This window comes from Paenibacillus sp. UNC499MF (assembly GCF_900107975.1).
In the GTDB taxonomy this organism is placed as follows: Bacteria; Bacillota; Bacilli; order Paenibacillales; family NBRC-103111; genus Paenibacillus_F.
In genome coordinates, this window is sequence record NZ_FNVF01000019.1 from 1 (window position 1) to 57,671 (window position 57,671).

Sequence of the window (57,671 nt, forward strand, 5' to 3'; positions counted from 1 at the left end):
GTTTGGTGACGATGGCGGAAGGGAACCACGCGTACCCATCCCGAACACGACCGTTAAGCCTTCCAGCGCCGATGGTACTTGGACCGAAGGGTCCTGGGAGAGTAGGACGTTGCCAAGCACGTAAGAGTCCTTTTGAACGTAACCGTTCAAAAGGACTCTTTTTGTTTTCATCACTCTTTACATAATAAGATCCTTCCACTTATCAAATATCTCGACCTAGTGGTCCCACGAGAACGTAATAAAATTGCTGGACTTCTGTACGGAGTGCTGTAGTTGACTGTGTCATGAAACGGCAGCACCAAGCGTTGGGAGCTTCCCGCGGTACGGAAGTACGGAGAGTGTAAGAAATTGTTGAATAAAGGCGAAAAGGAATAAGAAAATGTTTTCGCGAGACCGAAATCTTATAAAAAAGCGTAAATTCGAAGACAATGACAGGTAAGTTTCAGAATAAATAAGCATGCTTTTTCATTAAACTGTTTAAGAAAAGCGTTTTTGAACAGGCTTTCGGAAGGGTTTCAAGAACAGAAAGCGAACTTTACTTCTTTTTCATGAATTGAATGTTCGTATTTCGTTTGACAGGCAAAAAGGTAACTGGTACACTAGAGGAGCGACAATACCTGACAAAACACGTAAATATAATTGTTTACAATCTCGTATAATCATCGGGGATATGGCCCGAAAGTTTCTACCCAAAAGCCGTAAATTTTTGGACTACGAGAGCGAAGCGAGGGGATCCCAGACGGGGGTGCCTTATGTTTGTGTCTCTTGCAGTCCGGCAGATAGAAGTGAAGTAATCTATCTCTGGGCTTTTTTTGCGTCCGGGGATGGAGAGCAGAGGCTTGGGGCTTTCTATTTAAAGAGGTTACCAATATGATAGAAAAGGCGGGTTACGGAGATGTCAGCACGAGTTGGAGTCATTATGGGAAGTAAATCGGATTGGGAAACGATGAAGCATGCTTGCGATGTGCTGGACGAATTCGGCATCCCTTATGAGAAAAAAGTCGTGTCGGCGCACCGTACACCGGACTTGATGTTCCAATATGCCGAGCAGGCCGCTGAGCGAGGACTGCATGTCATTATCGCGGGAGCGGGCGGCGCGGCTCACCTGCCGGGCATGGTGGCAGCAAAGACGGAGTTGCCCGTCATCGGAGTTCCCGTTAAAAGCAGAGCGCTGAACGGGCTGGATTCCCTTCTCTCGATCGTACAGATGCCGGCGGGGATTCCCGTGGCTACGGTCGCGATCGGAGAGGCGGGAGCTGCGAACGCCGGACTGCTGGCGGCGCAAATTCTTGGAGCATTCGAGCCCGAGCTTCAAAATAAAGTGCGTGAGCGCCGCGAACGCATCAAAACACAAGTGTTGGAAGCGAGTGAGCTTGAATGACAGCGAAGAACAGCGGAGAAGAAACAACAAAGCTGAACGGAAGCTTAAGCACTGGACAGGATCTAAGCCGAGCTGGGCAGGCGGAGAGGTCATTTTCCGAGGCTGCTGTCGAGAAGTCCGTTCCCGTACAGCATAACACCTTCAAGGACCACGAAACTGAGCCGGGGCAGGATGCCAACGCTGTAGATAAAATTACGGCGCAGGACACCAACCCCGTAGCTTCTAAAGCGGCGCAGGACGCAAGCCCAGAAGCTCCGACTACGGGGCAGGACGCCATTGCCGCGGAAACGGGTACATCCTCCCTGCAGCACAAAGTCATTCCGCCCGGAAGCACCATCGGTGTGCTGGGCGGCGGCCAGCTCGGCCGCATGCTGGCGCTTGCGGGCCGCAATATGGGCTACCGGTTCGTTACACTCGAACCGGGCGCAGACTCGCCGTGCGGACAGGTGGCCGACCGGCAGATCCAGGCTTCGTACGGAGACGTGGACGCGGCGCGCGAGCTTGCGAGAGTGTCCGATGTCATTACGTACGAATTCGAGAATGTCGACGCCGCGGTGACGAAGCTGCTGACGCAGGAAGCCTATGTGCCGCAGGGCAGCACCCTGCTGTACACGACGCAGCACAGGCTTCGCGAGAAGCGTGCGATCGAGGCGGCCGGCGTGAGGGTGGCCCCGTATGCCGAGATTACAAGCGAAGAGGATCTTCGCGCTGCTGTCGGCAAATTCGGAACTCCCTGCGTGCTGAAGACCGCAACCGGCGGATACGACGGCAAAGGCCAATGGGTCATCCGCTCGGCGGATGAGATTCCCGGTGCTTTTGCCGAACTGAGCCGGGCGGGCACGGATCTGGTGCTCGAACAGTTCATCCGTTTCGAGAAGGAAATATCCGTAATCGCGGCGCGGAGTCCCCGCGGAGAGGTGAAAGCTTTTCCGGCAGCGGAGAATATTCATGTCGAGAATATTTTGCATATGTCGATCGTGCCGGCTCGGATCAGCGCCTCCGTTCAAGAAGAGGCCGAGCGTCTGGCGATCCGCATCGCGGAATCGATGGAAGCGGTCGGGTTGATCGCCGTTGAGATGTTTTTGACCCAGGACGGGGAGCTGTTCGTGAATGAGCTCGCGCCAAGGCCGCATAATTCCGGGCACTATACGATGGAGGCTTGTCTGACTTCTCAGTTCGAGCAGCACGTCAGAGCTATTTGCAATCTGCCGCTCGGTCCGACTGAGCTGCTGACACCGGTAGTGATGGTGAACGTGCTTGGAGAGCATATGGAACCTCTAATGAAATGGTTCTGTTCGGAAGAAAGCGCGGCCTCCGATGGTTTGACGCCCAAGCTTCATTTGTACGGAAAAGATGAAGCCAAGGTCAAACGGAAGATGGGACACGTTAACCTTCTTACGGACGATACGGCAAAAGCGGCGGAGTGGATGGAAAGCACGGGAATCTGGGATTCTATACGATAGGCAGCCGGCCTCTTCTCTTGAACGCCGCGTACGGTTATCCCTGGTCGTAAACGCTCCAGGAGCCGCACGGGGGGTCGAAAGGTCGAACGGCACAAAGCCGGATGCAAGTAGATGCAGATCAGCCCATTAAGGGGCATGAAACACATAAGCTTCGTCAAAACCGGAAGCACAAAACAAGGGTACCAACCCAATCGGAATACAGATGGAGGATTAACCATGATCGAAAGATACAGCCGGCCTGAAATGGTCAAAATTTGGACGGAAGAAAACAAATTCAAGGCGTGGCTTGAAGTTGAAATTCTCTCCTGCGAGGCTTGGTCAGAGCTTGGCGTCATCCCTAAGGAAGACGTGAAAGAACTGCGCGCCAAAGCGGATTTTGATATGGACCGCATTTATGAAATCGAGCAGGAAACCCGTCACGACGTGATTGCCTTCACGCGCGCGGTATCCGAGAAGCTCGGTCCCGAGCGCAAATGGGTGCACTATGGACTGACTTCCACGGACGTCGTGGATACGGCTCTGGGCTACCTTTTGAAGCAGGCGAATGAAATTCTTGAAAAAGATCTTCTCAACTTCATCGAAATCTTGAAAAACAAAGCGATTGAGCACAAACATACGGCTATGATGGGACGCACGCACGGTGTTCATGCCGAGCCGACTACCTTTGGTCTAAAAATGGCCCTGTGGTATGAAGAAATGAAACGGAACCTGGAGCGTTTCCGTTTTGCCGCGGACGGTGTGCAGTACGGTAAAATTTCCGGCGCTGTCGGCACTTACGCGAACATCGATCCTTTCGTGGAACGCTTCGTGTGCGAGCGTCTGGGTACGAATCCGGCTCCGATTTCCACACAGACCCTTCAGCGCGACCGCCATGCGGAATATATGGCTACTCTCGCCCTGATCGCTACGTCTCTGGACAAGTTCGCCACTGAGGTACGCGCCCTTCAGAAGAGCGAGTTCCGCGAGGTGGAAGAAGCTTTTGCAAAAGGACAAAAAGGTTCGTCGGCTATGCCTCACAAACGGAATCCGATCGGATCGGAGAATATTTCCGGTTTGTCCCGCGTTATCCGCGGCCACATGGTTTCCGCTTATGAGAACGTCACGCTGTGGCACGAGCGCGATATTTCGCACTCCTCCGTCGAGCGCATTATTTTGCCGGATGCGACAATCCTGCTTAACTACATGCTCAACCGTTTCGGCAACATCGTGAAGAACCTGACGGTGTTCCCTGAAAATATGAAGCGCAACATGCAGAGCACGTACGGCGTACCTTTCTCCGGCCGCGTGATGACGAAGCTGATCGACAAAGGCTTCAGCCGCGAGCAGGCCTACGACACGGTACAACCCCGCGCCATGCAGGCTTGGGAAGAGCAGCGTTCGTTCCGCGAAATCGTGGAAAACACTCCTGCCATCACCGAGCTGCTGAATGCGGAGGAAATCGAAGACTGCTTCAACCCAAGCTGGCATCTGAAGCATGTGGATACGATTTTTGACCGTCTGGGCTTAAAATAATTCAGAACTTCTGCTTGGGGAGGACGCAAACATGGGCGCATCCGTCGCATTGTCGACCGCCGAACATCTCATTAAAGCGCCTTTGGTATACAAAGGCAAAGTCCGTGAATTGTACGACTTGGGCGAGCATTTCCTGATCGTCGTCACGGACCGCATCTCCGCTTTCGACTATGTGCTGGACCCGGCTGTGCCGGATAAGGGCAACGTGCTCAATACGCTGAGCAAGTTCTGGTTTGAGCTGACGACGCCTTTTATGGAAAATCACGTGGTTCACTGCGACGTTGAGCTCCTGGGAGATCTTGTTACGGAGCCGGCGCTTCTGAAAGACCGAGTAATGGTTACCAAAAAAGCGACCCGCATTCCTGTCGAATGCGTCGTGCGCGGCTATATTACCGGCGGAGGCTGGCGCCAATACCAGGAAACCGGCATGATCAACGGTATCCGGCTTCCCGAAGGACTGCGCAAGAACCAGGTGCTGGAGCACCCGATCTTCACTCCGGCGGCGAAGAACGATGTCGGTCACGACGAGGACATCACTTACGATCAGATGTGCGAGCTGGTCGGCGAGAAGGTAACGGAGCAGCTGATGACCAAAAGCATCATGCTCTACACCCTCGCTCATACGTATTGCGAGCACCGCGGCATCATTTTGGCGGATACGAAGTTCGAATTCGGATTTATCGGCGGCGAGCTGATTCTGATCGACGAAATTTTCACGCCGGACTCTTCCCGTTACTGGGCTAAAGATAAGTACGAGCTGGATACGGAAATCGATTCGATGGACAAAGAACCTGTCCGTACGTATCTGGCGAACTCCGGGTGGAACAAGAACAGCGCTCCGGATCCGCTCCCGGATTCCGTGGTGGAGGAAACTTCCCGCAGGTACCGCGAGATTTTACAGCGTTTAACGGAAGAAACCGAGTAAGAGAAGCTGCGCCGGGTTTTGCCGAGTGAGGCAGAGCCCGGTACAGACTTTCGGGACACGGTCCGTTATCCGGGAAGATGTGCAGGCGTCCGGTCAAGCCGTCAGGCAGGCTGGGGTTTATCGGTCCGTTAACGATTTCCGTCATGAAAGATGAAGGGAACGGACGGTTAACCGCCTTTACAGCACGGCGATTGAAGAATCTATCGGCCTTATTTTTCAGGAGATTAACTTTTTCAAGGGTAAAGAGTCAGAAGATTACAAAAACAGATGCCGAGAACGGTCAAACAGCCGCATGTAAACACGGCGATCGTGATACCAAGGGAGGACAAACCGTAATGAAAGCAACCGTCTATGTGACGATTAAGCAAAGTGTATTGGATCCGCAGGGAAATGCCGTTCAAGGCGCACTGCACTCAATGGGATTTGAAGAAGTCGGCAAAGTACGCGTCGGCAAGTATTTGGAGCTGGAACTGGATACGACGGACCGCGCGGAAGCGGAAGAGCGTCTGAAAGCTATGTGCGAGAAACTGCTGGCGAATACGGTCATTGAAGACTACCGCTTCGAGCTGAACTAACGGATCAGGAGGACATTCCCATGAAATTTGCGGTACTGGTATATCCCGGTTCGAACTGTGACATCGATTGCTACAAAGCGGTCGAGGACACAGTGGGCGAACCCGTCGATTACGTGTGGCATACGGCCACGGACTTGTCCGAATACGACTGCATTCTCGTACCGGGCGGCTTTTCTTACGGCGACTATCTGCGCTGCGGCGCGATTGCCCGTTTTGCTTCGGTAACCCAGGCTCTGGTGAAGGCGGCGGAGCAGGGCAAATATATTCTTGGCATTTGCAACGGTTTTCAAGTTCTGACGGAGGCGGGGCTGCTGCCCGGCGCACTGCTGCGCAACCGCTCGCTTAAATTCCGCTGTCATTCCACTTTGCTTAAAGTGGTGAATAACGCGACTCCGTTCACTTCCGATTATGCGGAAGGCGAAGTGATCGACATCCCGGTCGCGCACGGGGAAGGCAACTACTACTGCGACGAAGAGACGCTGCGCGGGCTTCAGCAGAACAATCAGATTGTTTTCCGTTATGAAACGGACACGAACCCGAACGGTTCGGTTGACGATATCGCGGGAATTTGCAACAAAGAAGGCAACATTGTGGGCATGATGCCCCATCCGGAACGGGCCGTGGACGAGATTCTCGGTTCGGCTGATGGCAAACGGATGTTTACGTCGATTTTAAACGCTTGGAGGGAAAAACATGGCACAGCAGTTAGCCGCTAAGGAACCGAACGCGGAGCAGATCGCCGAGCAGAAAATCTATAAGCAGATGGGCGTAACCGATGCGGAATACGATCAAATCTGCGGATTTCTCGGACGCAAGCCGAACTACGTGGAAATCGGCGTCTTCAGTGTAATGTGGTCGGAGCACTGCTCCTACAAAAATTCCAAGCCGCTTCTCCGCCGTTTTCCTACGACCGGCGAACGCGTATTGATGGGCCCTGGCGAGGGCGCGGGTATCGTGGATATCGGCGACAACCAGGCTGTCGTGTTCAAAATCGAAAGCCATAACCATCCGTCTGCGATAGAGCCGTACCAAGGCGCCGCAACGGGAGTCGGCGGCATTATCCGCGATATTTTCTCGATGGGCGCGCGTCCGGTGGCGCTTCTGAACTCTCTGCGTTTCGGACGTCTCCAGAACGACCGGGTTAAATATTTGTTCGAGCACGTTGTATCGGGGATTGCCGGCTACGGCAACTGTATCGGAATTCCGACGGTTGGCGGCGAAGTTACCTTTGACGAAAGCTACGAAGGCAACCCGCTCGTCAACGCTATGTGTGTCGGTCTGATCGACCACGACAAAATCCAACGCGGCGTAGCCAAAGGCGTAGGCAACCCGGTTTATTATGTCGGCCCGGCAACAGGCCGCGACGGTATTCACGGCGCGACCTTCGCGTCCGAAGAGCTGACGAGCGAATCCGAAGCGAAGCGTCCTGCCGTACAGGTGGGCGATCCGTTCATGGAGAAGCTCGTGATGGAGTCCTGTCTTGAGCTGATCGACACGGGCATCGTGCTCGGCATTCAGGATATGGGCGCGGCAGGTCTTACCTGCTCTAGCGCGGAAATGGCGAGCAAGGCGGGCAACGGTCTTGAACTGTACCTGGACGAAGTGCCGCAGCGCGAGGAAGGCATGACGCCTTACGAGATGATGCTGTCCGAGTCCCAGGAGCGTATGCTGTTCGTTATCGATCCCAAGGATGAGGCGCAGGCTCTTGAAATTTTCGAGCGCTGGGGCGTCATCTGCGCCAAAGTCGGCAAAGTGACCGACGATGGCCGCCTGAAGCTTTTCCACCAAGGCCAAGTCGTGGGCGATATGCCGGTAACGGCACTTGTCGACGAGTGCCCGGTATACAACAAACCGTCCGCTGTTCCCGCTTATTACACGGAGCAGGCGAACACGGATACAAGCCGTTATGAAGAAGTGACCGATTTGAACGGGGCGCTGAAAAGCATCCTGGGCTCTCCGACCGTGGCGAGCAAAGAGTGGGTCTATAACCAATACGATTACATGGTACGCACAAGCACGGCCGTACAGCCGGGCTCGGACGCGGCGGTTGTCACAATCCGCGGCACCCGCAAAGCGCTTGCCATGACAACGGACTGCAACAGCCGTTACGTGTATCTCGATCCGGAAGTGGGCGGACGCATTGCGGTCAGCGAAGCGGCGCGCAACATCGTCTGCTCCGGCGGCGAGCCTCTGGCCGTGACGGATAACCTTAACTTCGGAAGCCCGGAGAAGCCGGAAATTTTCTGGCAGCTTGAAAAAGCGGTCGACGGCATGGCCGAAGCCTGCCGCGAGCTGAGCACGCCGGTTATCGGCGGAAACGTATCGCTGTATAACGAGAACGCGAAGGGCGCCATTTACCCGACGCCGGTTGTCGGCATGGTCGGCCTGATCCAGGACACGGATCATATTACGACCCAAGGCTTCAAGAACGAAGGCGACGTTATCGTCCTGCTGGGCGAAACGAAAGCCGAGCTCGGCGGAAGCGAGTTCCAGAAGGTTGTGCACGGCGTGGTTGAAGGCCGTCCGCCGCAGCTGGAGCTGGAGACCGAGAAGCGCCTGCACGCGGGCGTACTCGCCGCGATCCGCGAAGGTCTCGTCGCATCGGCGCATGACCTCTCCGAAGGCGGCCTGGCGGCTGCCGTAGCGGAAAGCAGCATCTCCGGCGGGCTCGGAGCGGACGTGAACTTCCGCACGGAGCTGCGCGCGGATCACGCGCTCTTCAGCGAGAGCCAGTCCCGCATCCTGCTCAGCTGCCGTCCGGAGAAGCAGGGCGCGCTGATCGCCCTGCTCCAGGAGAAGAACGTACAGGCGGAAGTTATCGGAACGGTAACCGGAACGAACGTGAAGGTCGACATTAACGGAAAACCTGCCGTTCAAGCCTCTATTTCGGAGCTGAGGCAGGTTTGGAAGGACGCGATACCATGTCTGATGCAGTAACATCGGGTAAGGGGCTGTGGACCGGTTCTTACTATAACGAAGGCCATGGCGGACATGACGGTCTGTTCGACAAGTTAAAAGAGGAATGCGGCGTGTTCGGTGTCTTTGGACATCCGGACGCCGCTTCCTTGTCCTACTACGGGCTTCACGCGCTGCAGCACCGGGGACAGGAGAGCGCCGGCATCTGTACGGCGGACGCGGATAATTTTAACTACTTCCGGGGCATGGGCCTTGTGAAGGAAGTGTTCGATCAGTCGAACCTGCCTACGCTTGTCGGCACGTCGGCTATCGCTCACGTGCGTTACTCGACGGCAGGCGAGAGCAAGCTGGCGAACGCCCAGCCCTTGGTGTTCAAATACCGCGAAGGCGATCTCGCCGTAGCGACGAACGGCAACCTGGTGAACGCGGGCGAAATCCGCCAGCAGCTTGAAAAGCAGGGCTCGATTTTTCAGACGACGAGCGACACGGAAGTAGTCGCACACCTGATCGCGCGCTCCAAGCACGATGATATCGTCGACGCGGTTAAAGACGCCCTGCAGCAGGTGATCGGCGCCTACGCGTTCCTGATCCTGACGAAGGACAAGCTGATCGCGGCGCTCGACCCTAACGGGCTGCGGCCTTTCGCGATGGGCAAGCTGGGCGACGCGTATCTGTTCGCGTCGGAGTCCTGCGCCTTTGACATCGTCGGCGGCACGTATATGCGCGATCTTCTGCCGGGCGAGCTGCTGGTTCTGGACAAGAGCGGGCTTACTGAAGACCGTTTTACGGAAAGTCAGACACGCGCTACATGCGCGATGGAATATATTTATTTCGCCCGTCCCGACAGCGACATCGATGCGATTAACGTCCACTCCGCCCGCAAGCGGATGGGCAAACGCCTCGCGGCGGAAGCGTTCGTGGACGCGGATCTGGTAACCGGCGTGCCGGATTCCAGCACGTCGGCCGCCATCGGTTTTGCCGAGCAGACCGGCATTCCTTACGAGCTCGGACTGATCAAAAACCGCTACACGGGCCGGACCTTCATTCAGCCGAGCCAGGAGCTGCGGGAACAGGGCGTGAAGATGAAGCTGAGTGCCGTGCGCAAGGTTGTGGAAGGCAAGCGCGTCGTCATGATCGACGATTCGATTGTCCGCGGAACGACTTCGCTGCGCATCGTAAACCTGCTCCGGGAAGCAGGAGCGACGGAAGTGCATGTGCGCATTTCCTCGCCTCCGTTCCAGAACCCGTGCTTCTACGGAATCGATACGCCGAGCCGCAAAGATCTGATCGCGGCGCAGAAGTCCATCGAGGAGATCCGTCAGGCGATCAATGCGGATTCACTTTACTTCCTCAGCCAGGAAGGGCTGATCGATTCTATCGGCCGCAAGGACGGCGTTGAGAACGGCGGCTTCTGTACAGGCTGTTTCGATAACCGCTACGTTACGTACGTGAACGACAGTGAAGACGCGGTGGGCTGCGGCTGTTAATCCGGCCGTATGGCCTCCGGTCGCAGGTGGTAACCGCCGCAATGATGCTAAGCCGTGGTACGCCTTAGCAGCTCAACGCGAGGGCGACCTGTGGCGAAGTTCATAGGCGCAGCTTCACAGCAGCCGGCAGCGGTTGACTGCAAACCGCAGGCACAAAAGGCCAAGCACCACGAGAATTCCAGTGGTGCAGCCTGCTTTTTTTGCCAGCAGATGTTCAAAGAATGGTTTACCCATAGAGCGACAAATGATGAATCAGAAGATAACCAAGCATGGAAAGCATCACCGCTTGTCGGCGGTCTGCTTTTCAAACCAATAGGGAGTGAGACTAGTGTCGGAGGCATACAAAAAAGCGGGTGTCGACATCGCGGCCGGTAACGAAGCCGTAGAACGGATGAAGAAACATGTGCAGAGAACATTCCGTCCGGAAGTGCTGACGGGACTCGGCGGATTCGGCTCGCTGTTCAGCCTGAACAAGGACAAGTACGAAGAGCCGGTACTCGTATCGGGCACCGACGGCGTCGGAACGAAGCTCAAAATCGCGTTTGCGATGGACAAGCATGATACGATCGGGATCGATGCCGTGGCGATGTGCGTCAACGATATCGTGGTGCAGGGTGCGGAGCCGCTCTTTTTCCTGGACTATCTGGCCTGCGACCGTGTCGTTCCCGGGAAGATCGAAGCGATTGTAAAGGGGATTGCCGACGGCTGCGCGGAATCCGGCTGTTCGCTGATCGGCGGAGAAACGGCGGAAATGCCGGGCATGTATACCGAAGGGGAGTATGACATTGCCGGTTTTACCGTAGGAATCGTCGATAAGAAAAAAATCATCGACGGCTCCACCGTCCGCCCAGGCGACGCTGTAATCGGGCTTGCTTCGAGCGGCGTGCACAGCAACGGCTTCTCGCTCGTGCGCAAGCTGCTGTTGGAAGAAAAGGGACACAGCCTGAATGACAACATCGAAGAGCTTGGCGGAGTTCTCGGCGACGTGCTCTTGGAGCCGACGAAGCTGTATGTGAAGCCGGTTCTCGGCATTCTGGAGCAGGTGGAGATCAAAGGGGCCGCTCACATTACGGGCGGAGGCTTCCTGGAAAATATTCCGCGTACGCTGCCGGAAGGCGTGAACGTCAACATTCAGTACGGTTCCTGGCCGATTCTGCCGATTTTTTCACTCATGCAGCGTGAAGGAAACATTACGAACAACGATATGTTCCGCACGTTCAACATGGGAATCGGCATGGTCATCATCGTGGCTCAGGAAGATGCGGAGAAGGCGCTGGAAATTGCCGCATCGTACGGTCATGAAGCTTACCGGATCGGGGAAGTAACGGAAGGCGGCAAGATCGTGACATTCCAAGGCGCGGAGGTTTAGAATGGGGAAACTGCGGATCGCCGTGTTTGCTTCGGGAAGCGGGTCGAATTTTCAAGCGGTCGCGGACGCCGTGCGCGGTGGCAGACTTGAAGCGGAGCTCGCGCTGCTCGTCAGCGACCGGCCGCAGTCGAAAGTGGTGGAACGGGCAAAACAGGCGGACGTGCCTGTTTTCGCTTTTTCTCCCAAAACGTACGACAGCCGGGAAGCTTACGAAACCGAAATTCTCCAGCTTCTGCGTGAGAAGGAAATTGATCTGATCGTGCTCGCCGGTTATATGCGTATTTTGACACCGGTGCTGGTGGAGCCGTTTTACGGCCGGATGATTAATGTGCATCCGTCTCTGCTTCCGGCTTTTCCGGGAATTAAAGGGATCGACCAGGCGCTAGAATACGGCGTTAAAGTGACCGGGGTTACGGTGCATTACGTCGACGGGGGGCTCGATTCGGGACCGATTATCGCCCAGCGCGCCCTCGAAATCCGGGAGGACGATACGGCAGAAAGCCTGACCGGGCGCGTTCATGCGGTGGAGCACGAGCTGCTCCCTCTTGCGATCGGCTGGATCGCGGAAGGCCGCGTGACGCTGGAAGGCCGGCTTGTGCGTATTTCGGAACCGGAAACGGCCGAGGCTTCGGAACAATAGAAGGAGCTTTTTGTACGGAGAGATTTAATCGATTAAGTATACAAAGGTTCAAACCAGACTTTCCAACCCATAGGAGGAGAAATCGTGGCAATCAAAAGAGCGTTAATCAGCGTATCGGACAAAACGGGCATTGTGGAATTCGCGTCGGAGCTGGCAAAGCTGGGCGTCGAACTTATTTCGACGGGGGGAACGAAGACCCTACTGGAAAAAGAGGGAGTACCGGTCATCGGCATTTCCGACGTAACGGGATTTCCCGAAATTCTCGACGGGCGTGTAAAAACGCTGCATCCCGCCGTACACAGCGGCCTTCTCGCTATCCGTGACGATGCCGAGCACCGCAAAGTGATGGAAGAACTGGGCCTCGGGTATATCGATCTCGTGATCGTCAACCTGTACCCGTTCGCGCAAACGATCGCAAAGCCGGATGTGGAGTATGCGGATGCGGTGGAAAACATCGATATCGGCGGACCGACAATGCTGCGCTCGGCGGCGAAGAACCACGCTTTCGTCTCGGTTGTGGTGGATGCGGCCGATTATGACACGGTACTTGCCGAAGTCCGTGAAAATGCCGATACGACCCTTCAAACGCGCAAACGCCTGGCGGCAAAAGTTTTCCGTCATACGGCGGCTTACGATTCCCTGATCTCCGAATATTTGTCCGGACAAGTGGGCGAGGAGTTCCCGGAACGCTATACGGTTACGTACGAAAAGGTCCAGGACCTGCGCTACGGGGAAAACCCTCATCAGAAAGCGGCGTTTTACCGCAAACCGCTTGCCGTTGAAGGCAGCATCGCGACGGCGGAGCAGATCCACGGCAAAGAACTGTCTTACAACAACATCAATGATGCGAACGCGGCACTGCAAATCGTGAAGGAATTCACGGAGCCTGCTGTCGTCGCCGTGAAGCATATGAACCCGTGCGGCGTCGGAATCGGCACGTCGGTCAAGGAAGCGTACGAGAAAGCATACGCGGCCGACCCTACGTCCATTTTCGGCGGAATTATCGCGGCCAACCGTCCGATCGACGGAGAAACGGCGCAGCTGCTGCACGAAATCTTCCTGGAGATCGTTATCGCGCCTGACTTTACGGCCGAAGCGCTGGAAATCCTCCAGAAGAAGAAAAACATCCGTTTGTTGAAGCTGGGCAACTTTAACGAAGGCGAGCGCAAAGCGCTGCACCTGGTTACTTCCGTAGAAGGCGGCATGCTTGTACAGGAAAGCGATGTTCACGCGATCTCGGAAGGCGACCTTAAGGTGGCGACCGACCGCGAGCCGACGGAAGCCGAACTGAAGCAGCTGCTGATCGCGTGGAAAGTCGTCAAGCACGTGAAATCCAACGCGATCGTGCTGGTTACAGAGGATATGACCATCGGTATCGGCGCGGGCCAGATGAACCGCGTAGGCGCCGCCAAGATTGCCATTGAGCAGGCCGGCGAGAAAGCCAAGGGTGCGGTACTCGCTTCCGACGCGTTCTTCCCGATGGGCGATACGCTGGAAATTGCCGCGGCAGCCGGAATTACGGCCGTCATTCAGCCGGGCGGTTCGATCAAAGACGAAGAATCGATTAAAGTGGCAAACGATAAAGGCGTCGCCATGGTGATGACCGGCGTTCGTCATTTCAAACACTAGAAGCGGGAGGCGGGACACTATGCGCATATTGGTTATCGGCCGCGGAGGCCGGGAGCATGCGATCGTCTGGTCGCTTCGCAAAAGCCCGAAGGTGACGGCTCTGTTCTGCGCACCGGGCAACGGAGGCATCGCGGAATTGGCGGAATGCGTGCCGATTACGGAGTTCCAGTTTGCCGAGATCGCAGAGTTTGTCCGTCAGAATGCGATCGATCTGGTCGTGGTGGGACCGGACGATCCGCTCTACGAGGGCATCGTGGATTATTTGGAAGAGCACGGCATTCGCGCATACGGACCGAACCGGGCGGCGGCGGAGATCGAAGGAAGCAAAGTATTTATGAAGCATCTGCTGAAAAAATACGAGATTCCTACGGCCGCTTATGAAGCGTTCGAGGACTACGAGGCTGCGCTGGCTTACCTGCGCAAGCTCGGAGCGCCGATCGTCATTAAAGCGGACGGGCTGGCCGCCGGCAAAGGCGTGATCGTGGCATCGACGCTGGAAGAAGCGGAGAAAGCGCTGAAGGAAATTATGGTCGAGAAGCAGTTCGGCGCTTCCGGCAACCGCGTCGTCATCGAAGAATTCCTGCAAGGACAGGAAATGTCCCTGCTGGCGTTCGTTGACGGCAATGTCGTGAAGCCGATGGTGCCTTCCCAGGACCATAAGCCGGTTTTCGACGGCGACAAGGGACCCAACACCGGCGGCATGGGCACGTATTCGCCGGTACCGCACATCCCGCAGGAGATCGTGCAGCAGGCGCTGGACACCATCGTGAAGCCGGCGGCCGAGGCGATGGTGAAGGAAGGGCGCCCGTTCCGCGGCGTGCTCTACGCGGGGCTGATGATTACCGCGGACGGACCGAAGACGATCGAGTTCAACGCCCGCTTCGGCGATCCGGAGACGCAGGTCATTCTGCCCCGGCTGAAAACCGACCTGCTGGAGATCATTCTGGCGACACTCGAAGGCCGCCTGGCGGACCTTGATATCGAGTGGAGCGAAGAAGCGGCCGTATGCGTTATTCTCGCATCCGGCGGCTATCCCGGCTCGTACCCGAAAGGACTGCCCATCGAGGGCCTGGACGCCGCGGGCGGCGCCCTCGTGTTCCATGCGGGTACGGCGCTTGAAGACGGCCGGCTGGTTACCAGCGGCGGCCGTGTGCTTGGCGTCACGGCGCTGGGCCGTGACATTGCCGATGCGCGCGAGAAGGCGTATGCCGCCGCGGACCGCATCTCCTTCGAAGGGAAGCAGAACCGGACGGATATCGCGCTGAAGGCATTGAACGCGATGAAGTAAAGGGCGGGCGGAATTCCGTTAAAGCATGGACGGCTGTGAAGCGGCGACGGATCGCGCTGAAGGCACTGAACGAGATGAAATAGAGGCCGACGGAAATCGCGTTAAAGCTTGGGCAGCGATGAAGCGGCGACAGAGGATGCTCGTTCCCCGTTCCACTCCGGCTCAGGTTCCGGTTCTTGCTTCGGCTCGGACAGCTTTTTGTGGGTTCCAGCAGTTTAACCGAATAAAACGCACGGGTCTTCTTCGGAAGATCCGTGCGTTTTTATTATTTTTCCACAGGTGAGGAGAAGGACTAGTGATTGTGGCTGCTGTCTTTTTCAGCATTCAGGTTAAGGTCTCCCGCAGTGCAGAGGGCAGCAGATTATCGGGAGAGGTGTGATTGTATGTATTCAGCACGTCAGCACGCATTCGCATTCGGGGAAATTGCTTTCCTTCATTTAAAGGGAATGTAAAGGGATTGGGAAAGGACCGGCTTATGACCGGCGCTTCTTCGCTTCCTTTTTGTTCAGCCAATACAGCTGAAGTTCGTTTCTTTTGCTGTAAACGAAATAGACGGCGAATGCGCAGCCGAATACCAGCACAATCGAAATCCAATGCTTCTGAATAAATGTCCCCATAATACTCATTTACGAAACCCTCCAATGTACCGAAATTCTCTGAAAAATTGTTTCTTTATAAACTTAAGAAAACATAAAAAGCCGGTAATTTAATAACGAAAGTGCTAGGATGGCGGTTTTCAAAGACGGAAAAGAGAGCAATCCGGCTTAGTATGACCTTAAACGGAAGGGCTATTCACAGGGCGGAAGGGAACGGGAAAAGAATTCTACTCTACTTTAGAAACGTTTTGTATCAAAAATTCAAATAACCTATTTACAAGTTACATTATGTATCGTAAAGTAGAACAGAAAAGATTTGTATCTGGGAGGGCGAGAAATGAAAAAGTTAGTTTACGGATTGACTCTGATGCTGGCTTTGTTCCTGCTTCCACTTGCGGCTTCCGCAGCCTCTGGAACGCAGTTAGAAGTCAACGACAAGGCAATCGGACTGTCGGCGGAGCCTCAAATTTCAGGAGAAACAGCTTATGTGGACTTGGCGCCGGTTCTTGGCAGTCTCGGCTACACTGTGCAGGAAAACGTGTACGGTAAAGGCTGGACCGCATCCAAAGGCGGTTCCAAAATCGAGCTGGTACCCGGCTCCAGTTCTTTTGTAGTGAATGGTGAAACGGTCAACGCGGGCGCGGCTGTACTCCAAAGCGGGAACAAGCTTAACCTGCAGGCATTCGCGGATCTGACGGGACGCAAGCTGAAAGTAGACGGGGAGAACGCACTCATTTCCTTAAATGACACCCTGCTTACGGACGTGCTGGAGACCCTCTACACAGGCACGCTGACACAATCCCCGCAAGCTCAGAAATCCCTGACGGCGGAGAATCAAGGCTACACCGGCTACATCAAGCTCTTCTACCCGAACGGCAAGGTATTCTACGACGGGTATATGGTAAACAGCAAGTTTGAAGGCAAAGGCAAGTACTACGACTCGAATGGCGTACTACGCTATGACGGTAACTGGAAAGCGAACAAATTCGACGGACAAGGCAAATCGTATTACGCCGATAAGCATCTGGAATATGACGGTTTGTGGAAAGCGGGTAAAAAGCAGGGCTACGGCACCTACTACTGGGCGTGGGAACCTTGCGGCGAACCGCCGGGCAGCATTACCGGTTATAACAAGTATGTCGGTTTCTTCGATAAAGACGAATTCCACGGCGTCGGCAAAATCAACTGGGCGGACGGAAGCAAGTTCGAAGGCTTCTTCTCCAAAGGAGGCATTGAGTGCGCAGGTGTCTTCCATTGGTCGGACGGCTGGAAATATGTCGGTATGTATAAAAACGGCAAGCGTGAAGGCTTCGGAACGGAATACAACGAGAAGGGAAAAGTCATCTATGAAGGCGGATTCCGTAAAAACCTGGCAGAAGGCTACGGTCGTTTGTACGATGCCAATGGAAAGCTTCTGTACGAAGGCGAATTCACCAACGGACATCCTAAGCAGCAGGCTGAAGCTGAAGCACGCACTCTGACAGGCTTCCAATCCCAATCCAATCAAAAGTCTGCGGCAGCTCAACTGCTGACTCATACGCATAACCAAATGGAAGTAACTTTCCAATAAGAGGGTAAAAACAAATAACCGGCGTCTCGCGATGAGATGCCGGTTATTTGTTTTTGCAGCGTGGCGTTCCTAGTCCAGGAAACGCCGGCGCAGCTCCGGCGTGGGGACCATGCACGCGTCCCGCTGCCCGAACCAGCGGTAGCGGTTGCGCGCGATCCAGCGGTACACCGCATCGCGGACCGGCTTCGGCACCGCCACGAAGCCGTACAGGAGCGGCCACGGGTACCGCAGCCGGCGCAGCACACGCAGTCCTGCGGACGACTGCGTGTAGGCGCGGCCTCCTTCGATGAGTACGAAGGAATCGAAGGAGGCCGCAGGCAAGTCGTGCCGGGCAAGCAGACGCTGCCCGGCTTCCGACTGCAGCGCCGCGAACCGGATGTGTCCGGCCGGGTCGCGGCGCACGGTGAACCGGACGAAGGCATTGCACAGGTTGCAGACGCCGTCGAACAAGACCACCGGCCCGGAGACAGCTTCCGGGCCGGGAACTGGAGCCTTCATAGGGATCACCCGCCCGTCCTTGTGAGTATACGTCAAGTATATCACAGGGGGAGCGGGGGAGGCGGAGATGAAGGCGGTCGGGGCTTTGCGCGTGCTTGAGCGGACAGTGTCCCTCATGCAAAGCGCTCTGCACAGCCCATTCTCCAGCTTTAGCTTGCGGGCTAGCCGGCTTGTTGTGTAAACGGTAAAACTGGTAATTGTTGTTCCGGATCGGGAGCGGCTTCTACGGTTGTGCTGTTAGAAGCTTCATGCACAGCCGGAATTTTGACGGAGCAGAAGTAACCGACAAGTAGGGCGCTCGCACGGAGGCTGCCTTTACGTCGGATGTGAGGGGCTGTCTCCACTTCGCCGCCCGCTCCCTTCGTAGTCGGCATCATCTCCGCAATAACTCTAATAAGAGTTGCTGCTATTGGAACATTGATGAGAACTATACAGCTTGTAGAGTCCTGCACGGTGCTGGGGCATTTTAAAACCGGGAGGAATGGAGAGATCAGAACATGCTCGCATAAAATCAAATATTTTCCTGTTTATTTTATGTAAATGGAGGAGAATTCTATATATTTTTTGTGCCGGAACCGATATAGTTCTTGATTGTGGAAGCAGTTCGGGGCTTAGGTTTTAGAGATAGCTGTTGTTTTCGGCGAGGGTAGTTCTGTGAAGCGGGAAATGTTTTTGCGGCCAGGGTAATGGTGAACCTTCAACTGAGCTGCCTGAGAGCGATCTTTTGGATGAGGCACATAGTTGGCTGTGGGAGAATGGAAAAATCCGGGCCCCTGCAGGGGACCCGGAATGCTGCATTACCTGCGCGTGGAGCGTTTGCGGCGCTTGTTTGTTTTAGTTGTTTGGCCTTTGCGTCTGGCCGGTGCGGATTTTCTTTTCTTTTTGCGCTTGGGAGTGTATGAGGAATCCGCACGTTTGGTGGCCGCCTTGGCACCGAAGCCGCTGAACAGCAGCTTGATCATGGGGGCGAACTGCTGGACGGAGCCCACGAATTTCTGAACTTTGCCCATGGTGCCGATCACGCCTTCAATTCCGCCCATGCGGTCAATGAAGCCTTTGATCTGGTTGATGTTCATCCCGCCTAAAAGGCCGCCGGCTCCTCCTGCCGAACTTCCGGCTGCAGCGGCCGGGGCCGCGGAGTTAACGGGAACGGGCAGATTCTGGCCGAATTCGGAAAATCCCGGACCACCCTGAGGAAAACCTCCGCCCCCGGGGCCACCCTGGAACCCGCCGCCTGAAAAGCCGCCCCCCGGGAATCCGCCGTCAGCAAAGCCTCCTCCGGGTATTCCGCCCTGGAAAGGAGCTCCGCCCTGCCCTCCTGCCGGACCCGGCGAGAACAAGCTTCTGGTTTGCACCTCCGGCTGTCGGCCGTGTGTCGGATAACGATAGCTCACTTGAATTCACGATCCTTTGCAAAGGATTTACTGCTGTATCCTATGTGATAGGCAAACGTTTGGACTGGACGGATATCACGGGTACGGGGAAAATATCACGGGAACCGGAACGGCCAAATGTACACTACCAGGAGAAGGTCGCGATTTAGAGCGGTAACGCTTAAAAATTTTACTGTTTTGCAATTGTAAAGGAAGGAGATTATAATAAACCTGTCGAAATAGAAGTTATTGCTCTACCGATTGTCCAGAAATACCAGATGAAATGGAATGCTAGGGGTTGAAGATATGCAGTTGAAAAAACTAAATGATAAAGCGATTGACCAGCTTTTCGAGGCGATTCTTACATTGAACAGCCTGGAGGAATGCTATACATTTTTTGACGATCTTTGTACGGTGAACGAGATCCAGTCGCTGTCGCAGCGTCTGGAAGTGGCGCGCATGCTGCGCAAAGGCTGCACGTACAATCAGATCGAAGCCGAGACGGGCGCAAGCACGGCAACGATTTCGCGCGTAAAACGGTGCCTGAACTACGGAAACGACGGTTACGTGCTGACGCTGGATCGTCTGAACCGCTAGAGCGGCCCGGAGGGGCGTCACCGGATTTTGCTCCCTAGTCAGGAGACGGAATCTGCAAAAGCGAAGCAGTGATGATTGGCAAGAGCCAGATGCTTCAGGGAAGTTGGCCGGGGATCGTGACCGGTTCATAAAGACTCTTTTTTTGCTGCTTTGTTGTCTGTGCGGTACAGATTACGAAGTGCGGAACAGGATGCCAAGAGAAGGCCGATGATGGGCTGCTTGCTGGTAAGGTCGGGACGGTAGATGACCGCGCAATTTTACGATGTCCACTGGTAGTGGACGAGTGATCTTTCAAACGGAACATGATCATGATGCTGAATGTACGGATTCATGTCGGTCATGGGGTGCCAGCCTTAAAGAAGTGGATTCGTTCGTCACCTGCCACGTCAAGACGCCTGTCGTTTAGACGATACCCGAAGGCATAAGAGTTACCGCCGGGTCATGTACACACCGCCCGTCACACCACGAGAGTTTGCAACACCTGCCGGGATGGGCGTAGCCTTATTTTTTCCGGGGGGCGACTAGCTAGGAAAGAAGCGTCTGCGCGATGCTTTTATCGGTCTGAACGGTCCGGCTTTGAGTTTCTTTATGCTGCATCTTCGGGTAAGATAAGCCGGGGCTGATCAATGCTGCGGAACCTCTTTTATAATGGTAGTAATAGTCGGATGCTTACAAACGAATGGATTCTCACAACAGCAGACCGCAAAAGGCTTATAATCCCCCTCTTTACACCCGTAAATGGGGATTTTTCCTGTTTATTGACATAAGGGGCCAGTTTAGATAGCATGAAAGCAGGATGAACGGAAGCGGAGTGAAAGCCATGCGGAAGTATGGAGTTTTGGTAATCAGCCACGGCTCGCGGAGCCGGGAATGGGTGCAGCTGGTGGATGAAGCCGTAGGGGGAATGCGGGTTCCGGAGGGCGTTCCGTTGTTCGGTTCGTTCCTGGAGCTTGTGGACGGACGGCTGATTCAAGACGGAATTACCTGGTTAGAAAACCGTGGTGTGACTGATCTGATCGTCATCCCGCTTTTTGTATCCAAAGGAAGCACGCATCTCGACGAGATCGCGTACGCGCTGGGCCTGAAGCCCGAGCCGCTTCTGCCGACGGATCTGGAACCGTTCGAAATCAGGGCGCGCGTGCATATGACGCCACCTATGGATGAGGACGCGGAGCTGCTGGCGGAGATGGTGTACGAGAAAATCCGCAGCTTGTCGGAGGACCCGGAGCGGGAGATTGTGCTGCTTGTGGGGCACGGCAGCGTCGAACAGCTTTTTCATCTGGCGTGGCGCGGAAGTCTGGAGCGGATTGCCCAGGAATTGAAAAAGACCGGCGGCTTCGGAACGACGGACGTGGCGATGCTGCTGCCGGATCAGACGAAGCGGAAGCTGGAATGGTGGCGGGAGCGGAAGCCCGGACATGCGGTCATCATTGCGCCGCTTTTTTTAAGTGAGGGCTATTTTACGAGAGAAGTGATTCCTTCCAGGCTGGAAGGGTTTGACTACCGATATAACGGGCAATCTATACTGCCGAGTCCTAAGGTCAGCGAGTGGCTGGAGCGGCAGGTTGCCTCATTTTTTAACCGGGACCATTATGAGCAAAAAAGGTGATAAAGAGAAATGGCCAAACGTGCTAGATTGATCTATAACCCCACATCGGGGCGGGAAGAAATGCGCAAGCGTTTGCCGGAAATTTTGCAGCGTCTGGAGAGGGGCGGTTATGAAACGTCCACCCATGCGACGATCGGCGAGGGAGACGCGATGCTGGCGGCCTCACAGGCCGTGGACCGCGGGTTCGACCTGATCATTGCGGCAGGCGGAGACGGAACGCTGTATGAAGTGGTTAACGGGATGGGCGAGAAGTCGAACCGGCCTCCGGTGGGTATTTTGCCGCTCGGAACGACGAACGACTTTGCCCGGGCTTTGAACATTCCGCGCGACTGGGAAGACGCCGTGGATCTTATCGTCCGCGGGTATTCGAGACCGATCGATGTCGGTAAAGTGAACCAGAAATATTTTATCAACATTGCGGGCGGGGGTTCCATGACGGAGCTGACGTACGAAGTGCCTAGCAAGCTCAAAACCATGATCGGGCAACTAGCCTATTATGTAAAAGGACTCGAAATGCTGCCGCGCCTGCGGCCGATTCACATGCATTTGAAGTCCGCTGAGATGGAAATCAACGAGGACGTTATGCTGTTCCTCATTACGAATAGCAATTCCGTCGGGGGCTTTGAAAAGCTGGCTGTCGACGCGAGCTTGAACGACGGGCTTTTTGACGTTATCGTGCTCAAGAAGTGCAACCTGCCGGAGTTTATCAAAATCGCCACCATGGCGCTCAAAGGCGAGCACACGAACGATCCGAATGTCGTCTATTTTCAGACGAAAAAGCTCGAAATTTCGTCCCCGGACTACGTACAGATCAACCTGGACGGCGAGCTCGGCGGTACATTGCCGGCGGTTTTCACCAACCTGCAGTCGCACATCGAGATCATTGTGGATGAGTCCGGCCAGTCCACGTATAAACATCAACGCAGATTAGGGAGTTAAACGATATGAGTAAAAATAAACGGCGGGGCGGCGCGTCTGCGGGGAAACCGCAGGGCGTGGGGACGCCGGGTAGGCGGCAGGGTGAGGCTTCGCGGGGGCAAAATGGCGGCGGCAGAGCCCGGGCTGAGCGGACATCCGCGCCTCAAGCCGGGAGCAAACGCTCCGCCGCGCTGGCCGGTCTGCCGGTGGAGAAGAACGGCGAGTATACCGCCGAGATCATCGGCATCGGGCATGACGGAGAAGGCGTGGGCCGCGTCGAAGGCTTCACCCTTTTTGTACCCGGTGCCTTGCCGGGTGAGCGGGTGCGCCTTAAGGTGCTCAAGCTCAAAAAGCAGTACGGCTACGCCAAACTGCTTGAAGTGCTGGAATCGAGCCCGGACCGTGTCGGCGCGCCGTGCCCGATCTATGACAAGTGCGGCGGCTGCCAGCTTCAGCATTTGGACTACGCGGCCCAATTGAAGGTGAAACGCCAGTTTGTCGTAGACAACCTGGAACGGATCGGTAAGCTTAAAGTGGCTAAAGAAGCGGGTGCCGAGACTGGAAATGTAGTTGGAGATGCTGCTGCTTTAAGAGCCGGTATGATTGGTAGTAGTACTACTCCAATTAGTAAGAGTTTTAAACCAACAGATGAAGAAATCATTGTTCCCGAAAATAAAGTGATCAACGACGAAGCGTTGGGTTCAAAAGAAGGCCCAGACGATACTATAAGCGGAAGCGGGCTCCAGCCGTTGATGGATACGGAGTTTGTGGACGTCTCCGATTTGCTGGAAGATGCAGGTGACAGAAGTTTAGCGGGTGGTTTGCATGAGCAGGGTCAAACAGTGGGTAGGGATGATATTACTATAACCACTAGAGATGACACTATTGGGGATAACACCCCAGGGGGTAATACTGCTCCAAGAACAGGAGCCGCAACAGGAACAAGCTTCATTAATGATGTTAGTGAAGATATCGGTGAAAGCATTCTTGCAGCAGGTGTAAAAAGCACAAGCCTACGCGGCGGGGAACCGGCAGACCCACTGAAGCATGGCACAGCGCATGCCTCCGAGACGGACGGCATCGTCGTGTATCCGACCATCGGCATGAGTGATCCGTGGAGATACCGGAACAAAGCTCAGGTTCCTTTTGGCGAGGAGCAGGGCGGGCTTGTCGGCGGATTTTACGCGCAGGGCAGTCACCGGATTATCGACATGGAAGCCTGTCTAATCCAACATGCAAACAACGACGAAGTCATCGCCAAGGTCAAAGAAATCGGCCGCGGGTTAGGCATTCGTGCTTACCGGGAAGAAACACACGAAGGGTTGCTTCGGCATGTCGTCGTAAAAGTCGGCTTCCGCACGGGCGAGATCATGGTCGTGCTCGTTACAAACGGTAAAGAGATTCCGCATGCGCAGGAATGGATCGAGCAGATTCGCACCGCGATACCGGGCGTGGCAAGCATTTGCCAGAACGTCAACACCGGACGGACCAACGTCATCTTCGGAGCGACGACACGCGTTCTCTGGGGCCAGGAAGTCATCTACGACTATATCGGCGACGTCAAGTTTGCTATCTCGGCCCGTTCGTTCTTCCAGGTCAATCCGATACAAACCGAGGCGCTTTACAGTAAAGCGCTCGAATACGCCGGGCTGACCGGCGGCGAAACCGTGGTCGATGCGTACTGCGGTATCGGCACCATTTCGCTCTTCTTGGCGAAGCACGCCAAGAAGGTGTACGGCGTCGAGATCGTGCCGGAGGCGATCGAAGACGCGAAGCGCAACGCGGAGCTGAACGGCATCCGCAACGCGGAATTTGCCGTGGGAGGAGCGGAGGACGTCCTCCCCGAGTGGCAGCGCGCGGGCGTCCGTCCCGACGTCATCGTCGTCGATCCACCCCGCAAGGGCTGCGACGAGCGGCTGCTCGAAACGATCCTCCAGCTCCGTCCGGAGCGGGTCGTCTACGTGTCGTGCAACGCCTCGACCCTCGCGCGCGATTTGCGCGTGCTCGAGGACGGCGGGTACCGCACCGTCTGCGTTCAGCCGGTGGATATGTTTCCTCATACGGTGCATGTGGAGTGTACAGTGTTACTTAAATGGAAGTGGGCTTCCGATTAAGCCCCTTGAAGTAATTCGCCAATTCCCTGCTCCCCCAAAATGCTTCTTTGGTTGAGATAGGTATCCGTAAATTCTTTGAAGAGGCTTATGTTAGTTCTTTACACATTCTTGTTCCTCAGTTCGAATCCTGTCTCAGGAAGATGTTTTCACAGGCGGGATTCGCCACAACCTCTATTAAACGTGGCATGGCTCAGCATGAAGAAACTTTCAATAAATTTCTTAGCCGTGACGATATAAAGGAGGTCTTAGGAGAATCACTTCATAAATTCATTCAGATGATTATGGTTGAGCAAACTGGATTAAACTTGTGCAACTAAATTGCCCACGGATTAGTTAAAGTTGAAGACTGCAACAAACAAACCAATGTTTTGGTGTTGTACTTATACTTGCAGATAACCAAGTTTGGTCTGAATGAGAATGATACCAAAAAAACTGAGTTATTTTAATTGAGCAAACACCTAATCCTTCGGACACTTAAATATTTTGTTGTCACTGTCTACTCGTCACAGGTGGAGAGCTATGTGTCGCTGGTCAGAAAGTAATTATAAGAGCCTCATTTACCTGAATATATGATGAATCAAGCATCTATTTGCTCCATAGTTTGGGGAGCAAATGATGCTTTTTAATTACTTTAATTTTGTATGACCTTACCTATGCAGGAAATATGTCACATTAAATCGAATTCTTCCGACAATAGTATATTCTGATTGGAAATGATATAGGGGGTCCTTAAAATGGTAACTACGGTTTATGAGCAACTGATAGATTGGCGAGAATTTGAATTATTTGTTCAGAAGCTGTACCAAGAAGATCAGAACTTAAAAGTAGAACATGATGTTACCTTAGTTGGGAAGTCAGGTGCCAAGAGACAAATTGATGTTCTAATTACTCAAGAAACTAAGTTACATAAATATATAACACTTGTTGAATGTAAGAGGTGGAAAGAAAAAATCGATAGGACAATTATTGACATACTTTACGCATCAATTGAGGATTTAAATGCATCAAAAGGAGTAGTATTTACTACAAGTGGTTATGAAGCAGGAGCAGAAAAATATGCTGCCTCCAAAAATATTGATATTTTTATTGTACGAGAATTGAATGATGAAGAATGGGGACTTCCTGGTAAAATAATTCATTTTTATATGCATTTTTATTCATCGAAGTTTAATGACATTTCCTTTCCCAATGCAACTTTAATTCCTTTAGTGGAAGAATTCAGTACAAATCTTGATTTGAATATAGTTATCCAAAACGATCAAAAATTAGATGATAATCTTTTTTTATTTTCTATAAAGGATGGTGCAAGGGGGAACCATTTAATTAAGTTACTCTCGGAAAAACAAAATGAATTTGTCCAGAAGATTAGTGAAGGGCTGAATTCTTCGATGGAAGAAGGAAAAAAAGATTCGTGCATAGTTGTTCTTAGTGACGTTGAAATTGATTTTAGTAATTATGAATTTCGACAGCTTCGTATAAGTCAAGGAGCTGTTAATATCGATAAGATTACATGTAAGTTATTAACACATGTTAGCCAAACAGTCTTCCATTTTGATAGAGGCGAAAGGTTAAACATGGCTTTAGTAATTGAAAACTATATTACAAACCAAAGACATATAGTTTCGGAATCGAAGGATCAAACAAACCTTCAGATAAGTGAAAATCTCGCTAACAAACTAGTTAAGGAGAAAGTCGCTAAAGGAGAGGTTTTAGAAAATGAGTCTATTATTAAGGTATTCGCTGAACCGTGGGTTAACATTGAGTTAAAGGGTAATGAAGTTATGGCTAAAACAGAAAAGTTAATTATTGCATTATAAATTTATCCGAATAAATTTGATTCGGATAAAACCTATTTCATGCTTTAGGAATCTTTTTCCACACGTATGATTACAAAATTATTGAGAGGCCTTTCAAAAAATCTTGATATTTATTTTCCCATTCGCATTTATTACGAAGACTCCTATTTGAAAAAAATCCAAATGATGAGGTTGAGATTTTTGAACATCAATTATAGTAAAGATAATGATATAGTAAGGGCGGCTTTATACTTGGAGTATGGAGGGAAATGTTTTTATGAAGGCTTACCTCTAAGATTCAAAGAAATGCACATAGACCATATTATTCCGGAATCTATAAACAATGAGGAACTTCAAGGTATCATTTCAGAGCTGAGTTTACCTATCGATTTTAAAATTAACAGCTTATATAACTTAGTTCCCTGTTTTCCTAATGTTAATCAAGTAAAGAATAAAAATCAGTATCCACATAAATTTCTAGGGCATTGTATTTATGATGGTACTGCTAAAAAAGTAGAGGGTGTAAAAAAAAGAATTGAACAGTTATCAAAAGAGTATAAGAATGATAAAGAATTAGCAAAACTAATTGCTCGTTTAAATATATCTGAAAATAAGAAGGACTTGGAAGAATTATATAATGCTTTATCAAAAGAAAAGCCTTTTGAGCTGAAAAGAAAAATCAATAAAGATGAGAATTCTTACACATACGAAAGAAGTTTTCCGAATATCAGATTAGCAGCAATTTTACCTACCTATCCTGAAATGAAGGGGAGTTGTTTAATAACTTTTAGTAATCTAAGGCTAAGGGACTGCATGATATCACTAAATCACAAACAGATAATGGATCAATTGTTCGAAGGCGCTAAAAGTAAGCTAGAAAACAAACTTAGAAGCTTTGTAAATTTTTCTGAGGAAATTGAACCAAATACCTACTATGTAAATTTAGCTAATGTTCGACTCCCTCTTGTAAAGAATGAAGTTGTACAACTATTAGAAATTATTGACGATGTATATGATTTATACATGGAAGAGTCAGCCCTTTTATATAAATCATTTAATCGAGACATTTTTGAAAGTACTGGTTCAGGAAATCGTTTGCGCTTGTTTAAAATAAAAAGACAATTATGGTTTGCACTCCAGAAATTTTGCAAGCATTTCGATTATGCTAATGGCGATTCAGATTGGCATATATTTGATGCGAGCGGTTCAATGCTAAAAGTATATGATAAAATAAAAGAGGAGTTCAGGTTATTTGTCTTCCCGCAAGTAGAACAAAAAGATTTTTTGATAGCAAAAGATGATGATGTATGGTTAGTATGGACTGATGAATTTTATTGGAATATCAAACTATCCAATTTTGAGAGCAATGATTGTTGGAGTCCCTTATTTTCGTATCAGTGGTTAGTTACGGAGTTAATTCCACAAGTGATGTTTTGGAATGAGAGCGGCAATGAAAAAATGTTTCGTAAGCGACAATCTATTGAAGAGTTTAAGAAAAGATTTGATTTAACAACATATGTAAGCTCCATGCCTAATTTAACTAATGAAGAAGCTTTATTGGATTTCGTTTCCAATCTACAAAAGTTCTTTCACATTAGACCACATAATACATTTCAGCTCAATGAACTCTCTGTAGTATATGGTTCTTTAATTAAAATAATTGAGAAAACAAATATCAGTTCAAGTGAGATTCACTATGTTTCCGGGAAATTAAACTTACGAAATATTAGCGATAAAGAAACATTGCTCCAAGGTATTTCTACCTTGCTGTTAGATGACAAGAATGAAGAAAGCGTTATTTCTTCTTTTTCTCTCGATCTTATTTTTCGATGTATGGTAGTTGTTTTGAGGGATTGCAAGAACTCTTTATCATTATTGGATACTAGGGAAATCAAATGCAAACTCAATAAGTATTATAATTTGATGATACAAGAAACAGTAAGAAGCAAACTGTAAAAATAAGTGCCACATTTAATCTCTTAGGCGTAACAGTAAATTCAGAGCAAACACCATTCAGAAAACTCTTGTTCTCACTGTCTACTCGACACATGTGGAGTGCGTGGCGTTATTGGTGAGGGATGAATGTAAATAGTACACAAAGTCATCACAAAGCTTAAATAGTTGTGTCACGAGCCAAGCGAAATTCAGGTATCCAATCCTGCGTTTCCCGAGGCTCTTTTCATTTGAGGAGATTAGGGGGAGGCTTCGAAAAGGGAATGTCCAGTTCCGGCATATAGGGAAAATGCAGGAATGACAGGGCTGGCGGTGTTTTTCTCCTTAACTCGCGCTACACCAGCTGTTGTAGATGTTCTTCTTCACAGGCAACATGCTTTATCACAAAGCAAGACGTCTTTAAAACTTATGTTTGGTTTTCGAACTGGTGAAGCTGGCTTGCGCTTGACTGCTTTTCGTTCCACAGCGCGCATGAAAATTTTTCTTAGAATTCAGTGATTATATTTATTAATACCTGTTTCCAGACCAACATCTTCGCCGTCTTGTCGCCGGCTTTCCTTACCATGTGAATAACGACAATTAATACTGTAAGATGATGTATTCCGACACATTTATTAATCAGAGCGTTTACATTTTGTAGATATTAATCGAGTGTAATTATGATAAAATAGGATAAGATTGGGAGGGTCGTCTATGCATGAAAGTGAATGGTTACCAAAAGCATTAACTAAACAAGATTTGTTGCAAATTTGTATGCTCTTTAATTTATCTATTGATGGATTTAGGAAAGAGAGCTTGTCAACACGGCCGGTGGAACAAATAAGACAGCTTGTAGCAGACTCTTTAAAACGAGGAATAGGAGCAAAAAAGCTAGAAAGAAGAAAGGTACCCATACATAGCTTTTATAACCGCATTGCCGAGGATATTTTAGAGGAAAAAACTGAACTAAGAATGAACGATTTTAATCAGTTTGCATTACAACTGGAAACAGAAGAAAACATTCGTCCTTATCAGAAACTGGCTCTCATCTATGAATTGTTCAATCACGTGTATATGGAATATTACCATACAATAACAACCAATATTACGAGAAAACAGGATATTTTTCAAGGAATTTTAGAGTTTCAAGAAGAAGCAATGCTGGATCTTTTAATAAATGATGATGAATACCCATCGCATGCAGAGTATCTGACGTTTATTAATAAACTTGGACTTATAGAAGAATATAGAAAAGCAGAAAAAGAGCTCGATAAAATGGCAAATCAAAAGATAAAGCTTTCTTATGTAATAAAACTCAACAGCATGGAAAGGTTGCTGCATTCTTTGGTGCTGTTGCCGCGGTATACTGAACTTGCGCCTTCGGTATTTAGACAGTATGTAAAGGAAAAAGAAAAATACAATGAGGGGTTTATTAATGAAATAAAAAAACAAACAGCTGCCGCAAGTGATCGGCTAGTGAAGGTAACGGATGAACTGCAAGATATAAAAACACAGAGAAACAAATATAAGGAACAGATGAATGATTTAATCATTGAGATGGATAAATTTAAAGAAGAAATCAGGGCAAAGCACGATGAAATTAATGATCTGAAGAAAGAGGTAGCTTACGCAAAAGAAAGGCTAGCGGAGGCAGAGGTGAAAAAAGAACTTTTTGATGAACTTATTCCTGTCAATAACCACGCAATTATTATAACGAATCACTCAGAGGAACGAATCAAGACTCTATTCACAAAACAACTTGTAACAAAAGCTGCATTTAACAAGCTTAAAAGTTCAGGTGAAATTAATACATTAAAGAAGAAAACAATGTTTATTGACCGTTATTCATTTACAAACACGAAGGAATGGAACGAGCTACGAAATTATCTAACACAAAATCAATTTAAATTTGTTGAATATGCCGATTACATTGAGCTATTAAAACAGTACATTTTGTTTATAGAAGAAGCATATGCGGAGGAGTACTTATGAATACACAAGTAGAGCTCTTAAACGAGAAGGAAAAGCGAGAAATTAACAATTGCTACATTTTAGGGAGACTTGCGGATGATTTTGATTATGATTACATTCCCCCTTTAGGTGTAGAAAGAAAAAGCGTAACGAAAAGCCACAAGAATGAGAACACCAATGTTTTTTATTTGCAATCACTAAGTGAAGAGCCAAAAGCGTTCAGCCAAAGACTTGGAAAAGATGAGAAGGAATGCTATGTGTCTTTTGATGACCGTAACGGCAGATATCTTCAAAGCATCAAATACTTTGAGCAGACAGATAAAATAAAATTTTTAAGAGAACATTTAGAAGGTAAACTAATCCTATTTAAACCAAAGTTAAATGTTCGAAACGGTGGAGACATCCCATATCACTATAATTTTGAAATTGTATTTGTTTTTGACGACAAATTTGAAGCCAATCATTATATTGCAGTACCCCAGGTTAAGAAAGGAATGCCAGCTGTACGATTTGAAAAGGCCCTTATGGAGCGTACTCCTATCCAGCTTTCGGACTACCCAACCAGCATGGAAATTCCTGAGTTTATTTTATGTGATGGATATTTATACTATATTCCTATGCAGGATATCCTGGAAACGAGTCATCAGAACAGCATAACCTATTATGCAAAAAGACCAAAAGATATCCTGAAATTACCAATAAACGAGTTGTCTAATTTTTGGGACCAATTGAAGGCAACGTATCGTGAGATTGGATTTATTTCAGATCTTTATGCAAGTTCTCTAAGGGACACTTTTAACTTAGTTGGAAAGCCCATTACGGATCAAGAGCAACCGATTAAAAAAGAGGAGAAAATACAAACTAATTCGCAGGCTTTGGAGCAAAAAGTAGAACAGGAACTAACGGAAGTTGATTTTATTGCACGGTTAAAATACTTTGCTCAAAAGGAAGATCTAGTGTACCGAGAGGAAGAAGCTCTTGTTAACTTTCATACAGCATTGAAAACATGTGATATAGCTGTTCTTGGCGGTATGAGCGGGACTGGGAAAACACAGCTGGCGTTGCAGTATGCTAGAGCACTTGGCCTCAAAGAGGGAGAGAATTTACTCGTTGTACCAATTTCACCGTCTTATACTGAGCCTGCAGATATCTTAGGCTACTTGAATCACCAAATGGGCCTTTTTATGGAAAGCGAAACAGGACTAGTTTCCTTTTTGGAGAGGGCGAGTGGAGAACCAGACGAATTATTTATGGTGCTGTTTGATGAAATGAATTTGGGCCAAGTAGAGCATTATTTTTCACCGTTTATCTCACTTTTGGAGATGCCTAGAGAGCAAAGAATGCTAAGACTTTTCAGCAAAGATGCGGTGTGCCATAACCGTAAATTTAAGAAGGGCATTCCAATCAGAGACAATGTTCTTTTTGTGGGAACAGCCAACTTTGATGAAACAACAAAGGATTTCTCCAATCGTATGCTCGATCGAATGAATGTCATTTTCCTTGAAAAACTATCCTTTGGTGAAGCCTTTTTTGAGAAGGAAAGTAGTTATAATGAAGTGCAGAGGGGCAATAAAGATATTACCAGAAAGTTATACCGTGAAACATGGAAATCGAAAGGTTTTCATTTAGAAGAAACCGAAGTTGCTCTCTTAGACCGTCTTCATGAAGACTTACGAGGCGTAGATGCGCAGATTGGTGTTAGTTTTCGGGTGGCAAAAGGAATTGGAAACTATATAGAAAATATTCCTGAAGATCAGGATGGTAATCCATTTATTACACGCAAAACAGCATTTGATTATCAAATCAAGCAGCGAATTTTAACGAAAATTCGCGGACACCGGGAACAAATTCAAGAACTTGTCGGTACTTTCGAGGGCGGAGTCTACCAGCAGGGACTCATTGCACGCCGCTTGCTTGAAGAGCGGAGTGGAGAGGATGAATTTAAAAGCTCTCTAGACTTTTTGGAGCAAAAGGCGAAGGAGCTGACGAGGAACGGGTATGCACTTTAATGCAGAAGAATTACCATTTGTGCTTGAATTTTTTACCGACAAGTCAAGATTCAACACAAAAAGCGTAAAGGAGTTTTGGATACGGAATCAAGTTTCTCCTGGATCGATCCGGGATTTGGTGTTGGTCAAGGAAAACATTCCAATTGGTGTAAGGCTTTATACAAAAGAGGGCGCTGAGAAAGATTTAAACGCCAAAGTAGTAATTCAAACGAGCACATATGATGAAAATGGAAAACAAATTGATATCCAGGTTCCCTTGTCTAATAAAGACGATGAAGAGTTCATTTTTGAGTATGAAGATAAGAAAGATAAGACTAACAAAGGTAAAGAGTTTCCATGGCGTTTAGGAGTATATTTTTTTGATGTTTATTATGGTGGGTATGTGTATTCTTCAGGTATTAATGTGGCTCCAATTCATGTTACAGCAGAGCAGGTGCAGCGTATGCACTTGCTCTTAGAGCAGGAGATTGAGGGAATTTGTTATGATCTCATTTATACGTCTAAATCTACAAGTAACGAATTTGAATTTTTAAAAATGAAATCCTATTACGATTATGTACTAAGGCTGATAAATGAGAAAGATAAAATAATCGGATCCTTAATACAAATCGAACGAAATCTAAAAAATCAAGTCATAACCCAGTACAAGACAGGGACATATCAAATGAAGATTGACCATATTAGTTTGCGGTGGAAAGAGGTTCGCGGCTCATCATTCGAACTAAACAAGCGAAAAGTGTTAAGTTATGATACGCCGCAAAACCGTTGGTTAAAGCACGTGCTTCTTTCCTGGCGTAATGAACTGCACAATATAGTAGAAACTATAGAAGCAGACTGGAAACAAAAAATGCTAACTATCGGCTCTAAGGAAGAGCAACGCAAGCAGAGTGAAAAGAGAATAGATACCTTTTATAATGCGCGTGAAATCTCAAAGGCATCTAAAGATTCTATGAAGTCTCAGTTTTATAGGCTAGAAGAAGATATTATAAAGATGCGCCGTGAACTCAGTGTGCTTCAAAGATGGAGTCAACTGGTGAAAAATATGATTGGGCGCTTTTCATTTATGCTCTACTCCACCGAACTGAGCGGGGTGAAACGAGGTTGGAGAAAACCATCCATGAAAGACCCAAATTACCGAAAAATCAGTGATTTATATGAAGAAGGTAGCAAGGTACTGCGGGGAGAAACCTCGGCAAAACATGTTGTTCCTATTCTAAAACCTACATGGAAAATTTATGAGCAGTTTGTTTATTTTCAGGTAGTTAATATGCTGAGGAAACAAGGCTACAGCGTAATAAACCACCATGATATGGAGAGAGTTAGAAATTTGGAATCTGGGTTTTGCGTCGAACTTGAAAACGAATCTACAATCATTCATGTCTGGTATGACAAAGTTGTCCAGCTCAGAGTGGATGCGGAAAATTCCGGTGATCTTTTCTATTCGTCACAGCAACTTATTCAGCCGGATATCCGGATTGATTTATATAAAAAAAGTAAGAAAAACATGTTTATTGCGAGTCTCGCACTCGATGCTAAACACCGTAAGTATAAATCGCTTCACAATGCTAATTTCACAAGCATTGTTTATACCCAGCTTTCAAAGTATCAAAGTATTTTTTATTCTGGTGAGTATAGTGCGCAGGGCAGGAGAAGAAGTGTTGTTCACTATGTGATCTGCGTTTATTCGCGAGATAACGATGCTCATGTAAAACAGGAAGTGCTCCCGCATGTATTTATCCAACTTTTCCCTGACATTGACCAAGATCAAATGATTGGTTACGAAGAACTGAGTTATGAGCTTTCTCAATGGCTAGAGGAGACGAAAAATATAATTCCTTAAAAAAGCAATTATCCGTATTAAAGCATGAGCTTGACTATGTCAGTAACATAGATGCAAATGATGGATGGGTAATCCAAATGGTCATCGTGGATGTGATAATGGTATGCATCAATAATAAGCCTAAGATTGAGGATACTAAATAATTGAGATTAAACAAATGTCCCGCTTTAAGCAAAGCCTCCCCGACGGAACTTCCCGTACCGGTAACGCTGTGTAATAATCTTCTCAATCATCCGGTAGATCTCAAGCAAATCCTCCATATGGCAGATCGTCGGCGTTCGCGGGTGAAATCCGTCAATCAGGTCAATACTTCTACTACCGAAAGGGCTGACCGTAGAGCTTAAACTAAGTATGAGATTTCTGGGACGGACAGTACAGGGAAGGGCTGGAAGCCAAGTACTCTGCATTAATGCTGGAATTATAGTTCTAGTGGTTGCCCTACAGCGTGTTTCCTTGGTCTATTTATATTGAAGATGATGTAAAAAACTGTTAATCAGAAGTAGCAGGCGCTAAGGTTTAAAAGTGAGGAACCTGATCACTGAAAAGGCGTGGAGTCTTGCTCCAAGCCTTTTTGTTGTCGTGCTATGCTCTTCGAAAATGCTTACCTATTATCCTCTAGTTTGTCCGTGAATGACATAACATAAGAAGCGGGAAGATTAACTATTCTTGTAAGGACGGCTTGCTGACCGGGCAGCCTCCTGTTGTTCAAGGACTTCGATGTAGTTTTCAAGAATCTTGCCGCTTCCGGCATTATCAATGGCTCTAAATCCACAAAGAGGAACTCTCCACTCCCCTTTTTCCTACAACAAAAGAACCTACCTATAAGGTAGGTTCTTTTCACTATTTAAGTAACTGCAACACCGCTTGTGGATGCTGATTGGCCTGGGCCAACATCGTTTGGGCCGCTTGCATAAGCATATTGGATTTTGTCATAGTCGACATTTCCTTGGCCATGTCTGCGTCACGAATACGGGATTCGGCCGCTATTTGATTTCCGGCAGAATTATTCACGTTGTTTAAGGTATGTTCCATACGGTTTTGCAGTGCGCCATACATCGCCCGATAGTGCAGAACTTTTTCAATGGCTCCATCCGCTTTGGCTAATGCTTGTTCAGGTATGGATGGTGGGAGCAGCCCTAAATCCTTGATGCCCAATCCCTGTGTGCCCACATTGAAAAGGGGGATAACAAGGGTCTCGTCTTTGTTAGCTCCAGCTTGAATGGTAAGTTTTGGCGGGAGATAGTCGATATCCGTGATGTCTGTATTCACGGTGGTTTCAATATGTTTAGTTTCGACAGTTTCTTGCGTTTGTTCAAACGGTTCATAATTTAATGAAAACGGGCCATATGTAAAGGCAAAAGTCACACTAGACCCGCTAGGTACATTTAGCTGCCAATTAAAATTTACTTGGGGCTGTCCTGCCGCGGGGTTATCTATGGAAAGCTCTGTCGGCGATAAAGATCCAAGCGGAAACTGAATGCCTGCGTTAGCTTCTGTCCCCGTCGTGGTAAAGGAACTGCCTCCGGGTGGACTTATTACGGTATGGCCATTAGGCAACGGGCTTCCACCGGCACCCGTGATAACTGAATTTGCTGGGGGGTTAACTATATTACTTAGATTAATATTCATGTTGAATGAATCTTTATTAGTGATTTCATATCTGATTTCCATCGAGTTATCGGCTAAAAGAGTCCTGTATCTTAGAATGGACAGGTTTGTACCGGGAAACCACATATGATCCCAAGCGGGATCACTGCCTTCGTTGCTGCGGCTTGTATATACAACTTCCCATGAACTTCCGTTAACTTCAATATCCTCCAGCATCGTACCGTATGCTTCGCCAAAATGTCTCGGTCCAAAATAGGTTTTATTCATGCCGTGAGAGTACCAGTAGGCCGGTTTGGAAAACTCAGGATCGTTCACAGCGGTCAGCGATTCATAAACAGTCTTATTGGTGTCTGTTTTGGTTGTGGTTAGCGTGTCAACATTATATTCATTGAATGCTTCTGTTCCATCCGGTAAAACAAGAGGTGTAATATTGTTCGTATTTAAGAAGGTATGGGTCGTTTCGGATGTATCGGAACTACTGATCACATGCTTTGCTTCATCCGGTGTTCCTCTTGGTTTGTATACGATATTTTTGTTTGTGGAAGATACCGGTGGTGGGTCACTTGCCGAAAAAGTACTGCTGCTGCTTGAACGATCAGCCAAAATCTTATAATCATTTCTTGCTAACAAGTTCATCGTATTGAATGAGGTTTTCTTTGAAAGACTTTCGATTTCATCCGTAAGCTGATGGATTTCCGTGTCAATTTTTCGCCGGTCTTCATCGGTAAGGGGATCATTTAATCCACGAATGGTCAGTTCCCTTTGTCTTTGTAAAATGTCCGTTATCTCTTGTAAACCGCCCTCTGCGGTTTGAATAAGCGAAATGCCATCCTGAACGTTTCTGGATGCCTGATATAACCCTCTGATTTGTGCCCTCATTTTTTCGGATATAGCCAACCCGGCAGCATCGTCAGAAGCTTTATTGATTCGTAACCCCGAAGAAAGTTTTTCCAGACTACTCGAACTTGCTTTAGAATTTTTTTGCAGCGTATTATTTATCCTATAAGCAGGTATATTGTGGGATATTTTCATTTTTCATACCTCTATACCAATGATGTGATAGGATTATTTTACCATGACTATAGATCTAGCGTACATAAAGTTAACATAAAAGTTTACATAACAGGGCCTGCAAAATTCAGTTCAGAGTGTTAAAGGAATTACGAGAGTAACTCGGCTATAATGGGGAAGGCTGATTATGCGTCTATTGTCCTGCATCCGTCCAGGGTGGAAGTCATAGGACTGAGAAAGTCTATTAAGCTCTATATGATTTTGAATTGTTTTGCAAACAGTCACAGGATTAAATGTTCATTTCTTTTATAACTAAACATTCTCTAACGTTTGATTCATTATACTAGCTATAATTGTTACAGCCGGAGCCCGCAGGTGATTCCAGGATAAAAGCCAGTGTGGCGGGAGGAGATAAATGCACATTCAAAAGTTTCGCTACGAATTAACCCGCGGGTTAGGAAGCATTATTCTCTATCTGAAAGAGAACCCCGCGCTCACTTATCGGCATCTGGATGCTATAACGGATGCTTGTATTCGGAACACCGCGTACGACCCCCAATGTGATGGAAGCAGAGAAGCCTATCTATGGGAGGTCATTCAGCTCTCCAAGGCCTCCCCTATTTTACAGGAACGAATTCTCGATGCTTTGGGAGGTAAAGTAAACGGGTGGAACCTCCTGCAAGTGTATCGATTAGCGAAAATCTTTGCTTCCCACGGCAATGCGGCAGCGGTAGATACCATGAAAAGAGGATTCCGTTACGATGAAGAATGGAATTGTTTCATAGGTGGGGAAGAGATTATTGAGGCCGGGGGAGCACAAGGTTTTTTGTTTGTGGCAAAGGAGATCGGCAAGAAGATATTGTCTTCCGAATACGAAGGGAATACTTTCATTTGGGAATCCGCCAAGGAGTTATTAGGCGAGGAAAAGGCAGCGGCTCTCCTGGTAGAGTCCGCGAAGGACGAAAGAATTAAGGCTTTTTATCAATCAGTGCTCCCGGACGAGGGTGACTACTCTTTGTCAAACGGCCGAAAGGCTCTTCCCTATGAGGAATTGAAGTCCGAAAAAGCCCGGTACCCTTACATTAGATGGGGTATGTGTGCGTCTAAGGAAGACTTGTTCAAAGCTGCCGATGACTTATTGAAAGAAGAGCATCCGAAGAAGCTGGAAGCTTATTTGTCTATATTCGTTAATGTGGCTTTTCCGCTTGATCCGCAAAAAATTATAGATCTGGCACAATCCCAAAATAAACGTCTGCGTTCAGCAGCCATTCGTGCACTTCGCAATCTGAAGAACGAGCGTATCCATCGGCTTGCCGTCCAACTGATCTGTCAACGGGAGACAGAGATAGAGGCACTGGAACTATTCACTTTAAATTATGAGGAGAATGATCTGCCTCTATTGGAGAGTATTGCTTTTAAGAAGCACAACAAGCACTCGTTTCATAACATGGAGTTGGATATGGTCAACATTTTTGAGAACCATCCTACTGCATCGTGCCAAAAGATCATGATTGAACTGTACAAAAAAGGATTTTGCTCCCTTTGCAGACGGTGGGCTGTAGAAATTATGCTGGCCAATCACATGCTGCCTGCCGCTTTGCGGGATGAAATCCAGTACGATTGCAATCCGGATATTCGGGAGCTTTGGATGAAAAGCGCGAGCGCCGGGCTTCCCTAGCCGACGCCTGCGCTTATTTTCTTCTGTAGAACTTTTCCCAATCGTTTATAACTTCCGCGTGTGTCAATAATTGTTCTCTTAGCCACTGGAATGTTTTCCATTCATGTAACGCCTGCCGCTTAGTTTTATAAAAGCGATAGTCGCAAATATTCCAGGGACAGTACAATTTCCGGTACCACTTTCCGTTTTGAACGTCGCCTTTAAAGCGGCGTACCGCTTTGCCGGCCTGCCTTTTGGTCCAACCGGTGCTTAGGTGCTGTTGGTCTTTAAATACCGGCGACTTTTTTACACTTCTGCTCATTGGGCTCTCTAACTCCTCCTTTTGGGAAGCTAGAGACCGTCTAATATTTTCATAGTTCACCCCGGCGTTTGAGTTATTCAATCCGTAGATATAAACGGATTCGATACAGGAAAAGTTACTTTTTAAGGAAAAGAAATAGTAAATATATACATAATCAGGAGGATTAATTTTATGGATTTAAAACGATTAACGGATCGTGTTTTTTATACGATGTTCAGCAAAGAATCCGATAGGCCGGTTCTCGGTTATATCAATGGGCAAACGCGATCTTTAATGGTGGATGCGGGCAATTCTAAATACCATGTCGCATTGTTTAATAAAGCTGTACGTAAGGAAGGATTGAGAATACCGGAAATCGTTGCGATAACGCATTGGCATTGGGATCATACTTTTGGGATGCATGCGGCGGAGGGGGTGACCATTGCCCACGAAAAAACGAATGCTAAACTAGCGGAACTAGCGGAGTGGGAATGGACAGATATTGAGATGAAAAAGAGATTAGCGGCAGGGATCGAGATTGAATTTGCGGATACCTGCATTCGGAATGAGTACCCTTCGCTATCGGAGATAAGAGTGGTGGCTTCTGACATCTCTTTTGACGGAACGATGGAAATCGATCTGGGAGGTATTACGGCACAATTACATCATGTAACATCTCCGCACAGTGACGATTCTGTCTGCATATTGGTGCCCCAGGAACGAGTATTATTTGTCGGCGATGCGGTTGGAGTGGATTATTATAAGGATTGCTACTTGGATAAAGATAAATTGCGTTCTTTACTTACAGCGATTGAAGGATTTGATTTTGATACGTGTGTAGTCGGACATGCCGAACCGGTAAGTAAACAAAAAATTGTTGCTGTCATGAATTCTCTTCTGGAACGTTAAAACCAACTGGTTGGTAAACGAAGCCGCAAGGAGTACGCGCCGGAGATCGAGCTTGTGAAACGCAATAAGATGACGGACGCCGAGTTTTATCGTACCAGCAGGGACGACGCGCGCAGCTCGAAGGAATTACTTTCTTCTGCCAAATCCTTCAAAACTCCTGCCGCAAAACCGATATATAAGGAGCACTTGTAAAAAAAGGAGAGTACTGGGATGTCTAAACGCAGCAAAATGAGTTTTTTGATCGGAATGGCCATTGTCCTACTGGTTGTTATGTCGGGGTGTGGAAGCAAGGAAAAGAATGAAGAGGTAAAACCGGCGGAGACGGCTAAGAGTACGCCTGCAAATACCGCGAATCCGGCGAGTGCTTCGGCTAAGCCGAAAGAGCCGACTCCTGAGTCTAAACTAAGTGAGATCAGCAACTTTATGACGTCGTCTTTTTGGAACGAAGGATTTGTGGACATCACTTGGTACGTCAGCAATGGAACAGGCAACACTGGGAAAAAGCTGGACATTGATTTCACAATAGAGCGCCTGGGCAAAGCGATGGAAAAAAAGGCGGAATACGATACGTACATTCAGGGACTGGACGCCAAGTATGACAACGTGAAGCAGGTTGGTGATGTCTCCTTTTATAAGCGTCAGGGTAGTTTGATTCACCTTCACATTGACTTCCATATGGTTCCCTCCTGTAACGGTATGCTTAATCGGCGTACGCAGTTCAACATGTTCTTCGCCCAAATGTTCATGATAAGAAGAAGACAGTGCTGCACAAGATATTTATTCCGTTCTCTCACGAATGGCTGTCGTGCCTGATAATCCCTCTGCTCATCTAACCCTCAACAACGCCCGGTGAGTCGCACAAGGAACGTACTTCTCGCACTTCTCCGCACACGCTCACCCTGTACATTCTGTTTATTCCGTACACTCTCTATGTTTCCAACCGCACGTCCTTGTACCTCTTTACCCCTCATGATACGTGAACGAACGTATTCCCACTATAATTCCCGTACGCTTCCGCGTAAGCGGTAACCCGAATCTTTTTCACACAAAAAAGGTAAACTTTTCTCCGGTCGTAATACTTTCGCCATGTTCGCGGAACCGAAAATGAGCGAAGATAGGTACAGAAGGCGGGCACGTTAAAACGGCCCACCGGATAATATCACCGAGGCGCCTGGACGGGTTACTTCGACTTTTAATCGGCTGGTCGTTGGTTCGAGTCCAACTTCCTCCATGGGGAGGAATAGCTCAGATGGTAGAGCAGCATGTACCTGTCCGACCTATTTCCTCGGTGATTTCTACAAAAGATATGCGGAGCGAGGCGCCAGAAAGGGTTTCTTCGACTTACTAGGGTTAAGTATGACGGTGTCCGAAGGACGCTGCGAACCTTTTCAACTATTTTCCTCGCTTCGCTTCTACTCAAAAAATGAATATCCGGCGAGGCGCAGGGACGGGGTCCTTCGAGCTTATCGACAATAGCAATACCCCGGGCAGTACGGCAGGTTCGACTCCTGCAGCAGACCTGTTCCGCTTTTTCTTCGCCGGAGATCTTTCTAAAAAAGGAGTGTGTGAATCATGAGTATGGCAAAAAAGCTGTTCGGCGCTCTAAGACCGGACACCTACAATAAAGATGGCTACCCCGCTTATACGCGTTCTGCGGAGGAGCGGTACGTGCAGACGCTGATGACGAATACGATGGGGAACACGTATTATGCGGACCAGCAGGAGCTGGTCGGCGATGCGGCTCAGCTTCATCATGAGATGGCCGAAACCGATCCGAATTTCATGGCGCGGGCGATTGTGTTTGCCCGGAACGCGGGATTTATGCGGCTTCAGCCTTTGTTTGGGCTGGCGATCCTATCCATGTACCGCCCGGATTTGTTTGCGAAGATTTTCCGGCACGTGGTGCGGATTCCGTCGGACTTGGCTGATTTTCTGACCATTCTGAACGGGCTCGGTCGTGGAGAAGGCGGTCGCGCCGTCAAACGGCAGGTGAACCGGTTTTTGTCCGAGGTGTCCGAATACTGGGCGATGAAGTACAACGGACGCGGTCGCGGATACAGTCTGGGCGACGCCATTGCGACTGCGCATCCGAAGCCGAAGGATCTGCAGCAGCAGGCGTTGTTCCGCTATTTGCGCGGGATGGAGGCCAATCTGGCGCTGCTGCCGCAGGTCGAGGCGCTGGAGAAGCTTAAGCTGGCCGCAACTGAGGAAGAGCAGATCCGCTGGATCGAGCGCGGCAAGCTGCCTTACGAGACGGTGACGGGAGCGATCAAGCCGTCGAAGGCGGTCTGGGAGGCGCTGCTGTACCAGATGCCGACATTTGCGCTGCTCCGCCATTTGAATGCGATGCAGCGGGCGGGTGTGCTCCAAGATGCGCGGCATGTGGAGTATATCGTGCGGCGGTTGACCGATCCGCAGGCGCTTCGCAAAGCGAAGATCCTGCCGTTCCGGCTGGCGACGGCTTTCCGGCAGGTGGAGCATCCGGAGCTGAAGGATGCTTTGCGGGAAGCGGCGGAGCTTACGTTTGACAATCTGCCGGAGCTGGGCGATCAGACTGCTATTTTCCTCGATATCTCGGGCTCGATGAACGGGCAGTACCTGGAGACCGGTGCGGTTTTTGCCCTCGCGCTGTATAAAAAGACTCGCGGGAACTCCCTGTTCTGGCTGTTCGACACGGAAGTCATGGATGCGAAGCCTTCCCGCAAAGACAGCATTTTGACCCAGGCTGCGCAGATTCATGCACGGGGCGGCACGGATACGGGAGCGCCCGTCCGCAAGCTTACCCGGGAACGGAAGAAGGTAGACCAGATCGTGATGATCACGGATGAGCAGCAGAACAGCGGCAGCCCGTTTTACGAGGAGCTGAAGCGTTACCGTTCCAAGGTGAACCGCGACGTGAAGGCATTCATCATCGACATTGCGCCTTACCGCCATGCGATGGTGCCCGCTCTGGACCCGCATACCTACTACATTTACGGCTGGAGCGACACGGTGCTGTCCTACATCGCCCAGACCGTGCAGGGCTATTCGGGCTTGACCGAACAGGTGGCGGCGCTCGATTTGGAAAGCTTCAACTGAGCCGTTATTGGAAAAAGGGGCGGGGCAGCCTGGGGTTGTTTATCAAACTTGCACCTAATAGAACAGGGAGGCGCAGGTAGACGCAGGTAGACGCAGGTAGACGAAATATTGCCGGAGGACGATGAAAAATTTCGGGCCGGAAGCAGACTGAGGTGGGGCAACCGGCGGATTGGCGCTGCTTTCGTACATTAAATGTTCGATAATAAATTGAAAAAACAAGAAATAAATGTATGATTATAAATTAGAGGGCACTCGTCTGCCTTCTTTTTTCTATGACAAATGAAAGACTGGGAGAAAGATATGAAGGGCAAAAACGAACAAATCACACGGTATTTCAGAAGCGTGATCGCGGCACATACACATTCGGGAATTAATTTTAAGGATGATTCCTTTTTTATTCTAAATCCCAATGAGTTGATGAAGGGACAAATCGATACAAATATTAGCTCAAAAATCTTTTTAGAAATCGAAAAAAAATCAGTTGCCCGAGAGAAAAACAGGACTCCACTTCTTAAACAAAATGTTTTGATTTGCGCCAAAGCTGCGAAGACCGATTATGAAGCATTCGTAAAGACTCAGGATGAAGTTGAAGAACTTACGGGCCTCTTTTTTATTCCAGCTGTTCTTGATCGGAAAGGCACGCTTACATATGATAGCAGCGACAAAAAACTTCCTTGGTTCCCAAGGGAGTATTTACAGCCCATGGTAGAACCTAAATTGTCCGTAGGTCTGGCGGAAGACGTGGACCAATTTATAAGCGGCCACGTGGATCAAATTGAACAAATGAAGACTTGGGACGAATATGCCGATTTTTTTCGGACATTTTTTGAATCGGTAACCAAAGCCGACTTTGAACGAAATGAGATTCCGAGTGCTGAAGCCGGAGACAGTCCGATTGAATTGGAACGGAACGTTTATCTGTTTATTGATAACACGGTGCATTCTACATTCCACATCATGAATTTGTACAATCATTTGCTTAAAGCAGAACAACCTCTAAGACTATATGAACGGTTTATTTCCACTAAGGCTGCCGACCTTGAACCGCTAATCGATAACAGCTTGACGACTATGCAACAGCATGCAGGACAAATGGGGGGAGGGTATCCTCTATCCCCTTCGCAAAGAGAAGCCATCAACCATTATAATCAGATGAAAGACGGAGAAGTTATGGCAGTAAATGGGCCGCCGGGTACGGGGAAAACAACGTTGCTGCAGTCCGTTGTCGCCGATTTGTATGTCAAAAGAGCATTAATGAAGGATAAAGCGCCGTTTGTTGTCGCAACCTCTACAAATAACCAGGCTGTTACCAATATCATCGCTTCGTTCGGGAATATTACTAAAATTGGCATCGCGAACCTTGAGGAAAGATGGATTGAAGGAGTCAATAGTTTTGCCGCTTATTTTCCCTCCACGCAGAAGGTAAATGAGGCTAGAAATAATGGCTACCAATATACGAATGTTAGAGGAGAGGATTTTGTAGCAAATGTAGAAACAAATGAAAATTTGGAAAAATCCAGGCTTAAGCTGCTGCAGAATTGTAACACCTATTTCGGAACGGAATATGAGGAGTTAAGTGATTGTCAGTCTAGGCTGCATGAAGAGTTATGGTTTTTAGAAGACAGAAAAAAGGCCCTGCTGAAACTGTGCGGCGACGCTGACCGCTTCAAGCATAACGAAAGAGGAATAGATGTCTGTTTTAGTTTACTTGAGGAAGAAATCGAACAGCTTCAAAAGGCTGCGGAAAATATTGCAGGGAGATTAAGAGAATGGGAGGCTTGTTATAAAAAAATTCCCTTTTTCTTAAGATGGTGGCCAAAACGAGTTCAAAAACAGTTCAAAGCATTTATGAATGATGATGAAATTACCTTTTTAAAGGATACTAGGAGTCTTCATGTAATAAATGAAGCGTACAATGTTCGTTTGGCTGATTATAATCGAAGACTTACCGCGCTTACTGAAGAACGTGCTAGTCTGATGAAATGGATGCAGCAATATGACGGTGAGTTGCAGTTGTTAGAAGAGCATGGTGTGATAATGCATAGTGACAGGAAAGAACGTTATCATATTGCGAACGGTAAAATAAACGAACTAGTGGATACCAAAATCCGTTATATGGAGTTTTGGTTAGCTGTCCATTATTTTGAGTGCAGGTGGGCCGGCGGAGAAGATGCGTTAACCGAGAAACAGAAGGGCAAGACATATAAGAACGTGTTGGAGAAATTCTACAAGAGACTGGCGATGATTACTCCGTGTCTGGTTATGACGTTTTTTATGCTTCCCAAACAGTTCTTGGCATACGGTGACCAGAAACAATTTCTTTACAATTACATTGATTTGCTTATTGTGGACGAAGCAGGCCAAGTTTCTCCGGAAATTGCGGCGGGAGCGTTCTCTCTGGCTAAAAAAGCACTCATAGTGGGTGATGTTTATCAAATTGAGCCTGTATGGGGTATAGAACGTGCGTTGGATAAAGCCCTTGCGCTTTCTAGCGGGGCTATCCAGGAACTTGATAAATATGATCAATTGGAACTTTACGGATTAAACGGATACGGCTCGAGTGTAATGAAAGTTGCCGCAAACAGTTGCAAATATCAAAAATACGAACAGCGGGGGTTGTTCTTGTCCGAACATCGTCGTTGTTATGATGAAATCATAGAATTTTGTAACAAGCTGGTCTACAAAGGCAATCTTGAGCCTAAGAGGGGCGAGGGAAAGGGACATGCGAAGCGTGCTCTAAGCATGTGGCCTCAGATGGGATACCGACAGATTGACTCAGAGAATTCGAGTAAGCAGGGAACGAGCAGATACAACCGCAGGGAAGCCTCCGAGATAGCGGATTGGTTAAACAATCATTATGAACGGATTCAGTCTGCCTATCCAAAAGAAGCGGAGAGAAATTTGATTGGAGTGATCACTCCTTTTAAGGCTCAGGTCGGCTGCATCCAGGCGGAGATCAAAAAGCGTGCTCCACATTTGCAGGCTAAGATCAGTGTCGGTACGGTTCATACATTTCAAGGGGCTGAACGGAATGTAATTCTTTTGTCCACCGTGTACGGCAAACAAGAAGGTTGTTTCTTTCTGGATGCAAACAAGAGTTTGATGAACGTGGCGGTGTCCCGTGCCAAAGATCACTTTTTTGTTTTTGGAGAAACTCAATGCTTGAAAGAAACGCTTGGCAGCGCCAGTGGATTGCTCAAGTCAAGCATAATAAAGAATCGTATATAACATCATTAGATTCCAGGAAATGCCTGCTTACCCCCAGTTGTATTTGCCAAAATTCTGTCATACAATTTTTTGTAACGTGAAAGGGGCTTCACGCAGAAAAAGCAGCGCTGCCGCTTCATCCGGATTGATCACACCAAGTTGGGGGGAAGGGTGTTACGAACTGGAGCACGGAAAGCATGAAAAGCAGATAACCAACACAAACGAAGGGGAGCGTTCTTTTGGAAGCCAAACAATTAACCAGGGGACTGAAGCCGCGGCATATTGAGCTGATTGCGCTCGGGGGCACGATCGGCGTCGGGCTGTTTATGGGATCGGCCAGCACGATCAAATGGGCCGGCCCTTCCGTGCTGCTGGCTTATCTTTTGGCCGGGATTATTATGTTTTTTGTTATGCGGATCATGGGGGAGATGCTGCTGCTCGAACCGGTGACGGGCTCGTTCGCCACGTTTGCCCACCGGTATATCGGCCCGCTCGCCGGTTATGTGACCGCCTGGAGCTACTGGTTCTTGTGGGTGACGGTCGGTATGGCGGAGGTTACGGCGATCGGGATTTACGTGGGCTACTGGTTCCCGGACATTCCCCAGTGGATCCCGGCCTTGATAGGCGTGGGAATCATTGCGGCAGCCAACCTGGCGGCAGTGAAGCTTTACGGGGAATTTGAGTTCTGGTTCGCGATGATCAAGGTCGTCGCCATCGTGTTCATGCTCGTGATCGGAACGGCCATGATTTTCTTCGGGTTCGGGAACGGAGGGCAGCCTATCGGTCTGTCGCATCTGTACAGTCATGGCGGATTTTTTGCCGGGGGGCTGAAGGGGTTCTTGTTTGCGCTCTGTATTGTAACCGCTGCCTACCAAGGGATCGAAATGGTTGGAATTACGGCGGGCGAAGCTGAAAATCCGAAGCATACGCTGCGCAAAGCGATTAAAAATATCATTTGGCGCATTCTGATCTTTTATGTAGGCGCTATTTTCGTGATCGTGACGATATATCCATGGAACCAGGTCGGTGAAATCGGCAGTCCGTTCGTCATGACTTTTGCCAAAGTAGGCATTGTCGCCGCAGCGGGCATTATCAATTTCGTCGTTCTAACAGCAGCGATGTCGGGCTGTAACAGCGGAATTTACAGTGCGGGCAGAATGCTGTATACACTGGCGCAAAACGGGCAGGCCCCCAAATTCTTCGGGAAAATATCCAAAAGCGGCGTCCCGAGAAACAGCATTATCACGACCATCTCCTTGCTGCTGATCGGCGTGCTTTTCAATTACTTGGCGCCGGATTCGAAACTGTTCCTGTACATTTACAGCGCCAGCGTTCTTCCGGGGATGATCCCCTGGTTTGCGCTTGCCTTCAGTCAGTTTAAATTCCGGAAAAAGTGGAAGCACGAGATGGCGGATCATCCGTTCAAATCCCGCTTTTTCCCGGTCAGCAACTATATTACCATCGTGTTCTTATTCCTTGTCATCATCGGCATGTGGTTTAATCCGGATACCCGGGTGTCCCTGATCGTCGGAGCCGTGTTCATTGCGGTCGTCATCGTGGGGTATTATGTTTTTGGTATCGGGAAGCGGCAGATCGCGGGAGAAAATGAGGAAGCGTAATCGGCTAGAAAGCCGGGCGAATTCGGGCGAAAGCTCGGGTTTGGCCCGGTTTTTTTGATAAGGCTTGACGGGACTATAACAAACAAAGCACGCTTCCATTCTGGTTGCGTGCTGTTTAATTTTGGAATAATTATTGAAAAACGACATGAATGTCGTTTATAATCGAGCTAGCATCCTACACCTTGCATTTGAACGGAGTTAAAAAAGATGTCTCCCAAAGTGAACGAGGAATACAAAAAGCAAAAGAAAATCGCTTTGCTGCAATCGGCCAAACAGGTATTCATTCGCAAAGGATATAACGGAGCGACCATGCAGGACATCATGGAAGAGGCTGGCGTGTCGAGGGGAGCCTTATATGCCTATTTCGATAACATTGAGCATGTTTATCTGGAACTGCTGCGGTATGAGGACCGGAAGCACGAAGATTATTTTCGGAGTGACGACACAGAGAACTGTTGGCAGCAGATAAAAAATTGGCTTTACAAGCAGCAGACCGAAATCGGGAGCATGGAGGAGAATTTAGTGCTGGCAAACTCGCAGTTTTTCTCATCGGCTCAATACCGGGACAACAAAGACGCCTATCCTTACATCGCGGCACGCTATGAAGGGACCCTGGAAGTGCTGACCGGATTTTTTGAAAAAGGGGCAGCGCTGGGCGAATTTGCACCGCGTCTTCCGGCCGAAACCATTGCCCGGTATCTGATTTCATTCATGGATGGGTTAATCATGGATACGGCCCATATGGGCCCTGAGAAAACAAAGGTGAAAGAGCAGCTGGATGCTCTGCTTTTTACAATGGAAGCTATGCTCGGTCCGGTTGAAAACAAGACGGGGACAACGGAAAAGGAGAACAAAGAGGATGTTATTTGAATCTTCGAGAGTAGCTTTCCGAAAAATGACGGAAGAAGACGCGGCCGTTTACCACACCTGGCGAAACGACATGGAAGTGATGAGAACGACCAATCCTTCCCTGGATTTGGTTACGTTTGCGGATACCCGGCAGTTTGTGGAGCAGGTGATTTTGGGATCGGATACGTCCAAAAGCTATATGATCCTGGATAAGCCGTCTGGGCGGCCCATCGGAATTACCTCTTTGATTCAGCTTGATTTTAAAAACCGCAGCGCAGAGTGCATCCTCGACATCGGTGAGAAAGAATTTTGGGGCAAAGGCTACGGAACCGAATCGTTACGACTGCTGCTTGATTACGCTTTTCTTGAATTGAATCTGCACCGGGTATCCTTGCGGGTGTTTGCTTTTAACGATAAAGCCGTTGCTTTGTACGAGAAAATCGGGTTCAAACGGGAGGGATTCTCCCGGCAGGCGGTATTCAGGGAAGGAAACTGGCACGACATTTTACATATGGGGATACTTCAAGAAGAGTATAGGCCAGGCTGACGGAATAAGGGGTCGGAGGGTTGCTAGCTCTGCTGAAGTAACGGGTCCGATATGAATAAAGGTGATCGATCATAAAAAGAGAAAAAATCATTGAACACTTGATGCTTTTGTATACGACGGATTTATCCAGACCTATTCCCTATAAAGATCTTGAGCTGATCAAGCAAGACTTTGCGCTTGAACTTTCCTTACTTTCTGAGGAAGCTTGTTTAAATGCCGACTTCAACGATTATTGCATGGCTGTCGCAGGAACTATTAGCTGTGTCATAAACGGCAGCGAAGAAAACATTCCACTACGACAAATGCAGTTAATGAAAATGCATTTTTTTGAAAGATTCCCCTCTTATAATTTTATAGAAAATAAGGTCTCTGACTATCCAGCCTTTCAGAAAGAACTTAATAGTTTTGAAGAAGCAAGAGTGCTGGTGCTGCAGTATTTTATTAGGTGAGCGGTGAAGGAACTTGAAAGCATGGGAAAAGTCCTCTACGGATTCATATTTCGATGACATAGATTTTCATGATGCGTTAGTGGAGCGGATTGAGGTAAAAGAATGGGAGATTATCGTTGAACTTGAATCGGTAAACATTTTGCCGGGGCATCCGCTCAATCCCTATGATGTTGCTAAAAACACGGACAGATGCAGGTTAATTTTCCGGCAGGTCATTTCAAATGAAGCTGTCATCTACTCCCCGGAGGAGAACATTCCGCAGCCAATTCAGTGCTCAGACTTTAAAAGCTTAGAGATTCTTAAATTCGAACGTTTCCAGTCGGGTGAATCTCAGCTCTTCAAGATTTTTGGAGCTGACGATCAATTTTGCGAGTGGGAAGTGAGGGCGGAAGGTTTTGTCCTTCAGTGGAACGAGTTTAGGGAAGATGCCTGGTTTGTAGGATGGACAAAAGATAAATAGAAATAGCGTCAAGCGGTGGGCATGAACCATCCAAACAAACAGGGAGGAATATTTGAAATGAACATTACCGTCGACCAGCGGGAGAATTCGAAAATCGCCATCGTTACAAGCGAGGACGTGGTCATTAGCAGCGTAAACGACGCGCTGGACTTAATGGCCGACATTCGTTACAACCACGAATGCGATAAAGTGCTTCTCAGAAAGGAACAGCTTACGGAGGATTTTTTTGAGCTGAAAACGAAACTGGCCGGAGACATTTTGCAGAAATATATCAACTACCAGTTAAAGATCGCCATCGTCGGGGATTTCAGCGGGTACAACAGCAAGAGCCTGAACGATTTTATTTACGAGTGCAATCAGGGGAACAACGTGTTTTTCAAAGGGACCGAGGCGGATGCGTTGGATGCGCTGCATGGGGCATGATCGATTTTCTGAAAACAAAAAATAGTAAGGCTTACAGCGAGATTGTGGAGATAGCGGAGCGTCCGGATATGCTTTTCTCCAATGATCCGCTTCAGATGGAAGCGGAAGCCCTTTACAACATGCGCACCATTCAGCGGCTGAACAAAATCATTAAGAATAACAAATTGTCCCTGGGTGAGCTGGAAGATATATTCGCTTTTGTAGAGTCGGCGTGGGCCGCTTACTTGGTGAAATTTTATCGAGAAAAAACATTTATCTTTTACCTGTGGGGAGATTACCAAATCCCTGCGCTCCGATTTTCCGTCATCTCCTATGAGGAGGGGCGGGGGCTGCCTTTCGCATGCAAGGTGAATCAGGTCAGTGATCGGAAAGAAGTTTTGCAGGCCTACCGGGAGAAAGCTTGCTTCGACGGCATACAAATTTTGCAGCATGAAGAAGACTCAGTCACGGTTAATGAAACGATTAATAAAAGGGAAGAAGACGCTGCGTATACGGTCAAGGTGTACTCCACAATTATCAAGTGTTAAGGTGACTTTATGAAAAAAGAATACGAAAAAAACTGCATAAGCGATTTTTAGGGGAGTTTGTTTATCAAATTAGCACATCCGCGCACTGGAGGCAGCAGCTTATGGGAGAAACAAGGACGAGAATGCTCGTAAATAATAACGCGTTGAAACTTCCCTGTGAGTTGAGCAGCCTAATTAGACGGTATGATTTAAACTATTATGTTTCAGCCGTTCCGTACTCCAAAACAATCGGTTGGGAAGATTGGGGAGAAGATTTCATTTATTTTAAATTCGAAGCATCCGAATTTCCTGCTGTTCAGTCCTACTCGGTTAATAACCGGGGAACATAAACGTACTTTGAAAAGAGTCCGCTCATGCGGGTTCTTTTTTTGCGGGCTAAAGAGAAAATTTAAAACCTACTTGACAGGTATGATTAATTGGTTTAATCTTACTTCAAGATCACTAGATGAACCCCGATCAAATGAATAATCATTAAACAAGCATTCATTATTTTAAAACTAAACTAATGAGGACAGCCGATTGGACCGCCAAAGGCTCCTGTAATCTTTTACGTGGCATACGTAGGGGATAACGGGGGCTTTTGTGTTTTTCCGGGCCTCCTGACGAAAGGAATGGCATGCACGAAAAAGACTGGGCGTTATACGAAGAGGCCGACTGGCTCTTCCGCAGGCTGGTACGCAAATTTGTGAAGGAACGCGACAAAATTTCCGTCGAAGGCATCACGCTGCCGGGCATGCTCATCCTTAACTCTATTAACAGAGAGGGAGAGCAGCGGATGGGCGAGCTGGCGGAGCAGCTGGATTTCACCTCCGGTGCGGTAACGGCGCTGTGCGACAAGCTGGAGGCGGGGGGCTATGCGGTCCGCATAAGAAGCGAGTCCGACCGCAGGTCCGTCGCGCTGGACATTACTGACAAGGGCCGGGAACTGCTCCGGCGGAACAGCGGGCTCAGCGGGCATATGATCGACATCTTGTTCGGCGGGTTTACGCCGGAGGAGCTGGAGCATCAGATTGCTTTTTCCCGGAGGCTGCTGGAGCGGCTGGAAGGTTTTTCCGAAGCGGTGGCAGCGTATCCCAGAGAAGATGCGGGAGGTGCGGATGAAGCGGAAGCGGACGATCCGGCCACTGGAGTTCCGTCATCCTTGGCGGCCGCAGAGGCGGATACTTCGCAGGTTTTATTGCTGCAAACATCTGCACAGCAGACAGCGTTAGCTGTCTCGGCAGGCTCGCCGGTCAAGTCAGCGAGGGGAGCGGCGACCGGTCCTGAATTGGAATCGCCCCGATTGAACGCCAAGCCGGAACGGGCAAACGACTCCGCTAGTCCAACACCGGATGTGTTCTCGGAATTGCTGCCGGAATCGTCATCTCGATCCTCAGCAGATCAGCCGCCTGCTCCTAAACCTAAAACGGCAGCCCGCAAGAAAAATTTCATTTCTTATTAATCCGGCTTGCCGAAGTTTTTGAGACAAGAGGAGTATGCTTTTCATCATCAACATGCATGTACAAGTCAGATTCAATTAATAAGCTGTAGCTTGCGAGGCAAATTCTTTTTTTACAAACCATCCAAAAGAGAGAGGACGTTACACATATGGGACATCCCACGATTTATCCGACAGGAACGACGGTTTACAAACCGGGCAAAAGCTGGAGCGGCTACACGCTGTATCAGGCGGCGGACACGGGAGTGCTGCTGATCGACATGAACGGGCGGGAGGTTCATTTGTGGAAAGGCCTGCGGGGGTTCCCGAACAAGCTGCTCCCGGGCGGGTACGTGTTCGGCAGTACGGCGGAGCGCGATCCGAAGTATGGGTTTCAAGATGAAGTGAATCTGGTGCAGGTCGACTGGGACGGCAATATCGTGTGGAAGTTTGACCGCTACCAGCACATCGAGGATCCCGGGCATGAACCACAGTGGATGGCGCGCCAGCATCACGACTACCAGCGCGAAGGCAATCCGGTCGGGTATTACGTGCCGGGGCAGGAGCCGAAAGTCCACTCCGGGAACACAATCGTGCTCGCACATAAGAACGTGAATCGTCCCGAAATTTCGGATAAAGAACTGCTGGACGATACGATCCTCGAAGTCGACTGGGAAGGGAATGTCATCTGGGAGTGGACAACGAGCGATCATTTCGAGGAGCTGGGCTTCGATGAGGATGCCCGGAAGGCGCTGTACAACGACCCTAATACCCGTTTCTTCGGGGCTAACGCCGGCGACTGGATGCACATCAACTCCGCTTCGGTCCTCGGGCCGAACAAGCACTACGATGCGGGGGACGAAAGATTCCACCCGGACAACATCATCTGGGACGCGCGGGAGACGAACATTATTGCCATTACGGACAAAAAGACCGGTAAAATCGTCTGGAAGCTCGGCCCTAACTATAATACCGAAGAGACGAAACACATCGGCTGGATTATCGGCCAGCACCATGCCCATCTCATTCCGCAGGGATTGCCGGGCGCGGGCAACATCCTGATCTTCGACAACGGCGGCTGGGGCGGCTACGGCGCACCGAATCCGGAATCTCCCGACGGCATCAAAAACGCCCGTCGCGATCACTCCCGCATCCTGGAGATCAACCCGGTCACGCTCGAAATAGAGTGGCAGTACACGCCTACGGAAGCGGGCTTCCAGGCTCCGCTCGATTCGTACCGGTTTTACAGCCCGTACATCAGCTCCGCCCAGCGTCTGCCGAACGGCAACACGCTGATTACCGAAGGCGCGGACGGCCGGATTTTTGAAGTAACGAGCGAGCATGAGCTGGTGTGGGAATACATATCTCCTTACAAAAACAAGCGCAACTCCAACATGGTCTACCGCGCCTACCGCGTGCCTTACGAGTGGGTGCCGCAGCTGGAACTGCCGGAGGAAGTCGAAATCGCACCGATCGACGTAGCGGACTTCCGTCTGCCGGGGGCGGCTGCCCGCGGAGCGGTCACGACGGTGGAAGTGAAAGGAACCGTCTCCTATGGCGAGGGCGCGCTGTGCGTGGCACGGACGGACGAAGGACAGCCGGAACCGGAGAAGGGATAGGTGAGGACGATGAGAGAAGCTGAGGAAAAAGGTAAAGAGGCTGCGGGCCATGATGCTCCCCAATCGGCACAATCCTTAGGAATCGCCGCTGCGCCAAGTCAGGCAACCGCAGGAGACAATGATGCCGACCACGATGCCCGGGGGAAGAGTACGCGGGAAGCCTCCCGCGGACAAGGCGAGGAGAGCAGTGTCAATGATGCGGCTGCAGATGATGGCGACCTAAAAGTCCGCCGCGGACTTGCCAACGAGCCTAGCCATACAGCAGGCTACCCGGCCCCGGCAGTTAGCCAACGCCAAGCCCGTCCCCACCGCTACGCCCGCACTCTGCTCGCGCTAGTGCTCACCGCCGCGATGCTGGCCGTACTGGCCGGCTGCGGCAAAGCGGCCGCCGACCCGAAACAAGGCGGCGCGGCCAAGCTGAAGCTGAAAATCGCGGACATTTCCACCAACTCGATTTTCCGCGTCGCCAAAAGCAAAGGCATCTTCGACAAGCACGGCATCGACGCCGAGCTCGTCTCGTTCGCCACACCGGCCGAGGGCGTCAACTCCCTGTTTATTAAACAGGTGGATGTCGCGTTCGGCGCGGATTTTCCTCTGCTGAACGCCGTGAGCAAAGGCGATTACGCCATTTTCGCCTCGTCGGGTACGGCAACGGATCTGAGCGCCAGCGAGTGGAAGCTGTTCGTCCGCAAGGACATCAAGAGCGCGGCCGATCTCAAGGGCAAGAAGCTGAGCTTTTCCCGCGGCACTTTTGTCCCTTACCTGTGGGATGTGTATCTGGGTCAGAACGGCGTCAAATTGTCCGAGGTGAAGCTGATCGGCCAAGGCGGTTTTGATGAAGCATACGTCGCGCTGAAAAAAGGCGAGATCGACGGCGCGTGGGTATACGGCGCGGTGCTCAACGAAAAATTCGGCGCTCTGGCTGAAGCTCACGAGCTGACGGACATGTCCAAAACGCCCGTGCGCCTCGGCAACGGCCTCATCGCCCCCACCGAGCTGCTCAAAGCGAACAAAGCCGGCTTCGTCAACTTCCTGAAAGCGATCGACGAGGCTTCCGCTTACGCACAGGCGCACCAGGAGGAAACCGCGGACATCATGTACAAGGAAGTCAAGCAGCCGAAAGAGGCGACCCTCAAGGACCTGCCCAAAAACCCATGGAAAATCGGGTTCACGGATAAAGCGTACAACGGCTACAAGGAGCAGAAAAAATACATGGTCGATAACGCCATCATCGAAAAGGATTTCGACCTCAAAAGCAAGCTGTACCTGGACATTTTGCGGGAAGCCTTCCCGGACAGGGTCATTGAAGTGAAGTAGTACGAATATCGGAAAAACGGCAGCATACCGCGCCAAAACTGAACAGGGGGATGAAGTATGAGCACTGAGGCAGCGCCGAAACGCAACGAAATCCACATCGAACGCCTGGACAAAAGCTACATGCAGCCTTCCGCGGGCGAGCTGCACTACATCATTCAGGACGTGAATCTGGCGGTCCGGGGCGGCGAGTTTTTCGTCCTGCTGGGGCCGAGCGGCTGCGGCAAATCGACGCTGCTCAGTCTCATCGCGGGTTTCGTCTCCAAGACGTCCGGCCAGGTGCGCGTCGGTGACCGCGAGGTCGACCGGCCCGGCCAGGACCGCGCCGTCGTCTTCCAGCAGGCTGATTCGTCCCTGTTCCCCTGGCTCACGGTCAGGGAGAATGTGGAGTTCGGCCTGCGCATGAAGCGTGTCCCTGCGGCCGAGCGCCGCAATATTTCCGACCAATACATCGAACTGGTCGGTCTCAAGGGACACGAGAGCAAGTTCCCGCGCGAGCTGTCCGGCGGCATGAAACAGCGCGTGCAGCTCGCGCGCGTGCTGTCGAACGATCCGGCCATCCTGCTCATGGATGAGCCGTTCGGAGCGCTCGACGCGATGACGCGCCGTACCATGCAGAAGGAGCTTCAGCGGATTTGGCAGGAAACCGACAAAACCGTCATTTTTGTCACCCACGATATCCAGGAAGCACTGCTGCTCGGCGGCCGCATCGGCATCATGTCCGCCGGCCCGTCGTCCAACATCTCGCACATCTACGACGTGCCCCTCGCATATCCGCGGGATCTGGGGTCGCCGGAGTTTTACGAGCTGTACAACCGCATCCAGGCGCATTTCGACGAATAGGGAGGAGAAGCCGATATGAACACGAACGCCATTACGGCAAAAAAACCGATCACGACCAAGCCGCCCATAGCGGCTGCTTCCGCCCGGAAACCGCTTATCCGCAAGCCTTGGTTCAAAAAAACGCTGCTCACCCTAGTCTTCTGGATCGCGGGACTGCTTCTGTGGCACGGGCTGTCGCTCGTCTACGGACCGGAAATCCTGCCCGGCCCGATCCTGACCGTCCAGGGCGGCTATGAGCTGCTCGCCGACGGCACCTTGCTGCAGTACATCGGCATCAGCTCGTACCGCGTCCTGCTCGGCTGGACCCTCGGCAGCCTGATCGCCATCCCGGTCGGCCTCGTCATCGGTAAAGTCGATGCCATCCGCGCTTTCGCGGAGCCGTTTCTGAACTTCATCCGCTTCATTCCGCCGATCGCGTTTATCACGCTGTTCCTCGTCTGGTTCGGTATCGGAGAGACGTCGAAAGTCGTGCTCATCCTGTACGCCACTTTCTTCATCGTCGTGCTGAACACCTTGACCGGCGTGCTCGCCGTGGAGGAGGACAAAATCCGCTCCGCCCGCAGCATGGGCGCCTCCGAGTGGCAAATCGTCCTACATGTCATCATCCCGTCTACCGTGCCATACATGTTCACGGGCATCCGCCTCGCCATGGGCACCTCCTTCATGGCCATCATCGGCGCCGAAATGATCGCCTCCAACGAAGGCGTCGGCTATCTCATCTGGAACTCGCGGTTGTTTTTCCGTACGGACTGGATTTTCGTGGGGCTGATCTGCCTGGGACTGATGGGTTTCATCACGGATCGCGCCGTGGCGCTGCTGGGGCGTAAGCTTTTGTCGCGGTATGGGGTTGTGGGGACAGTGGGGGGACGGCGGTAGGTTTGTTAAATGCCGCTTCAATGTCCAAGTTTCTATGATCTATATGAACGCAATTAACAATGGTATAGGGTAATGTTGAAGCGTAAGAAAGTCAATTAAAGAAACGAGTCGATTTTAATACAGAAATCCCTCTAAAGGAGGGATTTTTTATTGCCCTACACACAGTTATAGCATGGAAAGTCATCATATACTGATGATATATATGTTCCCTTCCTTACGATAAGCAACTACGGGTTGCTTTCATTAACGTTGAAAAACCTCCCTCCTCCCTCATATATAGTGCATTATTTATTAAAGACTAAACTGATACCCTTATAAGGCCGAGTTGTTAATTAGAAAAAACTTACAAAATGTAAATTATTAGGAAGGTAATCATGCAATGAATATAGAATTAAACAATGGGTGCCTAGAATAAAAATATTGGAAGGATGTGAGACTGTTGAAGAAACCATTCTCTTTGCTTGCAGCCATGTTAGTAACGGCTACTTCTATCTCGGGTGTTGCATCTGCAGAGACATCTACTAATCAGACTTCTGCCGATCAAACACAGCCTGCATTTATTAAGAATGTAACAGAATCAAACGAGTTGAAGCAGTTTATTGGTCAAAATAATGTGGTAGGTTGGGAAGTCACGAAACTGAGCCCAGAAGAATTTTATAAAAGATATGCTGAGATAACCGGGACCAGTGTTGAACAAGCAAAAAATATCCACACGTCGAAACAAGGAGTGTCTCCTTTAAATTTAAATCAAACTTACGACGCACAGTATGTAGCGGTTATAGATTTAGGAGGCGGAGTAAGGGTAAAAGCTGGCGTTCTCGTTCAAATTCAGGAAGTCCAATTTGGCGGATCGCTAGGAAGAATATTCCTTAAAGTATACGATAATACAGGGTATGTAGCACCGTATTCCGGCTCGTTCACGGTTGTTAAAAACTTTGTTCAAGGGACT

47 protein-coding genes, 1 rRNA gene and 1 riboswitch (1 of these 49 running past the window's edge) are annotated in these 57,671 nt (G+C 49.4%); of the genes, 43 read left to right on the top strand and 5 right to left on the bottom strand.

Annotated elements, in window-relative coordinates; translation table 11 throughout:
- The first annotated feature begins 1 nt into the window (after position 1).
- The 13 genes from rrf (at position 2) to purD (ending at position 15,185) form a co-directional block, all read left to right on the top strand.
- Positions 2-118, top strand: a 5S ribosomal RNA gene (rrf, locus tag C4S74_RS23865).
- A 513-nt stretch (positions 119-631) separates the two neighbouring features.
- Positions 632-734, top strand: a riboswitch (purine riboswitch).
- 161 nt (positions 735-895) lie between these two features.
- Positions 896-1,381 (top strand): 5-(carboxyamino)imidazole ribonucleotide mutase, encoded by a 486-nt coding sequence (purE, locus tag C4S74_RS23870; protein ID WP_103997832.1) that lies wholly within the window; start codon positions 896-898, stop codon positions 1,379-1,381.
- A complete protein-coding gene (gene purK / locus C4S74_RS23875) occupies positions 1,378-2,844 on the top strand; it encodes a 5-(carboxyamino)imidazole ribonucleotide synthase (protein ID WP_103997833.1) in 1,467 nt (488 codons plus the stop codon). Before purE ends, purK begins: the two co-directional genes overlap by 4 nt.
- Positions 2,845-3,060: 216 nt before the next feature.
- Positions 3,061-4,356, top strand: coding sequence for an adenylosuccinate lyase (gene purB / locus C4S74_RS23880; RefSeq protein WP_103997834.1), 1,296 nt, complete (start codon positions 3,061-3,063; stop codon positions 4,354-4,356).
- A 31-nt stretch (positions 4,357-4,387) separates the two neighbouring features.
- Complete coding sequence (locus C4S74_RS23885; RefSeq protein WP_103997835.1) at positions 4,388-5,281, top strand: phosphoribosylaminoimidazolesuccinocarboxamide synthase; 894 nt, start codon at positions 4,388-4,390, stop codon at positions 5,279-5,281.
- 335 nt (positions 5,282-5,616) lie between these two features.
- A complete protein-coding gene (gene purS, locus C4S74_RS23890) occupies positions 5,617-5,856 on the top strand; it encodes a phosphoribosylformylglycinamidine synthase subunit PurS (protein WP_009675257.1) in 240 nt (79 codons plus the stop codon).
- A 20-nt stretch (positions 5,857-5,876) separates the two neighbouring features.
- A complete protein-coding gene (gene purQ / locus C4S74_RS23895) occupies positions 5,877-6,572 on the top strand; it encodes a phosphoribosylformylglycinamidine synthase subunit PurQ (RefSeq protein ID WP_103997836.1) in 696 nt (231 codons plus the stop codon).
- Positions 6,550-8,793 (top strand): phosphoribosylformylglycinamidine synthase subunit PurL, encoded by a 2,244-nt coding sequence (gene purL, locus C4S74_RS23900; protein WP_103997837.1) that lies wholly within the window; start codon positions 6,550-6,552, stop codon positions 8,791-8,793. Before purQ ends, purL begins: the two co-directional genes overlap by 23 nt.
- Positions 8,778-10,259, top strand: coding sequence for an amidophosphoribosyltransferase (gene purF / locus C4S74_RS23905; protein WP_103997838.1), 1,482 nt, complete (start codon positions 8,778-8,780; stop codon positions 10,257-10,259). Before purL ends, purF begins: the two co-directional genes overlap by 16 nt.
- Before the next feature lie 328 nt (positions 10,260-10,587).
- On the top strand, positions 10,588-11,628 hold the full coding sequence (purM, locus tag C4S74_RS23910; protein ID WP_103997839.1) for a phosphoribosylformylglycinamidine cyclo-ligase: 1,041 nt from the start codon (positions 10,588-10,590) through the stop codon (positions 11,626-11,628).
- A 1-nt stretch (position 11,629) separates the two neighbouring features.
- On the top strand, positions 11,630-12,268 hold the full coding sequence (gene purN / locus C4S74_RS23915) for a phosphoribosylglycinamide formyltransferase (protein WP_103997840.1): 639 nt from the start codon (positions 11,630-11,632) through the stop codon (positions 12,266-12,268).
- An 84-nt stretch (positions 12,269-12,352) separates the two neighbouring features.
- Complete coding sequence (gene purH, locus C4S74_RS23920; RefSeq protein WP_103997841.1) at positions 12,353-13,897, top strand: bifunctional phosphoribosylaminoimidazolecarboxamide formyltransferase/IMP cyclohydrolase; 1,545 nt, start codon at positions 12,353-12,355, stop codon at positions 13,895-13,897.
- Between the two features lie 19 nt (positions 13,898-13,916).
- Positions 13,917-15,185: a phosphoribosylamine--glycine ligase gene (gene purD / locus C4S74_RS23925; protein ID WP_103997842.1), complete on the top strand. Its 1,269-nt coding sequence runs from the start codon at positions 13,917-13,919 to the stop codon at positions 15,183-15,185.
- Between the two features lie 473 nt (positions 15,186-15,658).
- On the opposite strand, the gene C4S74_RS26740 is transcribed toward purD, so the two are convergent.
- A complete protein-coding gene (locus C4S74_RS26740; RefSeq protein ID WP_181024527.1) occupies positions 15,659-15,811 on the bottom strand; it encodes a hypothetical protein in 153 nt (50 codons plus the stop codon).
- A 307-nt stretch (positions 15,812-16,118) separates the two neighbouring features.
- Between C4S74_RS26740 and C4S74_RS23935 the strand changes: the two genes are divergently transcribed.
- Positions 16,119-17,351 (top strand): stalk domain-containing protein, encoded by a 1,233-nt coding sequence (locus C4S74_RS23935; RefSeq protein ID WP_103997844.1) that lies wholly within the window; start codon positions 16,119-16,121, stop codon positions 17,349-17,351.
- Between the two features lie 69 nt (positions 17,352-17,420).
- Here C4S74_RS23935 and C4S74_RS23940 read toward each other — a convergent pair whose 3' ends face one another.
- Positions 17,421-17,849 (bottom strand): thiol-disulfide oxidoreductase DCC family protein, encoded by a 429-nt coding sequence (locus C4S74_RS23940; protein WP_103997845.1) that lies wholly within the window; start codon positions 17,847-17,849, stop codon positions 17,421-17,423.
- A gap of 797 nt (positions 17,850-18,646) precedes the next feature.
- Positions 18,647-19,243: an aminotransferase gene (locus tag C4S74_RS23945; protein WP_103997846.1), complete on the bottom strand. Its 597-nt coding sequence runs from the start codon at positions 19,241-19,243 to the stop codon at positions 18,647-18,649.
- 285 nt (positions 19,244-19,528) lie between these two features.
- On the opposite strand from C4S74_RS23945, the gene C4S74_RS23950 reads away from it, so the two are divergent.
- The 11 genes from C4S74_RS23950 to C4S74_RS23995 all read left to right on the top strand — a co-directional run bounded on the left by C4S74_RS23950 (position 19,529) and on the right by C4S74_RS23995 (position 34,008).
- Complete coding sequence (locus tag C4S74_RS23950; RefSeq protein WP_009675256.1) at positions 19,529-19,819, top strand: YerC/YecD family TrpR-related protein; 291 nt, start codon at positions 19,529-19,531, stop codon at positions 19,817-19,819.
- Between the two features lie 820 nt (positions 19,820-20,639).
- Positions 20,640-21,428, top strand: coding sequence for a sirohydrochlorin chelatase (locus tag C4S74_RS23955; RefSeq protein ID WP_103997847.1), 789 nt, complete (start codon positions 20,640-20,642; stop codon positions 21,426-21,428).
- Between the two features lie 9 nt (positions 21,429-21,437).
- Positions 21,438-22,367 carry a diacylglycerol kinase gene (locus C4S74_RS23960; protein WP_103997848.1) on the top strand — a complete coding sequence of 310 codons (930 nt, stop codon included), beginning with the start codon at positions 21,438-21,440 and terminating at the stop codon, positions 22,365-22,367.
- A gap of 5 nt (positions 22,368-22,372) precedes the next feature.
- Complete coding sequence (gene rlmD, locus C4S74_RS23965; RefSeq protein ID WP_103997849.1) at positions 22,373-24,460, top strand: 23S rRNA (uracil(1939)-C(5))-methyltransferase RlmD; 2,088 nt, start codon at positions 22,373-22,375, stop codon at positions 24,458-24,460.
- 47 nt (positions 24,461-24,507) lie between these two features.
- Positions 24,508-24,777 (top strand): DUF4209 domain-containing protein, encoded by a 270-nt coding sequence (locus tag C4S74_RS27285; protein ID WP_146065524.1) that lies wholly within the window; start codon positions 24,508-24,510, stop codon positions 24,775-24,777.
- Between the two features lie 417 nt (positions 24,778-25,194).
- On the top strand, positions 25,195-26,277 hold the full coding sequence (locus tag C4S74_RS23975; protein WP_103997851.1) for a restriction endonuclease: 1,083 nt from the start codon (positions 25,195-25,197) through the stop codon (positions 26,275-26,277).
- 180 nt (positions 26,278-26,457) lie between these two features.
- Positions 26,458-28,212, top strand: a complete 1,755-nt coding sequence (locus tag C4S74_RS23980; protein WP_219819077.1) for an HNH endonuclease — start codon at positions 26,458-26,460, stop codon at positions 28,210-28,212.
- A gap of 294 nt (positions 28,213-28,506) precedes the next feature.
- Positions 28,507-28,707 (top strand): hypothetical protein, encoded by a 201-nt coding sequence (locus C4S74_RS26305; RefSeq protein ID WP_146065525.1) that lies wholly within the window; start codon positions 28,507-28,509, stop codon positions 28,705-28,707.
- Between the two features lie 195 nt (positions 28,708-28,902).
- Positions 28,903-30,180: a hypothetical protein gene (locus C4S74_RS23985; protein WP_103997853.1), complete on the top strand. Its 1,278-nt coding sequence runs from the start codon at positions 28,903-28,905 to the stop codon at positions 30,178-30,180.
- A complete protein-coding gene (locus C4S74_RS23990; protein WP_103997854.1) occupies positions 30,177-32,168 on the top strand; it encodes an McrB family protein in 1,992 nt (663 codons plus the stop codon). Before C4S74_RS23985 ends, C4S74_RS23990 begins: the two co-directional genes overlap by 4 nt.
- Positions 32,158-34,008: a nuclease domain-containing protein gene (locus tag C4S74_RS23995; RefSeq protein WP_103997855.1), complete on the top strand. Its 1,851-nt coding sequence runs from the start codon at positions 32,158-32,160 to the stop codon at positions 34,006-34,008. The genes C4S74_RS23990 and C4S74_RS23995 overlap by 11 nt, the downstream gene beginning before the upstream one ends.
- 840 nt (positions 34,009-34,848) lie before the next feature.
- Here the strand turns inward: C4S74_RS23995 and C4S74_RS27230 are convergent.
- On the bottom strand, positions 34,849-36,648 hold the full coding sequence (locus tag C4S74_RS27230; RefSeq protein ID WP_103997856.1) for a flagellin: 1,800 nt from the start codon (positions 36,646-36,648) through the stop codon (positions 34,849-34,851).
- Positions 36,649-37,042: 394 nt separating this feature from the next.
- On the opposite strand from C4S74_RS27230, the gene C4S74_RS24005 reads away from it, so the two are divergent.
- Complete coding sequence (locus C4S74_RS24005) at positions 37,043-38,305, top strand: hypothetical protein (protein WP_103997857.1); 1,263 nt, start codon at positions 37,043-37,045, stop codon at positions 38,303-38,305.
- Between the two features lie 13 nt (positions 38,306-38,318).
- Here the strand turns inward: C4S74_RS24005 and C4S74_RS24010 are convergent, their stop codons facing one another.
- On the bottom strand, positions 38,319-38,606 hold the full coding sequence (locus C4S74_RS24010) for a hypothetical protein (RefSeq protein WP_103997858.1): 288 nt from the start codon (positions 38,604-38,606) through the stop codon (positions 38,319-38,321).
- Between the two features lie 171 nt (positions 38,607-38,777).
- On the opposite strand from C4S74_RS24010, the gene C4S74_RS24015 reads away from it, so the two are divergent.
- From C4S74_RS24015 to C4S74_RS24100, 17 genes are all read left to right on the top strand, one after another.
- Positions 38,778-39,494, top strand: a complete 717-nt coding sequence (locus C4S74_RS24015) for an MBL fold metallo-hydrolase (protein WP_103997859.1) — start codon at positions 38,778-38,780, stop codon at positions 39,492-39,494.
- 210 nt (positions 39,495-39,704) lie between these two features.
- Positions 39,705-40,307 (top strand): hypothetical protein, encoded by a 603-nt coding sequence (locus C4S74_RS24020; RefSeq protein WP_181024528.1) that lies wholly within the window; start codon positions 39,705-39,707, stop codon positions 40,305-40,307.
- A gap of 759 nt (positions 40,308-41,066) precedes the next feature.
- Entirely contained in the window at positions 41,067-42,572 is a 1,506-nt protein-coding gene (locus C4S74_RS24025; RefSeq protein ID WP_103997860.1) for a TROVE domain-containing protein, read from the top strand.
- Between the two features lie 300 nt (positions 42,573-42,872).
- Positions 42,873-45,800 carry an ATP-binding protein gene (locus C4S74_RS24030; RefSeq protein ID WP_103997861.1) on the top strand — a complete coding sequence of 976 codons (2,928 nt, stop codon included), beginning with the start codon at positions 42,873-42,875 and terminating at the stop codon, positions 45,798-45,800.
- 218 nt (positions 45,801-46,018) lie between these two features.
- Positions 46,019-47,398, top strand: a complete 1,380-nt coding sequence (locus tag C4S74_RS24035) for an amino acid permease (protein ID WP_103997862.1) — start codon at positions 46,019-46,021, stop codon at positions 47,396-47,398.
- 207 nt (positions 47,399-47,605) lie between these two features.
- Positions 47,606-48,268, top strand: coding sequence for a TetR family transcriptional regulator (locus C4S74_RS24040; protein WP_103997863.1), 663 nt, complete (start codon positions 47,606-47,608; stop codon positions 48,266-48,268).
- Entirely contained in the window at positions 48,258-48,794 is a 537-nt protein-coding gene (locus C4S74_RS24045) for a GNAT family N-acetyltransferase (RefSeq protein ID WP_103997864.1), read from the top strand. The genes C4S74_RS24040 and C4S74_RS24045 overlap by 11 nt, the downstream gene beginning before the upstream one ends.
- A gap of 101 nt (positions 48,795-48,895) precedes the next feature.
- The gene (locus C4S74_RS24050) at positions 48,896-49,243 is read left to right on the top strand and encodes a YxiJ family protein (RefSeq protein ID WP_103997865.1); all 348 of its coding nucleotides are present in this window, start codon (positions 48,896-48,898) and stop codon (positions 49,241-49,243) included.
- Between the two features lie 13 nt (positions 49,244-49,256).
- Positions 49,257-49,703 carry a hypothetical protein gene (locus tag C4S74_RS24055; protein ID WP_103997866.1) on the top strand — a complete coding sequence of 149 codons (447 nt, stop codon included), beginning with the start codon at positions 49,257-49,259 and terminating at the stop codon, positions 49,701-49,703.
- A gap of 57 nt (positions 49,704-49,760) precedes the next feature.
- Complete coding sequence (locus C4S74_RS24060) at positions 49,761-50,126, top strand: DUF4180 domain-containing protein (RefSeq protein WP_103997867.1); 366 nt, start codon at positions 49,761-49,763, stop codon at positions 50,124-50,126.
- Positions 50,123-50,653, top strand: a complete 531-nt coding sequence (locus C4S74_RS24065; protein ID WP_103997868.1) for a hypothetical protein — start codon at positions 50,123-50,125, stop codon at positions 50,651-50,653. Before C4S74_RS24060 ends, C4S74_RS24065 begins: the two co-directional genes overlap by 4 nt.
- A 616-nt stretch (positions 50,654-51,269) precedes the next feature.
- Positions 51,270-52,094 (top strand): MarR family winged helix-turn-helix transcriptional regulator, encoded by an 825-nt coding sequence (locus C4S74_RS24075; RefSeq protein ID WP_103997870.1) that lies wholly within the window; start codon positions 51,270-51,272, stop codon positions 52,092-52,094.
- Between the two features lie 146 nt (positions 52,095-52,240).
- Positions 52,241-53,689, top strand: a complete 1,449-nt coding sequence (locus C4S74_RS24080; RefSeq protein ID WP_103997871.1) for an aryl-sulfate sulfotransferase — start codon at positions 52,241-52,243, stop codon at positions 53,687-53,689.
- Positions 53,690-54,040: 351 nt separating this feature from the next.
- Entirely contained in the window at positions 54,041-55,006 is a 966-nt protein-coding gene (locus tag C4S74_RS24085; RefSeq protein WP_103997891.1) for an ABC transporter substrate-binding protein, read from the top strand.
- A 57-nt stretch (positions 55,007-55,063) separates the two neighbouring features.
- A complete protein-coding gene (locus tag C4S74_RS24090; RefSeq protein ID WP_103997872.1) occupies positions 55,064-55,846 on the top strand; it encodes an ABC transporter ATP-binding protein in 783 nt (260 codons plus the stop codon).
- A 15-nt stretch (positions 55,847-55,861) separates the two neighbouring features.
- The gene (locus C4S74_RS24095; RefSeq protein ID WP_103997873.1) at positions 55,862-56,722 is read left to right on the top strand and encodes an ABC transporter permease; all 861 of its coding nucleotides are present in this window, start codon (positions 55,862-55,864) and stop codon (positions 56,720-56,722) included.
- Between the two features lie 439 nt (positions 56,723-57,161).
- Positions 57,162-57,671, top strand: partial view of a hypothetical protein gene (locus C4S74_RS24100; protein ID WP_103997874.1) — the 5' portion only. 192 nt of this gene lie beyond the right edge of the window; the window shows 510 of its 702 coding nt (coding positions 1-510); the start codon lies at positions 57,162-57,164; its stop codon lies beyond the right edge, outside the window.

What these genes read in the sequence shown, in the direction of transcription:
- C4S74_RS24015 (WP_103997859.1), top strand. Translation starts at nt 38,778, where the DNA reads ATGGATTTAAAACGATTAACGGATCGTGTTTTTTATACGATGTTCAGC.
- C4S74_RS24075 (WP_103997870.1), top strand. Translation starts at nt 51,270, where the DNA reads ATGCACGAAAAAGACTGGGCGTTATACGAAGAGGCCGACTGGCTCTTC.
- C4S74_RS24040 (WP_103997863.1), top strand. Translation starts at nt 47,606, where the DNA reads ATGTCTCCCAAAGTGAACGAGGAATACAAAAAGCAAAAGAAAATCGCT.
- purD (WP_103997842.1), top strand. Translation starts at nt 13,917, where the DNA reads ATGCGCATATTGGTTATCGGCCGCGGAGGCCGGGAGCATGCGATCGTC.
- purN (WP_103997840.1), top strand. Translation starts at nt 11,630, where the DNA reads ATGGGGAAACTGCGGATCGCCGTGTTTGCTTCGGGAAGCGGGTCGAAT.
- purS (WP_009675257.1), top strand. Translation starts at nt 5,617, where the DNA reads ATGAAAGCAACCGTCTATGTGACGATTAAGCAAAGTGTATTGGATCCG.
- C4S74_RS23960 (WP_103997848.1), top strand. Translation starts at nt 21,438, where the DNA reads ATGGCCAAACGTGCTAGATTGATCTATAACCCCACATCGGGGCGGGAA.
- C4S74_RS23885 (WP_103997835.1), top strand. Translation starts at nt 4,388, where the DNA reads ATGGGCGCATCCGTCGCATTGTCGACCGCCGAACATCTCATTAAAGCG.
- C4S74_RS24050 (WP_103997865.1), top strand. Translation starts at nt 48,896, where the DNA reads ATGCTTTTGTATACGACGGATTTATCCAGACCTATTCCCTATAAAGAT.
- C4S74_RS24010 (WP_103997858.1), bottom strand. Translation starts at nt 38,606, where the DNA reads ATGAGCAGAAGTGTAAAAAAGTCGCCGGTATTTAAAGACCAACAGCAC.
- C4S74_RS23985 (WP_103997853.1), top strand. Translation starts at nt 28,903, where the DNA reads ATGCATGAAAGTGAATGGTTACCAAAAGCATTAACTAAACAAGATTTG.
- C4S74_RS24090 (WP_103997872.1), top strand. Translation starts at nt 55,064, where the DNA reads ATGAGCACTGAGGCAGCGCCGAAACGCAACGAAATCCACATCGAACGC.
- C4S74_RS23975 (WP_103997851.1), top strand. Translation starts at nt 25,195, where the DNA reads ATGGTAACTACGGTTTATGAGCAACTGATAGATTGGCGAGAATTTGAA.
- C4S74_RS24030 (WP_103997861.1), top strand. Translation starts at nt 42,873, where the DNA reads ATGAAGGGCAAAAACGAACAAATCACACGGTATTTCAGAAGCGTGATC.
- C4S74_RS26740 (WP_181024527.1), bottom strand. Translation starts at nt 15,811, where the DNA reads ATGAGTATTATGGGGACATTTATTCAGAAGCATTGGATTTCGATTGTG.
- purQ (WP_103997836.1), top strand. Translation starts at nt 5,877, where the DNA reads ATGAAATTTGCGGTACTGGTATATCCCGGTTCGAACTGTGACATCGAT.
- C4S74_RS24045 (WP_103997864.1), top strand. Translation starts at nt 48,258, where the DNA reads ATGTTATTTGAATCTTCGAGAGTAGCTTTCCGAAAAATGACGGAAGAA.
- C4S74_RS24065 (WP_103997868.1), top strand. Translation starts at nt 50,123, where the DNA reads ATGATCGATTTTCTGAAAACAAAAAATAGTAAGGCTTACAGCGAGATT.
- C4S74_RS24080 (WP_103997871.1), top strand. Translation starts at nt 52,241, where the DNA reads ATGGGACATCCCACGATTTATCCGACAGGAACGACGGTTTACAAACCG.
- C4S74_RS24095 (WP_103997873.1), top strand. Translation starts at nt 55,862, where the DNA reads ATGAACACGAACGCCATTACGGCAAAAAAACCGATCACGACCAAGCCG.
- C4S74_RS23940 (WP_103997845.1), bottom strand. Translation starts at nt 17,849, where the DNA reads ATGAAGGCTCCAGTTCCCGGCCCGGAAGCTGTCTCCGGGCCGGTGGTC.
- C4S74_RS24060 (WP_103997867.1), top strand. Translation starts at nt 49,761, where the DNA reads ATGAACATTACCGTCGACCAGCGGGAGAATTCGAAAATCGCCATCGTT.
- purK (WP_103997833.1), top strand. Translation starts at nt 1,378, where the DNA reads ATGACAGCGAAGAACAGCGGAGAAGAAACAACAAAGCTGAACGGAAGC.
- C4S74_RS23935 (WP_103997844.1), top strand. Translation starts at nt 16,119, where the DNA reads ATGAAAAAGTTAGTTTACGGATTGACTCTGATGCTGGCTTTGTTCCTG.
- C4S74_RS24020 (WP_181024528.1), top strand. Translation starts at nt 39,705, where the DNA reads ATGTCTAAACGCAGCAAAATGAGTTTTTTGATCGGAATGGCCATTGTC.
- C4S74_RS23955 (WP_103997847.1), top strand. Translation starts at nt 20,640, where the DNA reads ATGCGGAAGTATGGAGTTTTGGTAATCAGCCACGGCTCGCGGAGCCGG.
- purE (WP_103997832.1), top strand. Translation starts at nt 896, where the DNA reads ATGTCAGCACGAGTTGGAGTCATTATGGGAAGTAAATCGGATTGGGAA.
- C4S74_RS24085 (WP_103997891.1), top strand. Translation starts at nt 54,041, where the DNA reads ATGCTGGCCGTACTGGCCGGCTGCGGCAAAGCGGCCGCCGACCCGAAA.
- C4S74_RS27230 (WP_103997856.1), bottom strand. Translation starts at nt 36,648, where the DNA reads ATGAAAATATCCCACAATATACCTGCTTATAGGATAAATAATACGCTG.
- C4S74_RS24025 (WP_103997860.1), top strand. Translation starts at nt 41,067, where the DNA reads ATGAGTATGGCAAAAAAGCTGTTCGGCGCTCTAAGACCGGACACCTAC.
- purL (WP_103997837.1), top strand. Translation starts at nt 6,550, where the DNA reads ATGGCACAGCAGTTAGCCGCTAAGGAACCGAACGCGGAGCAGATCGCC.
- rlmD (WP_103997849.1), top strand. Translation starts at nt 22,373, where the DNA reads ATGAGTAAAAATAAACGGCGGGGCGGCGCGTCTGCGGGGAAACCGCAG.
- C4S74_RS23995 (WP_103997855.1), top strand. Translation starts at nt 32,158, where the DNA reads ATGCACTTTAATGCAGAAGAATTACCATTTGTGCTTGAATTTTTTACC.
- C4S74_RS23990 (WP_103997854.1), top strand. Translation starts at nt 30,177, where the DNA reads ATGAATACACAAGTAGAGCTCTTAAACGAGAAGGAAAAGCGAGAAATT.
- purF (WP_103997838.1), top strand. Translation starts at nt 8,778, where the DNA reads ATGTCTGATGCAGTAACATCGGGTAAGGGGCTGTGGACCGGTTCTTAC.
- C4S74_RS26305 (WP_146065525.1), top strand. Translation starts at nt 28,507, where the DNA reads ATGACAGGGCTGGCGGTGTTTTTCTCCTTAACTCGCGCTACACCAGCT.
- purB (WP_103997834.1), top strand. Translation starts at nt 3,061, where the DNA reads ATGATCGAAAGATACAGCCGGCCTGAAATGGTCAAAATTTGGACGGAA.
- C4S74_RS23950 (WP_009675256.1), top strand. Translation starts at nt 19,529, where the DNA reads ATGCAGTTGAAAAAACTAAATGATAAAGCGATTGACCAGCTTTTCGAG.
- C4S74_RS24005 (WP_103997857.1), top strand. Translation starts at nt 37,043, where the DNA reads ATGCACATTCAAAAGTTTCGCTACGAATTAACCCGCGGGTTAGGAAGC.